At 69.2% G+C, this 55,687-nt stretch carries 54 protein-coding genes and 2 pseudogenes (2 of these 56 only partly in view); 32 read left to right on the top strand and 24 right to left on the bottom strand.

The window, feature by feature from the left end; translation table 11 throughout:
• On the top strand, positions 1-518 hold the 3' portion of the coding sequence (locus tag GPZ80_RS08725; RefSeq protein WP_312880200.1) for an ABC transporter ATP-binding protein. Its footprint begins 391 nt before the window's first position; 518 of the gene's 909 nt are visible here — the last part of the coding sequence; the start codon falls outside the window, past its left edge; the stop codon is at positions 516-518.
• Complete coding sequence (locus GPZ80_RS08720) at positions 515-1,714, top strand: ABC transporter permease (protein ID WP_312880199.1); 1,200 nt, start codon at positions 515-517, stop codon at positions 1,712-1,714. Before GPZ80_RS08725 ends, GPZ80_RS08720 begins: the two co-directional genes overlap by 4 nt.
• Here GPZ80_RS08720 and GPZ80_RS08715 read toward each other — a convergent pair.
• Positions 1,711-2,997 (bottom strand): cryptochrome/photolyase family protein, encoded by a 1,287-nt coding sequence (locus tag GPZ80_RS08715; protein WP_187219722.1) that lies wholly within the window; start codon positions 2,995-2,997, stop codon positions 1,711-1,713. The genes GPZ80_RS08720 and GPZ80_RS08715 overlap by 4 nt on opposite strands.
• Before the next feature lie 152 nt (positions 2,998-3,149).
• Here GPZ80_RS08715 and GPZ80_RS08710 point away from each other — a divergent pair, with 152 nt between their 5' ends.
• Positions 3,150-3,770, top strand: coding sequence for a hypothetical protein (locus tag GPZ80_RS08710; protein WP_187219721.1), 621 nt, complete (start codon positions 3,150-3,152; stop codon positions 3,768-3,770).
• Here the strand turns inward: GPZ80_RS08710 and GPZ80_RS08705 are convergent.
• Together GPZ80_RS08705 and GPZ80_RS08700 are read right to left on the bottom strand one after the other, a co-directional pair.
• Positions 3,746-5,062 (bottom strand): citrate synthase, encoded by a 1,317-nt coding sequence (locus GPZ80_RS08705; protein ID WP_187219720.1) that lies wholly within the window; start codon positions 5,060-5,062, stop codon positions 3,746-3,748. The two genes, GPZ80_RS08710 and GPZ80_RS08705, sit on opposite strands and share 25 nt — an antisense overlap.
• Positions 5,063-5,254: 192 nt before the next feature.
• Positions 5,255-5,842: a TetR/AcrR family transcriptional regulator gene (locus tag GPZ80_RS08700; RefSeq protein WP_187219719.1), complete on the bottom strand. Its 588-nt coding sequence runs from the start codon at positions 5,840-5,842 to the stop codon at positions 5,255-5,257.
• 83 nt (positions 5,843-5,925) lie between these two features.
• Between GPZ80_RS08700 and GPZ80_RS08695 the strand changes: the two genes are divergently transcribed.
• Both GPZ80_RS08695 and GPZ80_RS08690 read left to right on the top strand, forming a co-directional pair.
• Positions 5,926-7,089 (top strand): acyl-CoA dehydrogenase family protein, encoded by a 1,164-nt coding sequence (locus GPZ80_RS08695; protein ID WP_187219718.1) that lies wholly within the window; start codon positions 5,926-5,928, stop codon positions 7,087-7,089.
• Positions 7,090-7,187: 98 nt separating this feature from the next.
• Positions 7,188-7,808, top strand: coding sequence for a hypothetical protein (locus GPZ80_RS08690; protein ID WP_187219717.1), 621 nt, complete (start codon positions 7,188-7,190; stop codon positions 7,806-7,808).
• A gap of 209 nt (positions 7,809-8,017) precedes the next feature.
• Here GPZ80_RS08690 and GPZ80_RS08685 read toward each other — a convergent pair whose 3' ends face one another.
• Positions 8,018-9,232 carry an amidohydrolase gene (locus GPZ80_RS08685; RefSeq protein ID WP_187219716.1) on the bottom strand — a complete coding sequence of 405 codons (1,215 nt, stop codon included), beginning with the start codon at positions 9,230-9,232 and terminating at the stop codon, positions 8,018-8,020.
• Positions 9,229-10,128 carry an aldose 1-epimerase family protein gene (locus tag GPZ80_RS08680; protein ID WP_187219715.1) on the bottom strand — a complete coding sequence of 300 codons (900 nt, stop codon included), beginning with the start codon at positions 10,126-10,128 and terminating at the stop codon, positions 9,229-9,231. The genes GPZ80_RS08685 and GPZ80_RS08680 overlap by 4 nt, the downstream gene beginning before the upstream one ends.
• 55 nt (positions 10,129-10,183) lie before the next feature.
• Here GPZ80_RS08680 and GPZ80_RS08675 point away from each other — a divergent pair, with 55 nt between their 5' ends.
• Positions 10,184-10,741 (top strand): TetR/AcrR family transcriptional regulator, encoded by a 558-nt coding sequence (locus GPZ80_RS08675; protein ID WP_187219714.1) that lies wholly within the window; start codon positions 10,184-10,186, stop codon positions 10,739-10,741.
• A 2-nt stretch (positions 10,742-10,743) separates the two neighbouring features.
• Positions 10,744-11,580, top strand: a complete 837-nt coding sequence (locus tag GPZ80_RS08670) for an MBL fold metallo-hydrolase (RefSeq protein WP_187219713.1) — start codon at positions 10,744-10,746, stop codon at positions 11,578-11,580.
• Here GPZ80_RS08670 and GPZ80_RS08665 read toward each other — a convergent pair.
• From GPZ80_RS08665 to pdxH, 3 genes are all read right to left on the bottom strand, one after another.
• Positions 11,569-12,942: an APC family permease gene (locus GPZ80_RS08665; RefSeq protein WP_187219712.1), complete on the bottom strand. Its 1,374-nt coding sequence runs from the start codon at positions 12,940-12,942 to the stop codon at positions 11,569-11,571. The genes GPZ80_RS08670 and GPZ80_RS08665 overlap by 12 nt on opposite strands.
• A gap of 38 nt (positions 12,943-12,980) precedes the next feature.
• Positions 12,981-14,231 carry an MFS transporter gene (locus GPZ80_RS08660; protein WP_187219808.1) on the bottom strand — a complete coding sequence of 417 codons (1,251 nt, stop codon included), beginning with the start codon at positions 14,229-14,231 and terminating at the stop codon, positions 12,981-12,983.
• Between the two features lie 223 nt (positions 14,232-14,454).
• Complete coding sequence (gene pdxH / locus GPZ80_RS08655) at positions 14,455-15,114, bottom strand: pyridoxamine 5'-phosphate oxidase (RefSeq protein WP_187219711.1); 660 nt, start codon at positions 15,112-15,114, stop codon at positions 14,455-14,457.
• A 317-nt stretch (positions 15,115-15,431) separates the two neighbouring features.
• Here pdxH and GPZ80_RS08650 point away from each other — a divergent pair, with 317 nt between their 5' ends.
• From GPZ80_RS08650 to GPZ80_RS08595, 12 genes are all read left to right on the top strand, one after another.
• On the top strand, positions 15,432-16,589 hold the full coding sequence (locus GPZ80_RS08650) for a citrate synthase 2 (RefSeq protein WP_187219710.1): 1,158 nt from the start codon (positions 15,432-15,434) through the stop codon (positions 16,587-16,589).
• Positions 16,590-16,663: 74 nt separating this feature from the next.
• On the top strand, positions 16,664-17,494 hold the full coding sequence (locus GPZ80_RS08645) for a helix-turn-helix domain-containing protein (RefSeq protein ID WP_187219709.1): 831 nt from the start codon (positions 16,664-16,666) through the stop codon (positions 17,492-17,494).
• A 6-nt stretch (positions 17,495-17,500) separates the two neighbouring features.
• Positions 17,501-17,686: a DUF397 domain-containing protein gene (locus tag GPZ80_RS08640; protein WP_187219708.1), complete on the top strand. Its 186-nt coding sequence runs from the start codon at positions 17,501-17,503 to the stop codon at positions 17,684-17,686.
• 102 nt (positions 17,687-17,788) lie between these two features.
• Positions 17,789-19,078 carry a fibronectin type III domain-containing protein gene (locus GPZ80_RS08635; RefSeq protein WP_187219707.1) on the top strand — a complete coding sequence of 430 codons (1,290 nt, stop codon included), beginning with the start codon at positions 17,789-17,791 and terminating at the stop codon, positions 19,076-19,078.
• Positions 19,079-19,171: 93 nt separating this feature from the next.
• Positions 19,172-20,002: an ABC transporter ATP-binding protein gene (locus GPZ80_RS08630; RefSeq protein ID WP_187219706.1), complete on the top strand. Its 831-nt coding sequence runs from the start codon at positions 19,172-19,174 to the stop codon at positions 20,000-20,002.
• Positions 19,999-20,811: an ABC transporter permease gene (locus GPZ80_RS08625; RefSeq protein ID WP_187219705.1), complete on the top strand. Its 813-nt coding sequence runs from the start codon at positions 19,999-20,001 to the stop codon at positions 20,809-20,811. The genes GPZ80_RS08630 and GPZ80_RS08625 overlap by 4 nt, the downstream gene beginning before the upstream one ends.
• Positions 20,808-21,953, top strand: a complete 1,146-nt coding sequence (locus tag GPZ80_RS08620; RefSeq protein WP_187219704.1) for a sensor histidine kinase — start codon at positions 20,808-20,810, stop codon at positions 21,951-21,953. Before GPZ80_RS08625 ends, GPZ80_RS08620 begins: the two co-directional genes overlap by 4 nt.
• A complete protein-coding gene (locus GPZ80_RS08615; RefSeq protein ID WP_187219703.1) occupies positions 21,950-22,567 on the top strand; it encodes a response regulator in 618 nt (205 codons plus the stop codon). The genes GPZ80_RS08620 and GPZ80_RS08615 overlap by 4 nt, the downstream gene beginning before the upstream one ends.
• 22 nt (positions 22,568-22,589) lie before the next feature.
• Positions 22,590-23,951, top strand: a complete 1,362-nt coding sequence (locus GPZ80_RS08610; protein ID WP_376771659.1) for a serine hydrolase domain-containing protein — start codon at positions 22,590-22,592, stop codon at positions 23,949-23,951.
• Between the two features lie 217 nt (positions 23,952-24,168).
• Complete coding sequence (gene serC / locus GPZ80_RS08605) at positions 24,169-25,305, top strand: phosphoserine transaminase (protein WP_187219702.1); 1,137 nt, start codon at positions 24,169-24,171, stop codon at positions 25,303-25,305.
• A gap of 176 nt (positions 25,306-25,481) precedes the next feature.
• A complete protein-coding gene (gene sepH / locus GPZ80_RS08600; protein WP_187219701.1) occupies positions 25,482-26,474 on the top strand; it encodes a septation protein SepH in 993 nt (330 codons plus the stop codon).
• A 75-nt stretch (positions 26,475-26,549) separates the two neighbouring features.
• Positions 26,550-27,629: a DUF2332 domain-containing protein gene (locus tag GPZ80_RS08595; protein ID WP_187219700.1), complete on the top strand. Its 1,080-nt coding sequence runs from the start codon at positions 26,550-26,552 to the stop codon at positions 27,627-27,629.
• A 4-nt stretch (positions 27,630-27,633) separates the two neighbouring features.
• Here GPZ80_RS08595 and GPZ80_RS08590 read toward each other — a convergent pair whose 3' ends face one another.
• Complete coding sequence (locus GPZ80_RS08590) at positions 27,634-27,879, bottom strand: hypothetical protein (RefSeq protein WP_246476860.1); 246 nt, start codon at positions 27,877-27,879, stop codon at positions 27,634-27,636.
• A 126-nt stretch (positions 27,880-28,005) separates the two neighbouring features.
• Here GPZ80_RS08590 and GPZ80_RS08585 point away from each other — a divergent pair, with 126 nt between their 5' ends.
• The 3 genes from GPZ80_RS08585 to GPZ80_RS08575 all read left to right on the top strand — a co-directional run bounded on the left by GPZ80_RS08585 (position 28,006) and on the right by GPZ80_RS08575 (position 32,314).
• Positions 28,006-29,772 carry an ABC transporter ATP-binding protein gene (locus tag GPZ80_RS08585; RefSeq protein WP_187219699.1) on the top strand — a complete coding sequence of 589 codons (1,767 nt, stop codon included), beginning with the start codon at positions 28,006-28,008 and terminating at the stop codon, positions 29,770-29,772.
• Positions 29,769-31,646 (top strand): ABC transporter ATP-binding protein, encoded by a 1,878-nt coding sequence (locus GPZ80_RS08580; RefSeq protein ID WP_187219698.1) that lies wholly within the window; start codon positions 29,769-29,771, stop codon positions 31,644-31,646. Before GPZ80_RS08585 ends, GPZ80_RS08580 begins: the two co-directional genes overlap by 4 nt.
• Before the next feature lie 92 nt (positions 31,647-31,738).
• Positions 31,739-32,314 carry a dihydrofolate reductase family protein gene (locus tag GPZ80_RS08575; protein ID WP_187219697.1) on the top strand — a complete coding sequence of 192 codons (576 nt, stop codon included), beginning with the start codon at positions 31,739-31,741 and terminating at the stop codon, positions 32,312-32,314.
• Between the two features lie 112 nt (positions 32,315-32,426).
• On the opposite strand, the gene GPZ80_RS08570 is transcribed toward GPZ80_RS08575, so the two are convergent.
• The 5 genes from GPZ80_RS08570 to GPZ80_RS08550 all read right to left on the bottom strand — a co-directional run bounded on the left by GPZ80_RS08570 (position 32,427) and on the right by GPZ80_RS08550 (position 35,106).
• Entirely contained in the window at positions 32,427-32,840 is a 414-nt protein-coding gene (locus GPZ80_RS08570) for a VOC family protein (RefSeq protein WP_187219696.1), read from the bottom strand.
• Between the two features lie 2 nt (positions 32,841-32,842).
• Positions 32,843-33,319, bottom strand: coding sequence for an SRPBCC family protein (locus GPZ80_RS08565; RefSeq protein WP_187219695.1), 477 nt, complete (start codon positions 33,317-33,319; stop codon positions 32,843-32,845).
• A complete protein-coding gene (locus tag GPZ80_RS08560) occupies positions 33,319-33,648 on the bottom strand; it encodes an ArsR/SmtB family transcription factor (protein ID WP_091379252.1) in 330 nt (109 codons plus the stop codon). Before GPZ80_RS08560 ends, GPZ80_RS08565 begins: the two co-directional genes overlap by 1 nt.
• Positions 33,649-33,710: 62 nt before the next feature.
• Positions 33,711-34,298, bottom strand: coding sequence for a DUF2537 domain-containing protein (locus GPZ80_RS08555; RefSeq protein WP_187219694.1), 588 nt, complete (start codon positions 34,296-34,298; stop codon positions 33,711-33,713).
• Positions 34,276-35,106 (bottom strand): TrmH family RNA methyltransferase, encoded by an 831-nt coding sequence (locus GPZ80_RS08550; RefSeq protein ID WP_187219693.1) that lies wholly within the window; start codon positions 35,104-35,106, stop codon positions 34,276-34,278. Before GPZ80_RS08550 ends, GPZ80_RS08555 begins: the two co-directional genes overlap by 23 nt.
• Before the next feature lie 175 nt (positions 35,107-35,281).
• Between GPZ80_RS08550 and GPZ80_RS08545 the strand changes: the two genes are divergently transcribed.
• Positions 35,282-36,778, top strand: coding sequence for a glutamate-cysteine ligase family protein (locus GPZ80_RS08545; protein WP_187219692.1), 1,497 nt, complete (start codon positions 35,282-35,284; stop codon positions 36,776-36,778).
• Between the two features lie 79 nt (positions 36,779-36,857).
• Positions 36,858-37,493 (top strand): superoxide dismutase, encoded by a 636-nt coding sequence (locus GPZ80_RS08540; protein WP_187219691.1) that lies wholly within the window; start codon positions 36,858-36,860, stop codon positions 37,491-37,493.
• A gap of 165 nt (positions 37,494-37,658) precedes the next feature.
• Here the strand turns inward: GPZ80_RS08540 and GPZ80_RS08535 are convergent, their stop codons facing one another.
• Together GPZ80_RS08535 and GPZ80_RS08530 are read right to left on the bottom strand one after the other, a co-directional pair.
• Positions 37,659-38,960 carry an MFS transporter gene (locus GPZ80_RS08535; RefSeq protein WP_222719086.1) on the bottom strand — a complete coding sequence of 434 codons (1,302 nt, stop codon included), beginning with the start codon at positions 38,958-38,960 and terminating at the stop codon, positions 37,659-37,661.
• Positions 38,961-39,168: 208 nt separating this feature from the next.
• The gene (locus GPZ80_RS08530) at positions 39,169-40,659 is read right to left on the bottom strand and encodes an NCS2 family permease (RefSeq protein WP_187219689.1); all 1,491 of its coding nucleotides are present in this window, start codon (positions 40,657-40,659) and stop codon (positions 39,169-39,171) included.
• An 18-nt stretch (positions 40,660-40,677) separates the two neighbouring features.
• On the opposite strand from GPZ80_RS08530, the gene GPZ80_RS08525 reads away from it, so the two are divergent.
• Positions 40,678-40,938, top strand: coding sequence for a DUF2530 domain-containing protein (locus tag GPZ80_RS08525; RefSeq protein ID WP_187219688.1), 261 nt, complete (start codon positions 40,678-40,680; stop codon positions 40,936-40,938).
• A gap of 69 nt (positions 40,939-41,007) precedes the next feature.
• On the opposite strand, the gene GPZ80_RS08520 is transcribed toward GPZ80_RS08525, so the two are convergent.
• On the bottom strand, positions 41,008-44,046 hold the full coding sequence (locus tag GPZ80_RS08520; protein WP_187219687.1) for a sacsin N-terminal ATP-binding-like domain-containing protein: 3,039 nt from the start codon (positions 44,044-44,046) through the stop codon (positions 41,008-41,010).
• A complete protein-coding gene (locus GPZ80_RS33650; protein WP_312880198.1) occupies positions 44,043-45,398 on the bottom strand; it encodes a DUF3027 domain-containing protein in 1,356 nt (451 codons plus the stop codon). Before GPZ80_RS33650 ends, GPZ80_RS08520 begins: the two co-directional genes overlap by 4 nt.
• A gap of 67 nt (positions 45,399-45,465) precedes the next feature.
• On the opposite strand from GPZ80_RS33650, the gene GPZ80_RS08510 reads away from it, so the two are divergent.
• The 3 genes from GPZ80_RS08510 to GPZ80_RS08500 all read left to right on the top strand — a co-directional run bounded on the left by GPZ80_RS08510 (position 45,466) and on the right by GPZ80_RS08500 (position 48,503).
• On the top strand, positions 45,466-46,257 hold the full coding sequence (locus GPZ80_RS08510; RefSeq protein ID WP_376771658.1) for a glutaminyl-peptide cyclotransferase: 792 nt from the start codon (positions 45,466-45,468) through the stop codon (positions 46,255-46,257).
• 79 nt (positions 46,258-46,336) lie between these two features.
• Positions 46,337-48,043 carry an MFS transporter gene (locus tag GPZ80_RS08505; RefSeq protein WP_246476859.1) on the top strand — a complete coding sequence of 569 codons (1,707 nt, stop codon included), beginning with the start codon at positions 46,337-46,339 and terminating at the stop codon, positions 48,041-48,043.
• A gap of 10 nt (positions 48,044-48,053) precedes the next feature.
• Entirely contained in the window at positions 48,054-48,503 is a 450-nt protein-coding gene (locus GPZ80_RS08500; RefSeq protein ID WP_187219685.1) for a DUF2771 family protein, read from the top strand.
• A gap of 2 nt (positions 48,504-48,505) precedes the next feature.
• On the opposite strand, the gene GPZ80_RS08495 is transcribed toward GPZ80_RS08500, so the two are convergent.
• Complete coding sequence (locus tag GPZ80_RS08495) at positions 48,506-48,892, bottom strand: cold-shock protein (RefSeq protein ID WP_187219803.1); 387 nt, start codon at positions 48,890-48,892, stop codon at positions 48,506-48,508.
• A 187-nt stretch (positions 48,893-49,079) separates the two neighbouring features.
• Between GPZ80_RS08495 and GPZ80_RS08490 the strand changes: the two genes are divergently transcribed.
• Positions 49,080-49,271 carry a hypothetical protein gene (locus GPZ80_RS08490; protein WP_091379279.1) on the top strand — a complete coding sequence of 64 codons (192 nt, stop codon included), beginning with the start codon at positions 49,080-49,082 and terminating at the stop codon, positions 49,269-49,271.
• Here the strand turns inward: GPZ80_RS08490 and GPZ80_RS08485 are convergent.
• Positions 49,250-49,780 (bottom strand): annotated as a pseudogene (locus tag GPZ80_RS08485) (haloacid dehalogenase-like hydrolase); the annotation flags it as partial. The gene GPZ80_RS08490 and the pseudogene GPZ80_RS08485 overlap by 22 nt on opposite strands.
• A gap of 137 nt (positions 49,781-49,917) precedes the next feature.
• Here GPZ80_RS08485 and tnpB point away from each other — a divergent pair.
• Complete coding sequence (gene tnpB, locus GPZ80_RS08480; protein WP_187219683.1) at positions 49,918-51,309, top strand: IS607 family element RNA-guided endonuclease TnpB; 1,392 nt, start codon at positions 49,918-49,920, stop codon at positions 51,307-51,309.
• Here the strand turns inward: tnpB and GPZ80_RS33645 are convergent.
• Both GPZ80_RS33645 and GPZ80_RS08475 read right to left on the bottom strand, forming a co-directional pair.
• Positions 51,309-51,389 (bottom strand): annotated as a pseudogene (locus GPZ80_RS33645) (HAD family hydrolase); the annotation flags it as partial. The gene tnpB and the pseudogene GPZ80_RS33645 overlap by 1 nt on opposite strands.
• Positions 51,386-51,991 (bottom strand): TetR/AcrR family transcriptional regulator, encoded by a 606-nt coding sequence (locus GPZ80_RS08475; RefSeq protein WP_187219682.1) that lies wholly within the window; start codon positions 51,989-51,991, stop codon positions 51,386-51,388. The gene GPZ80_RS08475 and the pseudogene GPZ80_RS33645, both read right to left, overlap by 4 nt.
• Before the next feature lie 154 nt (positions 51,992-52,145).
• On the opposite strand from GPZ80_RS08475, the gene GPZ80_RS08470 reads away from it, so the two are divergent.
• Positions 52,146-53,369: an Nramp family divalent metal transporter gene (locus GPZ80_RS08470; RefSeq protein WP_246476858.1), complete on the top strand. Its 1,224-nt coding sequence runs from the start codon at positions 52,146-52,148 to the stop codon at positions 53,367-53,369.
• A 9-nt stretch (positions 53,370-53,378) separates the two neighbouring features.
• Here GPZ80_RS08470 and GPZ80_RS08465 read toward each other — a convergent pair whose 3' ends face one another.
• Both GPZ80_RS08465 and GPZ80_RS08460 read right to left on the bottom strand, forming a co-directional pair.
• Complete coding sequence (locus GPZ80_RS08465) at positions 53,379-53,768, bottom strand: VOC family protein (RefSeq protein WP_187219680.1); 390 nt, start codon at positions 53,766-53,768, stop codon at positions 53,379-53,381.
• Between the two features lie 93 nt (positions 53,769-53,861).
• On the bottom strand, positions 53,862-55,481 hold the full coding sequence (locus GPZ80_RS08460) for an AMP-binding protein (protein WP_187219679.1): 1,620 nt from the start codon (positions 55,479-55,481) through the stop codon (positions 53,862-53,864).
• A gap of 93 nt (positions 55,482-55,574) precedes the next feature.
• On the opposite strand from GPZ80_RS08460, the gene GPZ80_RS08455 reads away from it, so the two are divergent.
• A protein-coding gene (locus GPZ80_RS08455; protein ID WP_187219678.1) for a YccF domain-containing protein crosses the window boundary here: on the top strand, positions 55,575-55,687 show its 5' end (the start). The gene runs 262 nt beyond the window's last position; only the first 113 of its 375 coding nucleotides appear in the window; its start codon is at positions 55,575-55,577; its stop codon lies beyond the right edge, outside the window.

The raw sequence follows: 55,687 nt of genomic DNA, 5'->3' as shown, positions 1-55,687 counted from the left end.
AGGTGCAGAAGCTCAGCCTGGGCAACCAGCAGCGGGTGCAGCTGGCCGCGGCGCTGGTGCACGAGCCGGACGTGCTGGTGCTCGACGAGCCGTTCTCCGGGCTCGACCCGATCGCCGTCGACGTGCTGGCCGTGATCCTGCGCGAGCGGGCCGACACCGGCGTGCCAGTGGTGTTCTCCAGCCACCAGCTCGAACTGGTGGAGCGCCTGTGCGACCGGATCGGGATCATCCGCGACGGCCGGATGGTGGCCTGCGGGACCGTGGAGGAGCTTCGGGCCGGCAGCGGGACCACCCTCGTGGTGCACGCCCCCGCGGCCGCGCCCGGCTGGGCCGACGGTGTGGAAGGCGTGTCTGTCGTCGAACGCCAGAACGGCCGGACGAGACTGCGGCTGGCCGACGGCGCCGACGACCAGCCGGTCCTCGCCGCCGCGCTCGCCACCGGGCCGGTGCACGAGTTCAGCAGGCACCGCCCGTCCCTGACCGAACTGTTCCGCGACGTGGTGGGAGGTGACTCGTGACCGGCCGTGACATATCCGCATCGCGCACCGTGTGGCTGGTCGCCCGCCGGGAGCTCAACACGAGGCTGCGCACCAAGTCCTTCCTCATCGGCACCGCGGTCTCGCTGGCCGTGCTGATCGGTTTCGTGCTGATGCAGAGCACCCTGTTCGCGGGCGAGTCCACCAGCCGGGTGGGGCTGTCCGGGCAGGCGACGTCGATCGCGGGCAGGCTCGCCGCCGAGGCGGAGAGCGCGCGCTTCAGCGTGCGCACCAGCACCGTCGACGACCTCGCGGCGGGTGAGGCCATGGTCGCCGACGGCGAACTGGACGTGCTGGTCAGCGGCGCGCCGTCGGCGCTGCGCGTGCTGGTCCGCGAGAACCTCGACGAAGACCTGCGCAAGGCGCTGAACACGTTGGTGCAGGAGCAAGTCCTGCGTGCCCAACTCGCCGCGGTGGAAGACCTCGACCCCGACCAGGTCCTGGCGACCGTGGCCGACGCGACAATCGATGTGCGCGCGCTCGGCCCCACGGACCCGAATCACGACCAGCGGCTCGCGGTCGCCCTGGTCATCGTGGCGATGCTCTACATGGCCCTGCTGCTGTACGGGACGATGGTGGCCCAAGGGGTGGTGGAGGAGAAGTCGAGCCGGGTCGTGGAGATCCTGCTCGCCACCGTTCGGCCCTGGCAGCTGTTGCTCGGCAAGGTGCTCGGTCTCGGCTTGGTCGGTCTCACGCAGTTCGCGGTGATCGGCACGGTCGGCCTGGTCCTCGCCACCGCGACCGACGTCCTGACCATCACCGGCGCGGCCACCGGCACGCTGGTCTGGGGTCTGGTCTGGTACCTGCTCGGATATCTGTTCTATGCCACGGTTTTCGCGTCGGCGGGCTCACTGGTGTCGCGCCAGGAGGAGACGCAGGCGGTGCTGCTGCCGGTGACCATGGTGTTGGTGCTGGCCTTCGTCCTCGGCTTCGGCCTGCTGTCGCGCGCGCCCAGCGGGACGGCGACGACGGTGTTGTCGCTGCTGCCGCCGTTCGCCCCGATCCTTATGCCCGGCCGGATCGCGCTGGACGCGGTGGCCGGCTGGCAGATCGCCCTGGCGATGGCGTTGACGCTTGCCTCGGTCGCGGGCCTGGCCTGGCTCGGCGGGCGGATCTACGCGGGTGCGGCGCTGCGCACCGGAGCCCGACTCAAACTTCGGGACGCGTTGCGCCCCTAGGATTTGATCGCCGCGTACCGGTCGAGCGCGACCTGCCGTTCCTGAGCATGGTCGACGACCGGTCCGGGGTACCCCTTGACACCCGACGGCTTGTGCACGGATTTTCCTGGTATATCCCGGAGTTCGGGGACATAGCGACGCACGTAGTCACCGTTCGGGTCGAACTTCTCGCCCTGCGATGTCGGGTTGAACACCCGGAAGTACGGCGCCGCATCGGTTCCCGAGCCCGCGGTCCACTGCCAGCCGTGCTGGTTGGACGCGAGGTCGCCGTCGACCAGGTGGCGCATGAAGTGCCGGGCACCCCACCACCACGGCAGGTGCAGGTCTTTCACCAGGAAGCTGGCGACGATCATCCGCACCCGGTTGTGCATCCACCCCTCGGCGAGCAGCTGGCGCATCCCGGCGTCGACGATCGGATAGCCGGTCTTGCCCTGGCACCACGCGTCGAACAAGTCGGTGTCGTTGTCGTGGGCGATGCGGTCGAACTTCTTGTCGTAGTTGGTGCGCGCCGTCTCCGGCCGGTGCCACAACACGTCGGCGTAGAACTCACGCCAGGCGAGTTCGGACCGGTAGACGTCGTGGTTCTCGCCCAGGTCGGCCAGCAGGGTGCGGGGATGCACGCAGCCCCAACGCAAGTACGCCGACATCCGGCTGGTGCCGTCGAGGTCCGGCCGGTCCCGGTGTCGGGCGTAGTCGTCGAGGCGGCCACGGAAGTCCTCCCACGCCCGCAAGGCGTCCCGCTCACCATGCGACTCACCGGCGGGCAGCTTCGTCGCCGCGTCCACCCAGTCCACTGTGGACGCATCGGTGTCCGCGGGCGCCCGCCACCCGTGGTCGAGCCAGGCCCGTTTGAACGGCGTGAACACCTTGTACGGCTCGCCATCGGCCTTGCGCACCCGCCCCGGCGCCACCGCGTACGGCGACCCGGTGCGGACGAACTCCACCCCCAGCGCCGCTTCCACCGCCGCATCGCGCTTCCGGCCGTACGGGCCCATGTCCGCGGACACGTGCACCGACCCGGCCCCGAACTCCGCCACGACCCTGGGCACCACCTCGGCGGGCTTGCCGCGCACGACCATCAGCCGACCACCGAGCTGGTCGTTCAGGTCGCGCAGGCAGCCGTGGAGGAAATCGACCCGTGGCTTCCCAGCGGGCGCGAGCAGGACGTCATCGAGCACGAAGAGCCCCACAGCCGACGGCGAACGCTCGGCCGCCGCCAGCAGCGCCGGGTGGTCGTGGGTGCGCAGGTCCCGGCGGAACCAGACGACGGAAGGAGCAGTCATGCGCCGAAAATACCCACAGTGGCGCCGGTCCGCCGACCGCTCAGGTCGTGGCCGGACCACACGGCGATGGAAACGACCATAGGGCGAACGCTACACACAGTCGTGACCCGTCACTGCGTACGCTTGCCCGAACGGCACGGGGAGGAACGACCGTGGACTGGGAAATCGAGCGCCATGACTGGGCCGCGCCTGCCCGGATGCCCGAGACGATGCGGTCCCACTACGCCGGCGTTCCAGGCGCCATCCGCGCGCTGGCCCAGGCGCCCGATCGAACCGCGGCCAACCGGCTGCTGTACCGGATCGACAACGTCGTGGTGATCCGGGGAAACCCCCAGCCCGGCGCGGCGCAGGCCTGCGCGTGTCTGGTGAGCGCGCTGATCTCGGCGACGCCCGCGGGCCGGACCGTGATCCTGGAACTGCTCTCCCAGATCGGCGGCGGAGCGGTCGGCCCGGCCGCCAAGCTGCTGGGTCTCTACGCCGACATCCGGGCCGAGGTGGTCCACGGGTTTCCCCTTTACGCCGAATATCTGGAAACGGGTAGCCCGGCGGACCGGCTGCACTGCATCGGACTTCTCCGGATCTGCGCGGCGATCGACCCGACGGTGATCCCGCGCGTCCGCTACCTCTACACCCGGGTCGCCGCCCTCGGCGACGACTACCGCAAGGCGACCGATGCGAACCTCGCCCTGCTGGTGCCGACCAAAAGGGCCGCCCCGCCAAGCGGGACGGCCCAGATGAAGCGAAGGCCTCAGCGCTCGGCAACCGGCTTGTAGTCGCGCTCCGTCTGTCCGATGTAGACCTGACGAGGGCGGCCGATCTTGGTGGCCGGGTCGTTCATCATCTCGCGCCAGTGGGCGATCCAGCCCGGGAGGCGGCCGAGGGCGAACAGCACCGTGAAGAACTTCGTCGGGAATCCCATGGCCCGGTAGATCAGGCCCGTGTAGAAGTCCACGTTCGGGTAGAGCTTGCGGGAGACGAAGTACTCGTCCGACAGCGCGTGCTCCTCAAGCTGCTTCGCGATATCCAGCAGCGAGTCGTCGCCGCCGAGCTTGTTGAGGATGTCGTCGGCGGTCTTCTTGATGATCGCGGCGCGCGGGTCGTAGTTCTTGTAGACCCGGTGGCCGAAGCCCATGAGTTTGACGCCGTCTTCTTTGTTCTTGACCTTGTTGACGAACGCCTGGACGTCGCCGCCGCTGTCACGGATGCCTTCGAGCATCTCCAGCACCGCGCTGTTCGCGCCGCCGTGCAGGGGTCCGAAGAGTGCGTTTATTCCAGCGGAGATGCTCGCGAAGAGGTTCGCCTCCGACGAGCCGACCAGCCGCACCGTCGAGGTCGAGCAGTTCTGCTCGTGGTCGGCGTGCAGGATGAACAGCAGGTCGAGCGCGCGTACGAGGTCGGGGTCGACGTCGTAGTTCTCGGCCGGGAAGCCGAAGGTCATCCGCAGGAAGTTCTCCACCAGGCCCAGCGAGTTGTCCGGGTAGAGGAACGGCTGGCCGACCGACTTCTTGTAGGCGTACGCCGCGATCGTCGGCAGCTTCGCCAGCAGCCGGATCGTGGAGATCTCGACCTGGTTCGGGTCGAACGGGTTGAGGCTGTCCTGGTAGAAGGTCGACAGCGCCGACACCGCGGAGGACAGCACCGGCATGGGGTGCGCGTCACGCGGGAAGCCGTCGAAGAACCGCTTCAGGTCCTCGTGCAGCAGGGTGTGCCTGCTGATCTTGTGGGTGAAGTCTTCGAGCTCGGCCGCCGTGGGCAGCTCGCCGTAGATCAGCAGGTAGCTGACTTCGAGGAATGACGACTTCTCGGCCAGCTGTTCGATCGGGTACCCGCGGTAGCGCAGGATGCCCGCGTCGCCGTCGATGTAGGTGATCGCCGACGAGCACGCCGCGGTGTTCACGAAGCCGGGGTCGAGGGTCACCAGACCGGTCTTGGCCAGCAACTTGCCCAGGTCGACACCTGAGGTGCCGTCAGTGGCGGGAACGACCGCCATCTCGTGCTCGCCACCCGGGTAGCGGAAGGCGGCGGTCTGCTCGGTGCCGGTGGGCGCTGCGGTCCCGTCGGGCATGGACGTACCTCTCACACTCGGTAGCGGGGCGCCGGTAGGCCGAGCCGGTGAGGCCGTGGTCGGGTGCGCAAGCGGCGGCGAACCGCCGCGCCACAGCACCGCCCCGTTGGGGTCCTGAGCCCCCTACGCTAGTGGTCCACGCGCCCTTCGGACACCCGTGGACGGGACCGACGGCGTCCGTTGGGACACGTATCACAGACTCGATCGTCCTGAGTCCAGGCCGCCGAGCACCAGATCCGCCAGCGCGGCGAACGCCTCGGCGTCGGATACCTCGGCCCGGGCCCCGAGGACGCCGGTCTGGATCCCTTCGATCAGCCAGCCGACCATCTCGCCGACGAGCCGGGCGTGAACGTCGCGGAAAAGCCCCTCGGCGACACCCTCCTGGATGAACGCGCGGATGCGGGCCGCGGCGGCCTGCGCGTTGCGCTCGTAGACCCGCCGGGTGGAGGGGAACGCGGCGACGTCGGCGACGAACTTCCCCGTCGCGCGGCTCATCTCCGCGCCCGCGCCCACCAGGTAGCGCACCACCCGGTCGCGGGCGTCGCGGGCCTGCGCGACGTCCTTCTCGATGCGCTCGGTCGCGCCGCGGAAGAAGTGGCCGACCACCTTGCGCGCGAGTTGCTCCTTGCTCGGCGCGAGCGCGTAGAGCGTCGACTTCGAGCAGTGCAGGCGCGCGGCGAAGTCGTCGAGGGTGGACTCCGCGAAGCCCTCACGCAGGTACAGAGCCAGCAGTTCCTCCAGTAGGGCGGCCTGCCGAGCGGTGGGCGTGCGCCTGGTCATACGTGCAGCGTATCGACAGTCCAGCGACCAGAACAGTACTCTGAGGCGTCCGTCAGTACAGGTCTCAGTACCGGAGGTCCCGCATGCCCGCCGAGCGTCTACTGCCCAACACCGAGGCGGAAGACCTCCTGAAGCTGACCCGCGAGATCGCGCGCGACGAACTCGCGCCGCTGGCGAGCCAGTACGAGGAAGAGGAGCGGTTCCCGCGCGAGCAGTTCAAGCTCCTCGGACGCAGCGGCCTGCTCGGTCTCCCGTACGCGGAGAAGTGGGGCGGCGCGGCCCTGTCCTACGAGGTCTATCTGCAGGTCCTCGAAGAGATCGCCGCCGCCTGGATGTCGGTCGGCGTCGGCCTGTCGGTGCACACCATGTCCTGTTTCGCCCTGGCCGAATACGGCAGCGACGAGCAGCGCGAGCGCTTCCTGCCGGACATGCTCGGCGGCGACCTGCTCGGCGCGTACGCCCTCTCGGAGACCCACGCGGGCTCCGACGCGGCGGCGCTGTCCACCAGGGCGGTCCGCGACGGCGACCAGTACGTGGTGAACGGCACCAAGGCGTGGATCACCCACGCGGGCCACGCCGACTTCTACACGACCATGGTCCGTACTTCCTTTTTCGACACAGACGATGGCTCCAAGGGCAAGGGCATCAGCTGCCTGCTGGTGGACGCCGACACACCGGGCCTGTCCGCCGCCGCGCCGGAACGCAAGATGGGCCTGACCGGCTCCACCACCGCCCAGATGATCTTCGACGGCGCCCGGGTCGACGCCGACCGGCTCCTCGGCGCCGAGGGGCAGGGCCTCAAGATCGCCCTCGTCGCCCTCAACTCCGGCCGCCTCGGCATCGCCGCCTGCGCGGTGGGCCTGGCGCAGGCCGCGCTCGACGAGGCCGTCGCCTACGCGAAGCAGCGGGTGCAGTTCGGCAAGTCCATCATCGACTTCCAGGGCGTCGAGTTCCTCCTCGCCGACATGGCCGCCGCCGTCGAGTCGGCGCGGGCGACCTATTTGGAGGCCGCCCGCAGGCGCGATCGCGGACTCCCGTTCCTGCGACAGGCCTCGATCGCGAAGCTGGTGGCCACCGACGCCGCGATGAAGGTCACAACCGACGCGGTCCAGGTCCTGGGTGGAGCGGGCTACACGCGCGATTTCCCTGTCGAGCGTTATATGCGCGAGGCCAAGGTCCCGCAGATTTTTGAAGGGACGAACCAAATACAGCGAATGGTGATCGCGCGGCAACTACGCGTGAGCTAGGTGTGGTCGAATATCCGCGCCGCCGTCAGACTTACGTTCGCCGGGCATCCGACGATCTCACCGGTATACGGAAGTCTGTCCCTAGACGTGGGGGTTCGATGAGCTTTCCGACACTGGCGGAACACGTGGTGGAAATCCTGGCTCAGCGAGCCCGGATGACCATCGACGCCCCGCATCACCGCGCGGCGGACACGCTGTTCGACGCGGTGATCGGCAGGCTGCGGCGGACGGGGACGGCGGGCACGTTCGACCTGTTCGCCGCCGAGCCCGACGCTCCCGCCCGGCGCAGGCCGCTCGTCGGGGTGCTCAACCACCAGTTCCGCGACGACCCTCAGTTCCGTGACCTGATCGCCGGGATGGTGCGGGCGACGAACATCGCGCCGCCCGCGGGCTCGGAGCCCGTGGACGAGCCGTCCGGGTTCAACCGCAGGCGGATGGCGGTCATCGTGGTGTCGGTGCTCGCGGCCACCGGCTTGATCATCGGCGGCCGCGTCGCGTACCTGCACCTGACCGAGGAGCCCCAGCCCGACGGCAACACGTCCTGCCGCGACTTCTTCGCCATGCACCCGGACAAGCAGCGTGCCCTGCTCGAACACGTCTACCGGCAACGCAACGAGCCGCTGCGTGAACACGACCCGTACATCGTCGCGAGCGTCCTCTACGGCTGCGGCCAGAACCCCGAACGCACCGTCATCCAGGTAGTCAACTCCTCCGCCTAACCGCGAGTCCCACGCCCAGAACCACGAGTCCCACGTTCCCGACAGTGAGTTCCACGTTCAGGACAGCGAGTTCGCATTTCGCGCCGCCGCTGGCCCCCAGGTTTCGGGACTGGCTGTCGCGAAGTGAGAACTCGGTGTCGGGAACGTGGAACTCATTGTCGGGAACGTGGGACTCGGTGTCGGGAACGTGGGACTCGCGCGGAGGGTGTTTAGGGGCGGGGTTCGGCGTAGAAGGCGGGTTTGGTTACGCCCAAGCCGGTGGCCTCGTCGAAGTGGTAGACGTCGCGGCCCTCGATGAAGACCCGCAGCGCGCGGCTCATCACGTCGAGCGGATCACCGGACCAGATCACGAGGTCGGCGTCGAGGCCGGGCTTGAGCGCGCCCACCCGGTCGTCGAGGTCGAGCATCTCCGCCGGGTTGACGGTGATCGAGCGGATCGCCTCAACCGGGTCGAGGCCTTCCTTCACCGCGAAAGTCGCCTGGTGCACCAGGAAGTTGATGGGCACGACCGGCGCGTCGGTGGTCAGCGCGATCCGCACGCCCGCGCGGGCGAGGATGCCGGGATTGCGGAAGTCGCGCCTGCGGACCTCCACCTTGGACCGGCCGACGATCAGCGGCCCGGTCACCACCGGGATGTCCCGCTCGGCGAGCAGGTCGGCCAGCAGGTGCGCCTCGGTCCCGTGGTTGATCACCAGCCGGTAGCCGAACTCGTCGGCCAAGCGGATCGCGGTAGCGATGTCGTCGGCCCGGTGCGAGTGCTGACACCACGGCAGGTCACCGTCGAGCACCGCGACGAGCGCCTCATTGGTGAGGTCGCGGTCGAACGGCTTACCCTCGCCCGCCGCGTGTTCCTTGCGTGCCTTGTAGTCCTGCGCCTTCGTCATCGCCTCGCGGATGATCGCGGCGACGCCGAGCCGGGTCGACGGCATGACCTTCTTCTCGCCGTAGACGCGCTTCGGGTTCTCGCCGAGCGCGCTCTTCATGCTCACCGGGTCCCGCAGCAGCATGTCCTCCACGGTCCGGCCCCAGGCCTTCACCGCGACCGTGTGCCCGCCGATCACGTTGCCGGAACCGGGTTTCACCACCAGCGTGGTCACCCCGCCGCACAGCGCGTCGCGGAAGCCCTCGTCGTCGGGGTTGATGGCGTCGATGGCGCGGACCTTCGCGGTGACCGGGTCGGTCATCTCGTTGGTGTCCTGCCCCGCCCAGCCCTCGCCTTCCTCATAGACGCCGACATGGGCGTGCGCCTCGACGAACCCGGGCAGCACCCAGCAACCCCCGGCGTCGACGATCTCGGCGCCGTCGGGGACGTCCACGTCCGCGCCGACGGCCACGATCTTGCCGTTGTCGATCAGGACCGTTCCGCCGTGGATGGGATCTCCATCGACCGGAACCACATAGCCGTTCGTTACCGCGATAGTCACAAAATCGACTGTATAGGTCGAAGGCCCCATGATGCCGACCATGTTTCGCGCGGACAGACCTGCAGCAGGTCGGTGCCCGAGTTGAGCGCGTCCGGCGGGCAGGTCATCGGCTCGATGGCGATCGCCCGACCGGATTCCTTGCCGGGGAACGAATCCGGCGTGTACACCTGCACCCAGCCGAACACCGGGTCGGCCCAGACCTCCACGCCGCCGCCCGGGCCGCGCAGCGAATGGCGGACCAGGCCGTCGAGCCCGGGGACGCAGCCGCCGAAGGCGTCGTCGAGGGTCGTGCCGCGCAACGGCTTGCCGTCGGCGAACGAGTCGTCCGCGACGGCCGGGCCAGTGGGCACCATGCGTTCCGGGTCGAGCGGCAGGCGGGTGGTGGCGGCCAGGGTGAGCACGCAGTCTTCGGCGTCGGCCCGCCCGGGGCGCGGGTACGGGTGCGCGCCGACGCCGAAGGGCATCGGCTGGTCGGCGAGGTTGTGGACGGTGTGGGTGACGGCGAGTCCCTCGACGTCGAGCGCGTAGGTGACCGTGGTGCGGAACCGGAAGGGCCAGCCGGGACGGTCGCCGACGGTCAACTCCAGGGTGACCGACGAGTCCTCCTCGACCGTGGCCGACCAGGTTTCCTTGCGCACCAAGCCATGGCTGGCGTTGCCGCGAGCGGGCTCGCTCACCGCGAGGTGCTGGGGCTCGCCGTTGTAGGTCCACACCGCGCCCGCCGTGCGGTTGGGCCACGGGATCAGGACGGCGCCGGACCCCATCGGCGCGGGCTCGTCGGCGGGGAAGGTCTCCACGTAGGACACGCCGTCGACCTCGAAGACGCGCAGGGTCGCGCCGGTGGCGGTGATGACGGCCCGGGCTCCGGCATACGTGATCTCGTACTCATCGGCCATGTAACAGGAGCGTACGCGGGCTCGACATTACTAGACCGGTCTGTATAGTACGGTCATGGGAAAGCGCACCGACACTCGCGAACGGACGCTGCGGACCGCGGCGACCCTGTTCCGCACCCAGGGCTACCACGGCACGGGCCTCAACCAGGTCCTCGCCGAAGGCGGCCTCCCCAAGGGCTCGCTGTACTTCCACTTCCCCGGCGGCAAGGAACAACTCGCCGCCGAGGCCGTCACCCTCGCGGCGGGCGAGCTGTGCGACTGGGTCTCCGTCATCCTCGAATCCGCCCCCGACGCCGCGACCGGGCTCGACGCGGTCATCCAGACGCTCGCCGAGCACCTCGTCGCCTCCGACTTCAGTCGCGGTTGTCCTATCGGCACGGTAGCGCCGGACGGCGGCGACATGGTGCGCGAAGCCTGCGCCTCCGCGTTCGCATCCTGGCAGGGCGTGGTGCGCGACTTCCTCGCAGAACGAAACATCCCCGATGCCGACGACGTCGCGACCACCCTGCTCGCCGCCCTGGAGGGCGCGCAGCTGCTGGCCCGCACCCGCCGCGACACCGCGCCCCTCCACGCGGTCGGCACGACCATGCGAACACTGTTGAAAGGACGCTGAACGTGCGCGTACACCACCTGAACTGCGGCTCCATGCACCCCCTGGGCGGCAAGCTGCTCGACGGGCAGCCGGGCCTGTTCCGCATGGCGAACATGGTCTGCCATGTGCTGCTCGTCGAGAGCGAGCAGGGCCTGGTCCTGATCGACACCGGCTTCGGCGAGACCGACCTGGCGCGGCTGCCGGGCTCGCTGCCCCGTGAGTTCGTGCACCTGGTCCGCCCGGTGGCCGACCCGTCGATGTCGGCGATCCACCAGGTGGAGGCGTTGGGCCACAAGGCATCCGACGTCCGGCACATCATCCTGACGCACATGGACCTCGACCACGCCGGCGGCCTGCGCGACTTCCAGAGCGCCACCGTGCACGTGTACGAGCCGGAGCACACGATCGCGACCGCGCAGGCGACTGTGCGCGAACGGCAGCGGTTCCGCGCCGCGCAGTGGGCGCACGGCCCGAAGTGGGAGATCTACCAGGCCGGCGGCGGCGACGAGTGGTTCGGCATGCGCGCGGTCCGGGGCCTGGTCGGGCTGCCCGAGGACTTCCTGCTGGTCCCGCTCGAAGGCCACACGCGCGGCCACGTCGGGGTCGCGGTCGACACCGGCTCGGGCTGGCTGCTGCACGCGGGCGACGCGTACTTCAACCACGGCGAGATCGACCCGGTGAACCCGACCTGCCCACCGCTGATGAGCGCGTTTGAGAAGATCATGCAGGTGGACAGCAAGGCGCGGGTCGCGAACCAGGCCCGGCTGCGGGACCTGGTCCGCGACCACGGCGACGAGGTCACCGTGTTCTCCGCGCACGACGCCGTCGAACTGCGTCGCCTGACGGGCTCAGTCGTCTGACACGGAAGATTTGAACACCAGCTGGTTGACACCCCACAGCACGACCCCGATCGCCAGCAGGATCGCGGCGATGCCGTACTCCCTGGCGGGCCTGCCCGAAAGCGGGCTCGCCAGGAAGGCGCAGGTGACCGCGCCGATCACCGGGACGATCGTGGGCGCACGGAAGTGCTTGTGCGCAACCGGGTCCTTGCGCAACACGAGCACGGCGACGTTGACGACGGTGAACACCAGCAGCAGCAACAGCGACGTCGTCCCGCCGAGCAGGGTGATGTCGACCGACGCCACCAGGCCCACCGCGATCAGGCTGGTGAACAGGATCGACACCCACGGCGTGCGGCGGAACGGGTGCACCGTCCCGAATGCGCGCGGGATGATCCGCTCGTTGGCCATGCCGTAGACGAGCCTGCTCGCCATCAGCATGTTGATCAGCGCCGAGTTGATGACCGCCAGCAGGCCGATCAGCGCGAAGACCCACAGCGGGAAGTCCGGCGCCCCGACCGAGACGACCCGCAGCAGCGCGTCGCTCTTCGCCGCCGACAACTCGTTGGCGGGCAACAGCAGCGAGGACGTGAGGGCGACCAGGACGTAGATCGTCGCCGCGACACCCATGCCGATCAGCATCGCCTTGGGGAAGATGCGGACGGGTTCGCGGCACTCCTCGGCCATGTTGACCGAGTCCTCGAAGCCGACCATCGCGAAGAACGCCAGCGCCGTGGCGGAGGTGACCGCGATGAACGGGGTCTGGTTCGCGGTGTCGATCTCCAGCAGGCGGCCGGGCTCGCCTTGGCCCTGGGTGATCGCGTAGAAGCCGATCACGATCACGATCAGCAGCCCGGACAACTCAATCATCGTCAGGACCACATTGGCCCACAGCGATTCCGCGACGCCGCGGAAGTTGACCGCGGCCAGCAGCAGGATGAACCCGACCGCGATCCACACGGTCGGGATGGTGAGTGAGTCGCCCATCAGCTTGCGCAGGTACGTGTTGCCGAACGCCTGGGCGGCTGACGCGGCGGAGGTGATGCCCGATGACATCACGGCGAACGCGACCATGAACGTCAGGAACTGGATCTTGAACGCGCGGTGCGTGTAGAGCGCCGCACCGGCGGCGCGCGGGTACTTGCCGACCAGTTCCAAGTAGCTGAAGGCGGTCAGGAAGGCGACGAGGAACGCGATCAGAAACGGCAGCCACAGGGCGCCGCCGACCTTGCCCGCGACCGTCCCGGTGAGCGCGTACACGCCCGTGCCGATGATGTCGCCGACCACGAACAACAGCAGCAGCCCGGGTCCGATGACCCGCTTGAGCTCGGGTTGTGCCTGCTCCCCGGGCTCGACGATGATCGATTTCGGTTGGTCAACCATGCATTAGAGACTGTCCCACCGACTACCGTCGCACAAGGTCAAACACCGACCACCCGGGGTTCGAACCGGTAGCGCCAGAACTTGGGGACCGCCACGACGGTGACGATGGTCAAGGCCACCACCAGGATTCCGCCGATAGTGGCCGCCGCGGCCGTGCCCAGCGCGGCACCGCCCCAGCCGTGCAGGACGTCGGCGATGCGCGGTCCACCCGCGACGACGACGGTGAAGACGCCCTGCATCCGGCCGCGCATCTCGTCGGTGGCCTCGGTTTGCAGCATCGAACTGCGGTGCACCGCACTGATCAGGTCCGCGCCGCCGCCGACGGCCAGGAAGATCACCGCGAGCCAGAGCGCGGTCGTGAGTCCGAAGCCGACCATCGCCAGTCCCCACACGATGATGGAGATGGTGATCACCGCGCCCTGCCGGGGCATCCGGGCGAACCAGCCGGAGAAGATGCCGAACAGCGCGGAGCCGATGGGGATGGCTGCGTAGAGCCAGCCCAGCGCGAGCCCACCGCCGGGCGGGTCGCCGAAGGTGCGCTCGGCCATTTCCGGGAACAGGGCCCGGGGCATCCCGGCGACCATCGCGATGATGTCGACCAGGAAGGACACCAGCAGGATGTTGCGTCCGCGCAGGTAGCGGAAGCCGTCGGCGATGTCGGTCAGGCCTGCCTTTCGGGAAGACCCCTCCCCCGGCGGCAGCTTGGGCAGCAAGGTCACCATCCACAGCGCGAGCACCAGCGCGACGGTGTCCACAAGGTACAAAGTGGACAAACCGAGCAGCGGAATCAGCGCCCCCGCGGCGAGCGGGCCGAACACCATGCCGAAGGTGAAGGTGGTGAACCCGAGCGCGTTCGCCTGCGGGATCAGCTCTTCAGGGACCAGCCGTGCGATGGCGGCGCTGCGGGTGGGCATGTTGACCGCGACGAAAGCCTGTTGGAGCCCGAGCAGGGCGAGGACGGTCCATACAGAGCCGAGCGACACGAACGCCTGGAGCCACAGCAGGCCGGAGGTCACCGCGACCCCGATGTTGGTGACGATCATGACCGTCCGCCGATCATGCGCGTCCGCGATGGCCCCGCCCCACAGACCGAAGACGAGAAGGGGAACCAGCCCCACCGCGCCCGCGATGCCCACCCAGGCGGATGAGCCGGTGAGGTCGTACACCTGCTTGGGCACGGCCACGGCGGTGAGCTGACTGCCCACGGCGGTGACGGCGGTGGAGACCCAGAGCCTGCGGTACCCCTTGATCCGCAGCGGCCGGACGTCGATGAGGGCCTTGCCGAACATCGTGCGGAATCGAGATCGAGGCTCGGCGTCGAGAGTCACTTCGTTAGCCTATGACAACTAACGCCCACTCATCGCGTGATTTTCACCAACCCCAACCCGCGAGTCCAACGTTCAAAACAGCGAGTCCAACACCCAGAACACCGAGACCAACGTTCGCGAGATCGCGAAACCGGCGATGTTCTGAACGTTGGACTCGGCGTCCTGAACGTTGGACTCGCGGGGGTTATGGGCCGAGGCGTTGTACTCGCCAGCCGTCGCGGGTCAGTTGGAAGCGGAGGCGGTCGTGCATGCGATCCTGCCTGCCCTGCCAGAACTCGACGACCTCCGGCTGGATTCGCCAACCGCCCCAATGGGGCGGCACCGGCACGGTCTCGGCGTCGGCGAATCGGCGCTCGACGTTGGCCAGGGCGGACTCCAGGGCGGGCCTGCCGTTGACGACGATCGACTGCGGTGAGGCCCAGGCCCCCAGCTGCGAGCCGCGGGGGCGCTTGGCCCAGTACTCGGCGGTCTCGGCGGTCGACACCTTCTCGACGGTGCCGCGGATGGTGGCCTGCCGGTGCATCGCGAACCACGGGAAGGTCGCCGACGCGTACCGGGTGGCCATCAGGTCGTGACTCTTCGCGGAGGTGTAGTTGGTGAAGAACACCAGGCCACGCTCATCGAGGCCCTTGGCCAGGACGGTGCGTGAGGACGGCATCCCCTCGGCGTTGGCGGTCGCCAGGACCATGGCGTTCGGCTCGGCGACGCCAGCCTGCCGGGCCGCGTCGAGCCAGCGCTGCAACTGCTCGTGCCAGGTCGGCGCGAGGTCGGCTTCGGTGAGCGCACCTTGCTCGTAGGCCACCCGCATGGTTGGCAGTTCCAAGGTGATGTCGCCGTCCGCCATCCGTATCTCCTCCGCCAACCCGTCGGATCCCGCAAGCGACGTTACGGGTAATCGAGATGAACGGAAACCGCCCGGCCGGTGACAGCTGCCACGCACATCGGGCAATCGTGTGCGCAGGTGTTACAGGGTGTTGAAGGTCAACAATCTTAATCGATCCACTGGATCGTGACCGAAGACACCAGCGTGAACGATTGCTAACCCGGTGGTATAGGGGCAAGGTTTGGCCAGCCGTGCAGTGGTGCTCGGCGACGGCGACCTGTCTTGACGCCGCTGCCGCTGCGCGAATCCGTCGGGGACATGGCGCGAAAGGCGAGACAATGCACAACGCGGTGCAGGACATCGATACAACACCCGCTGTGGCGGCAGAACCGGACGACGGTTTCCGCCCCGGTCTCGAAGGCGTCATCGCCTTCCGCACTGAGATCGCCGAGCCGGACCGTGACGGCGGCGCACTGCGCTACCGCGGCGTCGACATTGAGGACCTGGTCGGCCGGGTCACCTTCGGCAACGTGTGGGCGCTGCTGGTCGACGGCCGTTTCGGGCCGGGCCTGCCGCCCGCCGAGCCGTTCCCGCTGCCCGTGCACTCCGGCGACGTCCGGGTCGACGTGCAGGCCGGTCTCGCGATGCTCGCCCCGATCTGGGGCTACCAGCCGCTACTCGACATCAACGACGAGGACGCGCGCGACCAGCTCGCCCGCGCGTCGGTCATGGCCCTGTCGTACGTGGCGCAGTCCGCGCGCGGCATCCATCAGCCCGCGGTCCCGCAGAAGCGCATCGACGAGTGCGACTCGATCACCGAGCGCTTCATGACCCGCTGGCGCGGCGAGCCCGACCCCAAGCACGTCCAGGCGGTCGACGCCTACTGGGTCTCCGGCGCCGAACACGGCCTGAACGCCTCCACCTTCACCGCCCGCGTCATCGCCTCCACCGGCGCGGACGTGGCGGCCTCGCTGTCGGGCGCGATCGGCGCGATGTCCGGCCCGCTACACGGCGGCGCCCCGGCCCGCGTGCTGCCGATGCTCGAAGAGGTCGAGAAGAACGGCGACGCCCGCAAGTTCGTCAAGGGCATCCTCGACCGCAAGGAGCGGTTGATGGGCTTCGGCCACCGCGTCTACCGCGCCGAAGACCCGCGCGCCCGCGTGCTGCGCCGCACCTGCAAGGAACTGGGCGCCGAGCGCTACGACGTGGCCGTGGCCCTGGAGCAGGCCGCCCTGGCCGAGCTGCGCGAGCGTCGCCCGGACCGCGCGATCGAGACCAACGTGGAGTTCTGGGCCGCGGTGATTCTGGACTTCGCCCAGGTCCCGCCGCACATGATGCCCGCGATGTTCACCTGCGCCCGCACAGCCGGTTGGTGCGCGCACATCATGGAGCAGAAGCGCACCGGCAAGCTGGTCCGCCCGGCCGCGAAGTACATCGGCCCCGCCCCGCGCAAGCCGGAAGAGGTCGAGGGCTGGGACAACATCTCCCACCTCTGATTTGTTTCACCCCCCGAAATCGCTCATCCGTTCGTGTGATTGCCGCAGCAGGACGCTGCTGATCACATGAACGGATGAGCGATCTTCTTCCCGCGCGGATGCGGGCCCTCGGATCCACACTGGCCACCCTGCGCGGACAAGCCGAACTCACCACTCGGCAGGCGGCTGCCCGTATCGGCACCTCCATCGCGACCCTGAACCGGATCGAGCGGGCCAAACGGTCCGCCACGGTGGCTGAGGTGTCGGCGATGCTGGCGATCTACGGGGTGGTCGGCCCGGAACGCAAGCGGATCATGGCCAACATCGAGAAGCTGACGGCCCCCTGGTTCGAGGATGATCACCAGCTCCGCGAGCTGTTGCGGCCCTTGGCCGACTTCGAGTCGCAGGCGTCCTCGATCGTGAATTTCTCCCCGGCGAATGTCCCCGGCCTGATCCAAACTCCGGCCTACGCGCGAGCGATCATCAGCGACGTCCTGACTGAGCACGTGGAAGAGCGCGTGGCGGATCGCCTGGCCAGGCAGCAAGTGCTGTCCAAGCGGGCCGCGCCCCGTTACCTCGCCATCCTCGATGAGGCAGTGCTGAGAAGGCCGGTGGGCGGCTCCCACGTGATCGCGCAACAGATCCGCTCGATGATCGAGCGGGCGAAGCAGCCCCACGTTGATATCCGTGTGATTCCCTTCAAATACAGCCAATACGCCAGCCCCGGCTACTTCAGCGTTCTGGGGTTCACCGATGCCCCAACGCTTGTCTATGTCGAGCACCGAGGCAGTTCCGGCTTCGTGGACAGCCCGATGGGCAAACGCAAGCTCCAAGACCAGGCAGCCCGACTGGCCAAGATCGCCCTGGATTCCGCCGATTCAGTGAAGTTTCTGGCGATGGTCGCAGCCGATCACGAACGGGGCTGAAACAACATGCACGCAGAGTGGCGGAAATCCAGCTTCAGCAGCGGCGACGGCGCGGCCTGCGTCGAGGTGGCCTACTCGACCGAGGTCCGCCTACGCGACTCCAAGGCGCCCGAGGCAGGCACCCTGCGCCTCCCCGCATCCTCCTGGGCCTCGCTGCTGGCGGAAATACCCGCACCTCCATCAGCAATATAAAAGCGCGCCTCATCCATTTATTGGCATCTTCCGATAACACTATTGCCACACCTCCATTGCGCCCCTAGCGTCCGAGCAACTGACGACTGGGAATGGGGAACAATGGCGAGACCTGTTTACCGACGATTACTCGCGGCCGCCCTCGGTGTCGCGCTGGTGGCCGCGGGCTCCACTTCGGCGTCGGCCGAGCCGATCCAGCTCGTGACGAACCACACGTGCGCCTACCCGCTGATCGATGCCCAGCCTGCCCAGGTCACCCGCGCCACCGACTTGCCCGAGCAGGTCACCCAGGGCCGACGCTTGGACCGCGCGCCTATGCAGTCGCGGTTTCTACTGGGCCGCCAAGTCGCGGAGATGATGCGGCTTGCCCGGGCGACCAGCGTCAAAGTGACCATGGTCTCCGACATCCGGATCAAACCCGTCGTCGGCCCCGCCAGACCTTTGGAATCCGAAACCGAAATCGATTGGATATCGGTTCCGCAAGCACCAGATGACGAATTCGAAATCGTCTTCAACACCTACCTCGCGCCGCTGGACTTTCCCGATGTAGGCGAGGTGTCAATCAAGGTTTACGACGTCTTTCTCAACCTCACCCTTCGCCGGAGCGACGGCTCGATTGTCATCGCCCATGAAGTCCACTGCATGCAGGATCCCGGCCAGGACAACTTGCTGGCCGCCATCCGGGTCGCCGCACCCGCCGCACCCGCGAACCTGCGGACCACAGACGTCGGCATCGACACCGTCGAACTCGCCTGGGACTCCACCGGCCAGCCCGCCTACGAGGTCTTCCGCGACGGCGAACTGGCCGCCACCGTGCCCGGCACCACCGCGCGCGTCTCCGGCCTACTCCCGGATACCGACTACGTCTTCACCGTCCGCTCGCCCCAATCCCCATTCAGCGCACCGCTTTCGGTCCACACCCGCCCGCGCGTGACCCACCACGACTGGAACCTCGCGGGCGCCGCCACTCTAAAAGCCGCCCACACCTCAGTCGCCCTCCGCGGCACGCTCGGGGTCGACCACGACGTGCTGACCGGCAACTTCACCGCCGACCTCAAGCTCGACCCGGCGACCGCCACGATGACCCTCAACGGCATGTTCCCCGCGACCGCCCGGGTCAGCTTCACCCCTATCGGGAAGATGACCGGCACGTTCCGGACCGCACGTGTCGACGTCGGGATCACCCTGTCGAACCTGACCATCTTCGGCTTCCCCCTCCCGGTCGCGCCCTGCCGCACCACCGCCCCGACCGCCCTGGACATGTCCAGCGTCAACCTCACGATGGCGGGCTCCTTCACCATCGCGCCGTTCACCGGCTGCGCCCCAGTCACCAACCTGGTCACCTCGAACGTCTCCGGCCCCGACAACCCCCTCGAAGTCCGCCTTAGCTGACCAGCACTGAACCCCGTGTCATCCGATCGGATGACACGGGGTTCAGTGCTTCGGTCGTCCCTGGACACCCCAGTCCCGGGAAACGATCTAGGCATGAACGCGATCGAAGTGCGCGGCTTGCGCAAGGACTACGGCGCCAACACCGCCGTGGCCGGTATCGACCTCCACGTCGCCCAAGGCGAGGTCTTCGCCCTCCTCGGTCCTAACGGCGCGGGCAAGACCACCACCGTCGAGATCCTCGAAGGCCACCGGCACCGCACCAGCGGCGAAGCCACCGTCCTCGGCGAGGACCCCGGCAAGGCGGGCAGGCACTGGCGCTCCCGCATCGGGATCGTCCTGCAAACCGCCACCGACAGTGCCGAGTTGACCGTCGCCGAGACGGTCAAGCACTACGCCGGTTACTACCCGAATCCTCGGTCTGTCACCGACGTGATCGACGTCTGCGGCCTTACCGAGAAAGCAGGCGCGCGCATCCGGTCGTTGTCGGGGGGACAACGCAGGCGCGTGGATGTCGCTCTAGGGATCGTCGGCAATCCGGAGTTGCTCTTCCTCGACGAACCCACCACCGGGTTCGACCCGCAGGCCCGTCGCCAGTTCTGGGACCTCGTCCGCACCCTGGCCGCCGACGGCACCACCATCGTGCTGACCACCCACTACCTGGACGAGGCCGAAGCCCTCGCCGGCCGCCTGGCGGTGATCGCGGACGGGCGCATCGTCGCCGAGGGGACGCCCGCGACGCTCGGTGGGCGCGAGACCGCGCAAGCCACCGTCACCTGGACCGACGACACCGGACCGCACGAGTTGCGCACCGACGACCCGGTCGCCGCGGTCGCCGCGTTGGCCGGGCAAAACATCGGCGGACTGCGGGTGCACCAGCCGACGCTGGAAGACGTCTATCTCGACCTGATCGGAGCGGCGGCATGAGCACCGGCGCGCTTCCCGGAACCGCGAGCGTCGGCCTGTCGAGGGGTCAGGCCGAACTCCGCATGTTCTTCCGGGCCAAGGAAGCCGTGATCTTCACCTTCGCCTTCCCGGCGTTCCTGCTCGTCCTGCTCGGGTCGATCTTCACCAAGGCCGACCCGGGCCTGACCGTGCCGATGAGCCAGGTCTTCGCCGCCAGCATGATCGCTTACGGAATCCTGTCGACAGCCTTCCTGACCACCGGCGTCGGCATCGCGATCGACCGGGAGGACGGCACGCTCAAACGGCTGCGGGGCACGCCGGTCACCGCGGGCGCGTACTTCGTGGGCAAGATCGTCCTGGTCGCGGTGGCGACCCTGGCCGAAGTAGTCCTGCTGCTCGCTGTCGGTGTGCTGCTCTTTGACCTGTCGTTGCCCACCGACCCGGCGCGCTGGCTGACGCTGGCCTGGCTGCTCGTTCTGTCCGTCTTGAGTTGCACGCTGCTGGGCATCGCCGCCAGCTCGGTCGCCAAGTCCGGCAAGAGCGCGCCCGCGGTGCTGAACCTGCCGGTGATCGCGCTTCAATTCATTTCCGGCATCTTCGTGCACATCTCGGTGCTGCCCGGCCCGATGGTGACCGTGGCGTCGTTCTTCCCGGTCAAGTGGATGGGGCAGGGCTTCCGCTCGGTCTTCCTACCGGACAGCATGATGGTCGGGGAGGTGGCGGGCTCATGGGAGCACGGCATGACAGCGCTGGTCCTGGGCGCGTGGTGCGTGATCGGTCTCGTGCTGTGCCTGCTGACGTTCCGGTGGAGCGAGCGGCAAGCCGGGTGACGCAGGCCTGGGACCGGTCGCGGTGGATCTGGGACGTGTACTTCGCGATCGGCTTCGCAGCCGTGGTCGTGCTCGTCGTGACCGAGACCCAGCCCGCCGCCCGGCAGGCTGGGGCGCTGGCCGCCCTGACCGCGCTCGTCGCCTGGTACGCCCTCTACGGCCGCCGGGTCATCCTCACCGACGACATCCCGCGCGGCACCGTGTTCGTGGCGGGGCTCGCCGCCCTGTTCTTCACCGCTGTCGGGTTCACCCCGGAAAGCACCTACGCGCTGTTCATGATCTGCCCGATGGTGTTCATGACCTTCCGGCTGCGAATCTCCGCGCCGCTCGTCGCGCTTTTCAACGTCCTGCCGCCGATCTTCTCGGCGGTGTTCGCGGGCATCTCCTTCGATCCACACGACTTCGGGCTGGCGTTCTTCGGCTTGGCGTTCTCCCTGCTCATCGGCACCTACATCCACCGGATCGTGCGGCAAAGCGAGGACCGCGCCGAGCTGATCACCGAATTGGAGAGCAGCCGCGCGGAGGTCGCGCGGCTCTCCCACGACGCGGGGGTGAACGCCGAGCGGGCGCGGCTGGCGGGCGAGATCCACGACACCCTCGCCCAGGGCTTCACCAGCATCATCACCCTGGTGCAGGCCGCGGAATCCGAGGTGGACTCCGAGAAGGGCCGACGGCTGCTCGACCTGGCGGCGCGGACCGCGCGGGAGAACCTCGCCGAGGCGCGGGTCCTGGTCTCGGCCTTGGCGCCCTCCGCGCTGTCCGGCGGCTCGCTGGCCGACGCGCTGGGCAGGCAGGTCGAGCGGCTACGCGCCGAGACCGGGGTCGACGCGCGGTTTCACGCCGAGGGCACCGCGCCGCTGCCGACCGGCGTGGAGGTCCTGCTGCTGCGGGCCGCCCAAGAGGCGCTCGCCAATGTGCGCAAGCACGCGGCGGCGTCCACCGTGGACGTCAGCCTCACTCAGACCGACCAAGGAGTCACCTTGCGCGTCACCGACGACGGGGTCGGCTTCCACCCGGACGACCAGTCCGGCGGTTTCGGGCTGCGTGGCATGCGCGCACGGGCGGAGCAGGTCGCCGCCACGGTGTCGGTCCGGTCCGCGCCGGGCGCCGGGACCACGGTGACCGTGGAGGTGCTCGGATGATCACCGTGCTGTTGGTCGACGACCATCCTGTGGTGCGCGCGGGGCTGCGCGGGATGCTCGAAGCCGAGCCCGACCTGACCGTCGTCGGCGAGGCGGGATCCGGTGAGGAGGCGGTCGCGGTGGCCCGCGCGCTGCGCCCACAGGTGATCCTTATGGATCTGCGGATGCCCGGACTCGACGGCGCTGGCGCCACCGCCAAGATCGTCGCCGAGGGCGGTTCCGCGGTGGTCGTGCTCACTACCTACGAAACGGATACGGACATTTTGCGCGCGGTCGAGGCGGGCGCGTCCGGATATCTGTTGAAAGACGCCTCCACGCTGGAATTGGCCGACGCCGTCCGGGCGGCCAGCCGGGGCGAGACGGTGCTCGCGCCGTCGGTCGCCTCCAAGCTCGTCCGCAGCGTCCGCACCCCAGCCAAGCAGGCACTTTCCGCCCGCGAGCGGGAGGTGCTGAAGCTGGTCGGGCAGGGCATGACCAATGCCGACGTCGGCCGGGCATTACACATTAGCGAGGCGACTGTAAAGACCCATCTGGCCCGATCGTTCGATAAACTTGGTGTCTCGGATCGCACCGCTGCGGTCACAAAGGCCATCTCGATGGGGTTATTGGGTTGATTTATGACCCACAATTCATTCCATGCTGCAGCAGACAACCGACTTCGCCCTGCTCCGCCGGATCGCGACGGCGCAGGCGGAGAGCCGCGCCCCATCCTTGGTCGCGGCCGTGGTCCGCGACGGCGTCGTGGTCTGGACGGGGGCCCGGGGCAAGGTCGACGGCCAGGCTCCGACCACCGACACCCAGTACCGGATCGGGTCGATCACCAAAACGTTCATCGCCGTGCTGGTCATGCGGCTGCGCGACGAGGGGCTGCTCGACCTGAACGACCCGCTCGACAAGCACCTGCAGGGCACGTCGTTCGGTGAGGTCACCATCGCGCAGCTGCTCTCCCACACCGCGGGCCTGACCTCGGAGTCGCCCGGCCTGTGGTGGGAGCGCGCCGTCGGCGACGACTGGACGGCGCTGCAGAACAGCCTCACCCAGAACGCGCTGCGCCACCGCTCCGGCGCGCGGTTCCACTACACGAACGTCGGCTACGGCGTCCTCGGTGAGCTGGTCGCGCGCGTGCGCGGAACCAGCTGGCTCGAAGCGCTCGAAAGCGAGATCCTCGCCCCGCTCGGGATGACCCGCACCACCCCGGCGCCGCGGGTCCCGGCCGCGCTCGGCTGGGCCGTGCACCCCTTCGCCGACGTCCTGCTCAACGAGCCCACCCCCGACGCGGGCGCCATGGCCCCGGCCGGGCAGCTGTGGTCGACGGTGCACGACCTGGCCCGCTGGGTCCGCTTCATCGGCGGCGACACCGGCGACGTGCTGCACCCCGACACCGTCGCGGAGATGCGCACGCCAGTCCACGTCGACGACAACGACGCCTGGACGATGGGCTACGGCCTTGGCTTCGAGGCGATGCGCCTGGGCGGTCGGCGGCTGTCGGGACACAGCGGCTCGATGCCCGGCTTCCTGGCGAGCGCGCTCATCGACTGGCGCACCGGCACCGGCGCGCTGACCATGGCCAACTCGACCGCCGGGGTCCCGGTCGTGGCGCTGTCGCACGACCTGATCAACCTGGTCGAGGAGCTGGAGCCCGCGCTGCCCGCCGAGTGGGAGCCGATGGCCGAGGCCGACCCGGAGCTGCTGGCGCTGACGGGCCTGTGGCACTGGGGCCCGACCCCGTACCTGCTGCGGCTGCTGCCCGAGGGCTGGCTGCGGCTGGCCCCGGTCTCCGGCGTCGGCAGGCAGTCCCGCTTCCGCCCCGAGGGCCGCGACACCTGGACCGGCCTCGACGGCTACTACGCGGGCGAGACCCTGGTCCTGCACCGCGACGCCGAGGGCGCGCCCAACCACTTCGACCTGGCCACCTTCGTCTTCACCCGCGAGCCCTACGGCACCCCCGACGCGATCCCCGGCGGCGTCGACGAGACCGGCTGGCGCACCCGCGACTAACCCAACCCCCGCGAGTCCAACGTTCAGAACAACGAGTCCAACGTTCACGACATCGAGCCCGACGTTCCGGTCACCGCCACCGTCGTACCCGATGTTCTGAACGTTGGACTCGTTGTTCTGAACGTTGGACTCGCGGGTCAGAGGGGGCGTGGGAGACTGGGGTAGCCCGCCAGCGTTGCCGGGGTCCTTGAAGTCGCATGCGAAAGGCGCCGAAGAGATGACCCAGACCGCCGACCCGAGCACGCTGGTGCTGCCCGCCGAACTGCTGCCCTCCGACGGGCGCTTCGGCTGCGGACCCTCGAAGGTCCGCCCGGAGCAGGTGGCCGCGCTGGCCACCGAGGGCGCCAAGCTGCTCGGCACCTCCCACCGGCAGAAGCCGGTCAAGTCGCTGGTCGGGCGGGTGCGCAGTGGTCTGCGTGAGCTGTTCTCACTGCCCGATGGCTACGAGGTCGTGCTCGGCAACGGCGGCGCCACCGCGTTCTGGGACGCTGCCGCGTTCGGCCTGGTCCGCGAGCGTTCGCAGCACTTCACCAACGGCGAGTTCTCGTCGAAGTTCGCCGCCGTGACCAAGGGCGCGCCGTTCCTGGGCGAGCCGGTCGTGGTCAAGGCCGAGCCTGGCACCGCACCCGAGATCAGCTACGCCGAGGGCACCGACCTGGTCGGCTGGGCGCACAACGAGACCTCCACCGGTGTGCAGATGCCGGTCGTGCGTCCCGCGGGTTCCGGTGACGCACTCGTCGCCATCGACGCCACCTCCGGCGCGGGCGGCCTGCCGGTCAAGGCCGAGGACTTCGACGTCTACTACTTCGCCCCGCAGAAGTCGTTCGCCTCCGACGGCGGGCTGTGGCTGGCGCTGATGAGCCCGGCCGCGCTGGCCCGGGTCGCCGAGATCGGCGCGTCGGACCGCTGGATCCCCGAGTTCCTGTCGCTCACCACCGCTGTCGACAACTCGGTCAAAGACCAGACGTACAACACCCCGGCCATCTCGACGCTGTTCCTTCTGGCCGAGCAGATCGACTGGATGCTGGGCAACGGCGGCCTCGAGTGGACCGTCGCGCGCACCAAGGACTCGTCGAGCAGGCTGTACAACTGGGCCGAGAAGGGCGAGTTCACCACGCCGTTCGTCGCCGACCCGGCGCACCGCTCGCAGGTCGTCGGCACGATCGACTTCACCGACGCCGTCGACGCCGCCCAGGTGGCGAAGGTCCTGCGTGCCAACGGCATCGTCGACGTCGAGCCGTACCGCAAGCTCGGCCGCAACCAGCTGCGGGTCGCCATGTTCCCGGCGATCGAGCCGGACGACGTGAGCCTGCTGACCGGTGCGATCGATTGGGTCGTAGAGCGTCTCGGGTAGCCCCAGATACGCGAACGGGTGAACGATCACAACCTTGGTGCGTCGCACGTTCGAATACGGCAAGATCATTCGGGATATCCCTTGGGTAACGGCGCGCCTAGTTCGTCAAGGCGACTCGCCGATCTACCGTGGGACGCTGGCGAGTGAAGTCTGCTCAGATCGTATGGAGGTGCACGATGCGCGCGCTGCGGGTCGTCGGGCTCGGAGATGACGGCAAGACCGTCATCTGCGAAGACTCGGCGCGTGGCGAGCGTTTCACTCTTCCCGCGGACGAGCGGCTGCGTGCGGCCGCCAGAGGAGACGTCACCCGACTCGGCCAGATCGAAATCGAGCTGGAGAGCCAGATGCGTCCACGAGAGATCCAGACCCGTATCCGTGCCGGAGAGTCCGTGGAGCAGGTCGCCGAGGCGGCGGGCATCCCGACTCACAAGGTCGAGCGTTACGCCTACCCGGTCTTACTGGAGCGGTCCCGCACCGCCGACCTCGCCCAGCGCGCGCACCCGATCCGTGAGGACGGCCCGGACGTGCAGACACTCGGTGAGGTCGTCGCGCATTCCTTCGGCCTGCGCGGCCAAGACTACGCGGTGGCCAACTGGGACTCGTGGCGCGGCGAGGACAACAAGTGGGTCGTGCAGCTGAGCTGGACGGCCGGTAGGTCGCTCAACCGCGCCCACTGGTCGTTCCACCCCGGCGCCCACGGCGGCACGGTCACACCATTGGACGACCACGCCCGCGACCTGCTCGACCCTCAGCCCAACCGACCGCTGCGCACGGTCCGCCCGGTCACCCAACTCGCCCAGGCCGCGATGAACCTGGACACGACTGAGCGTCCGGCGGAACTGCCCGCGGCGGTCAACGGCTCGGAGCCGCCCGCGGCGGACTTCGTGGTGGAAGATTTCGAACTGACCCCGGAGCCCGCTCCGCAGGTGGAGGAATTGGTGGACACAGTCGAGGAAGCTCCCGCCGAGATCGTCGAGGAGCAGGCCCCGGCCGAGTCCGTCGAGGAAGATCCCACCCCGCGCGAACGGGACGAGCCGGAGAACGCCCTGATCGACGAGCCCGCCCGCAAGCCCGAACCGCCCCGGCGGCCGAAGGCGAACAAGAAGGCCCGGCCGATCGTCCCCTCGTGGGAGGACGTCCTGCTCGGCACCCGCTCCAACCGGGGTTAACAAGCAGACGGAGAAGGCGGTCCCCATTTCGTGGGGGCCGCCTTCTCCGCGTTCCACGCGGTTAGGATCGGCGGGATGCCAGGGTCGACCGAATCCGTGAGCAAGGCGCGCGCACTCGGCGAGGTGTACCGGAAGTTCGGTGAGGTCGACGCCGCCGAGACATCCCCGTTGTACGAGCGTGTCGCCGTCGCCATCAGTGAGTCCGACGAGGCGCTGCGCGCTATCGAGTCGGCGCCCGCGCGCAAGCGGCAGCCCACGGTGATCCTCGCCGCCCTGCACGACCTCGCTCTCGCCGGACACGCCCCCGCGCTCGCCGCGGCCTATGCCGCCGCGGACGGTGACGCCGCCGCCGGTGCGGCCATCGACACGCTGCTGCGGATGACCGACTCGGTCGTGGCCACCGCCGTGCGCAGGCCGCCGCGGACCAGCGAGACCGGACGCTGCGCGGTGCTGTACCCGGCCATCGCCGAGGCGGCGCACCGGGCGGGCGCGGACGCGGTCGGGCTGATCGACGTCGGCTGCTCGGCCGGGCTCAACCTGCACGTCGATCGCGTCGGCATCACGTACAGCAACGGCCAAACGCTGGGCGACCCGTCAGCTCCCGTGCGCCTGTCGTCTTCGGTCGTGGGCGCCCGGCCCATCCCGGCGCGGTCGATGCCCGAGGTCGTCGCCCGGGTCGGCGTCGACCCCGATCCGGTCGACATGGCCGACGCGGATGAGGCCCGGTGGCTACGCGCCTGCGTTTGGCCGGATCAGTCGGAGCATGCCGCGAAGCTCGAAGCGGACCTGGCGTTGGCGGCCACAGCCCCGCCGCTGCTGCTGCGAGGTGACGCCGTCGAGATGCTGTCCGACGCCGTCGCCAAAGTGCCCGCGGACGCGCTGCCGGTTGTCACGACGACGTGGGCGCTGTCGCGCTACCCACTGGAGAGCCGCTTACGCTTCCTGCACCGCCTCGACGAAGCGGCGGCGGGCCGGGCAGTGGCGTGGGTGTCAGCCGAAGGTGTCGGGGTCGCGCCCGCGATTCCGACGTTCGGCGATCGCCACGCCTCCGGCCACAGCATCATCGGCGTGGCGGTGCTCGACGGCTCGGCCCTGCGCGCCGAGGCCGTCGGCCGCTGCTGGTCGCGGGGCCGCTTGCTGGCGTGGCTGGCTTAAAGGGCTAGAGGGAACCGGGGACCGGGACAGCGTCAAGCAGATGCAGGTCCCAACCCTCCGCCTCGCACCAGTCCTCAGCGGCTTCCCGTTCGATCCACACCGCTGTCGACGGCCGCTCCCGGCCCAGCCGGGCCCACCCATCCGGGGCGAGGACGTAGACCACTCCCTCGCGCAGCGCCAACAGCCTGCCCTCCATGAAGGCCATGCTCGGCTCGGTGCGCAGGAAGCGAACGGCTTCCGGTCGAGTCATGGCTTCATCATGCCGCGCTCCATAACGGACGGCTTGCCCTCCACCGCCCTGGAGGGGGAACGCTCGTAATTCAGATGACCCGGCCACGCTCCGTGGCTAACGTCGATCGAGGCGACAGGGGGCCTCATGGACACCGAACGGCAGGGAACGCGGGTCTGGGTGCTGCTCAGACTCCTGCCTTACCTGCGACCCGTTCGCAGTCGGATGATCGGTTCGGCGGTGGCCGTGCTCGGCTCGATGGTGTGCGGCCTGACGATCCCGCTGATCATCCTGCGCATCCTCGACGGCCCGGTCGCCGCGCGCGACACCGCTCCGCTGCCATGGCTGGTGTTGGCGGTGGCGGTGCTCGGGTCCACCGAGGCGATCCTGTTCTACGTGCGCCGCAGGCTGATCGTGCGGCCGAGCACGCAGGTCGAGGCCGCCCTGCGGATGGACCTCTACCAGCACCTGCAGCGGCTGCCGATCGCGTTTCACGACCGGTGGCAGTCCGGGCAGCTGCTCTCCCGCGCGGTGTCGGACCTGTCGACGCTGCGCCGGTACATCGCGTTCGGCGTGATCTTCCTGGTGGTCAACACCCTGACGCTGCTGGCCGGGTTGGCGGTGCTGTTCGTCCTGTCCCCCACGCTCGGTCTCATCACGCTGGTCTGCACGGCTCCGCTGGTGCTGATCTCCACGCAGTACGAGTCGAAGTACTCGGTGCTGTCGCGGCGTTCGCAGGACCAGGCAGGCGATTTGGCGACAACTGTCGAGGAGTCCGTCCTGGGCATCCGGGTGCTCAAGGCCTTCGGGCGCGGCAGGCATCTGGCGGAGCGGTTCGCCGCGGAGGCGAAGGAGCTGCGGAAGACGGAGCTGCACAAGATCCGGGTCCTGGCGGTCCTGTGGGCGGCGATCATCATGCTGCCCGAGCTGGGGATCGGCGCGATGCTGCTGTTCGGTGCGACCGGCGTCGTCGAGGGGTCGATGACGGTCGGCACCCTGGTGGCGGGCATCACGGTGGCGACCTACCTGCGCTGGCCGACCGACTCGATCGGGTGGCTGCTGGCGGAGACCAACGACGCCGCGACGGCATGTGAGCGGTACTGGGAGGTCCGCGACGCCGAGATCTCCGTGACCGGCCCGGCCGAGCCGAAGCGCCTGCCCGCCGACGGTGTGGGCAGCCTCCGGTTCGAGGGCGTCCACTTCCGGTACCCGGGCGCCGAGCGCGACACCCTGCGCGGGGTCGACCTCGACGTGCGCCCGGGCGAGACGATCGCGCTGGTCGGCGCGACCGGGTCGGGCAAGACGACGCTCACCGCGTTGGTGCCTCGGCTGGCCGACGTGACGGCGGGCCGGGTCACGATCGACGGCGTGGACGTGCGGGACCTGACGCTCGACGACCTGCGCACCGCGGTCGCGACGGCGTTCGAGGAGCCGGTGCTGTTCTCCGCGAGCGTCCGGGAGAACGTGGCGCTCGGCGCGGAGGACGTGACGGACGCGCAGGTCCGCGAGGCCCTGCGGATCGCGCAGGCGGAGGAGTTCGTCGACAAGCTGCCGTGGGGGCTGGACACGCGGATCGGCGAGCAGGGGCTGTCGCTGTCCGGCGGGCAGCGGCAGCGGCTCGCGCTGGCCCGGGCGGTGCTCGGCAAGCCGCAGGTCCTGGTGCTCGACGACCCGCTGTCGGCGCTCGACGTGCACACCGAGGCCGAGGTCGAACACGCGCTGCGCAGCGTCCTCAAGGACGTGACCGCGCTGGTCGTGGCGCACCGGCCGAGCACCGTGCAGCTGGCCGACCGGGTCGCGATGCTCGACGGCGGACGCATCATCGCCGTCGGACAGCACTCGGAACTGTTGGCACACAACGAGGATTACCGAGCACTGTTGTCCACTATGGACCGTGAGGAGGTGAGCACGTGAGCGCGCCACAGGACGCCGCCGACCATGCCAAGGACAGCGTCGAGAGCCCGCGCGAGGCCGAGGCCTGGCGCGGGGTCGCCGCCGAGGACACCGAGGAGGTCGCGTACGCGACCAGCCTCAAGCTGAAGGCGCGCTCCCGCAGGTTGCTGGGCTCGCTGATCCGGCCGCACCTGGGCCAGGCGCTGCTCGCCCTGCTGTTCGTCGTGGCCGACAACGCCGCGACCCTGGCGGGCCCGCTGATCATCGCGATCGCCATCGACTCCGGCATCCCCGCCGCGATCGACGGCGATCCGTCGGTGATGGCGTGGTGCGTGGCGGCGTACGTGATCACCAGCGTCGGCTCGGCGGGCCTGCGGTACCTGTTCCTGCGGCTGTCCGGGCGCATCGGCGAGGACGTGCTGTTGGACCTGCGGATGCGCATTTTCCGGCACTCGCAGCGACTTTCGCTGTCGTTCCACGAGTCCTACACGTCCGGGAAGGTGATCTCCAGGCTCACCAGCGACCTCGACTCCCTCGACGACCTGCTGGAGGACGGCCTCGACGACCTGCTGTCGGCCATCCTGTCCGTCGCGGGCATCGCGGTGCTGCTGCTGGTGCTGGACACCCCGATGGCGCTGCTGGTGCTCGCCGGGTTCATCCCGCTGCTGCTGGTGACCAGGTGGTTCTACCGCAACTCCGGCCAGGCCTACCGCGACACCCGCGGCTCGATCGCCAAGATCATCGTCCAGTTCGTCGAGACCATGAACGGCATGCGGGCCGTGCAGGCCTTCCGCCGCGAGTCGCGCAACGAGTCCATCATGGACGAGCTGAACGAGAGCTTCCGCGGCGCGAACAGCAAGGCCCTCAACGTGGTCGCCCGGTTCACGATGACGGTTCGACTGGTGGGCAACCTGTCGCTGGCCATGGTCCTCGCGATCGGCGCCTACCGGGTCGCGAACGGCGGGCTGGAACTGGGCGTCCTCACGGCGTTCACCCTTTACCTGCGCCGGTTCTACGACCCGCTGGACGACCTGGCCATGGTCGCCAACTCCTATACCTCGGCGACCGCGGCCCTGGAGAAGATCTCCGGTCTGCTGGAAGAGGAGCCAGACGTCCTCGACCCGGCGAACCCGGTCACCCTGCGGCCGCACGCGGGCGGCCGGTCGGTGCAGTTCGCCCAAGTGGAGTTCCGCTACTCCCCCACGGGTCCGGTGGTCCTGCCGAAGTTCGACCTGACCATCCCGGCGGGCCAGACAGTGGCGTTGGTGGGCGCGACCGGCGCGGGCAAGTCGACGGTGGCCAAGCTTGTCGCCCGCTTCTACGACCCGTCATCCGGCGCGGTGCTGCTCGACGGGGTCGACCTGCGGTCGGTGTCCGATGTCGACCTTCGTGCCTCGGTGGTGATGGTGACCCAGGAGAACTTCCTGTTCGCGGGCTCGGTCGCCGACAACATCGCCCTCGGCCGCCCGGACGCCACCCGCGCGGAGATCGAGGCGGCGGCGCGGGCAGTGGGCGCCGACACGTTCATCGAGGCGCTGCCGGAGGGCTACGACACCGACGTCCGCAAGCGAGGGGGCAGGCTATCGGCGGGTCAACGCCAGATGGTCGCCTTCTCCCGCGCCTTCCTCGCGGACCCGGCGGTGCTGGTGCTGGACGAGGCGACGTCAAGCTTGGACGTGCCGACGGAGCGGGCGGTGCAGACGGCACTGGAGTCGGTGTTGGCGGACCGCACGGCATTGATCATCGCCCACCGCCTGTCGACGGTCTTGATCGCCGACCGGGTGCTGGTGGTGGCTGACGGACGCATCGTGGAGGACGGCTCGCCCGCGGAGCTGATCGCGAACACCGGTCACTTCGCGGACCTGCACACTGCCTGGCAGGATTCCCTGGCCTGACCGAGCATCAAGTTTTCGGCGCGAGTGTCGATTCGACGCACTCCCGTTCGTCGAACTGATTGACAGCACAGCAGAACAACAAGGAGTTACCAATGCGCACCCTGATCACCACCGCGTTCGTCTCGCTCGACGGCGTCATCGAGGCGCCCGGCGGGGAACCGGGCTACCGCAACACAGGCTGGACCTTCAACGACGTCGAGTTCGACGAGGCCGCCTACGAGCTCAAGGGCCAGGAGCAGGGCGAGGCGTCGGCCATGATGATGGGCCGGGTCAGCTACGAGTCGTTCTCGCCGGTGTGGCCGACGATGACCGAGGACTTCAAGGACTACAACGCGATGCCGAAGTACGTCGTGTCGACCACGCTGCAGGAGAAGGACCTGGTGTCCAACTGGGGCGACATCACCATCCTGCGCTCGCTCGACGACGTCGCCGCGCTCAAGGAGACCGAGGGTGGCTCGATCATCGTCCACGGCAGCGCCGCGCTGAACCGCGCCCTTGCCGACGCGGGCCTCATCGACCGTTACAACCTGCTGGTCTTCCCCGTCCTGCTCGGCGCGGGCAAGCGCCTGTTCAGCGACGCCGACAAGGACAAGCAGAACCTCAAGCTGGTCGAGAGCGAGTCCTACTCGAACGGCATCCAGAAGCTGGTCTTCGACGTCGCCCACTGACCCGCCCACACCAACTCGCGAGTCCAACGTTCAGAACATCGAGTCCAACGTTCAGAGCCCGGGTCACTGCTCTGAACGTTGGACTCACTGTCTTGGACGTTGGACTCGCGGGTTAGGGGCGGGCGGTGATCTGCTGTACCGCCCAACCGTTTCCGTCCGGGTCGGTGAAGAAGCAGAAGCCCGCGTTGTTCAGTTCGTCCCCGTCGACAGCCGGTTCGAAGCCGTTCGGGCCCGCCACGCGGATTTCGCTGACTTCAACCCCGCGCTCAGTCAGCTGCTTGTGCGCGGCTCGCAGGTCGTTCACCACCAGCTGCAGGCCTTGCAGGGAGCCGGGTTCCATGACGCCGACGCCCTTGCCGATGACGATCGAGCAGCCCGATCCGGGCGGTGTCAGCTGGATGACGTGCATCTCCTCGCTGACGAAGGTGTCGTGGTCGACGTTGAAGCCGAGGGTTTCGGCGTAGAACTTCTTGGCGCGGGCCACGTCCGTGACCGGTACGACTACGACTTCCAGGGTCCAGTTCATGGTCAGCCTTTCGACACTGAGGCCAGCACGTCGTCGAGGCGTGCGTAGCTTTGGCTGATTCCGGATTCCATCGGGGACGCGGCGACCAGGTCTCGGATCTCCGTCGAGCCGAAACGCAGGACCGTGCGGACGGTCGTGCGACCCGCCGTTTCCGTGAGGGTCGCCGTGATCAGGGCTTCGCCCTCGAACCACTGGTCGTCATACGACTCCGTGTACACAAGTCGGGCGGGGGCGTCGATCTCTTGGTAAACGCCGCCGTGGCCCATCTTGATGCCGCCGGGCCCCTGGGAGACGAACCGCCAGTCACCGCCGACGCGCAGGTCGACCGCGCACTCGATCAGGTTCCAGCCTTGAGCGCCGTGCCAGCGTTTCAGCAGTTCGGGCTTGGTCAAAGCGTCGAAGACCAGCGCTCGCGGGGCGTCGAACGAGCGGGTGACGGCCAGTTCCGTGGGCGACGGGGTGGTGATGGTGACGGTCATCAGGTCTCCTCTTTGAGCACGTCGAGCAGTGCGTCGAGGCGTTGGTACTGCTCTTCCCAGTAGCGGCGGTAGTTCTCCAGCCAGTCCGTCGCCGCCTTGAGCGGACCCGGTTCCAGCCTGCACGGGCGCCGTTGCGCGTCGCGGCCGCGGGAGATCAGGCCCGCCCGTTCCAACACCTTGAGGTGCTTGGAGATCGCGGGCTGGCTCATCTCGAACGGCGCGGCCAGTTCCATGACCGTGGCCTCGCCCGACTTGAGCCGCTTGAGGATCGCCCGCCGGGTCGGGTCGGCGAGCGCGGCGAAGGTCGCGTCCAACTGGTCGACAGCCATTCCATAACCTCTCGGTTGTATAACCGAGTGGATTTATATCCCGGCGGGACCCGCACGTCAAGTCAGCCGAACAGGATGAACGGCAGCCCGATCCAGCCCACGGCGATGCCCGCGGCCGTCCCCACTGCCAACCAGCGCAGGACCGGGGTGCGGCGGGCCAGCCAGATCGAGGGCAGCAGGCCCGCGGTGACCACGAGGTTCGATCCGACACCCAGCAGCGGGCTGGTCTCGGCCAGGGTGACGGCAAGCCCGTTGATCGCGACCGCGACGAAGACGAAAGCGAAGAAGGCGACGGTCAGGCCGGTGAGCCATGGCGTCGGCTCGGGCGGCCGTTGCCGCCGGGCGCTCGGACGCTCGGCGGGCTCGACCACCGACACCTCGCCGGTGAGCGGGTCCACGTAGCCGATCGGGCGGCCCATGGCGTTCGCGACGCGGCCCGCGAGCTGCCTGCCCCGCCGCGACACGACGAACCCGGCCTGACCCGGCTCGCCCGCCTCACTGCGGTGCACGGCTCCGACCACCCGCGCCCACTCGTGCAGCGACGCCGCGAGGTCGGCGCCCAAGGCGAGGCTGTCCGGGTCGACCTCGCGCTCGGCCGTGCCGTCGTGTCCGACCAGCACCGCCCGCTCATCCCTGGCGTGCAGCTCCACCGTCGTCCCCTCCACCAAGCGCGTAGAAGGCGACCGCCCCCGCGGTCGCCACATTCAGCGAGTCGACCCCGCCCGCCATCGGGATGCGCACCGCCGCGTCCGCCGCGGCGATGGCCTCATCGGTCAGACCGGGCCCCTCGGAGCCCAGCAGCACCGCCACCCGTTCGCCGGACCGGACGGCCTCGGACAGCGGTACCGAACCGGCCGCCGGGGTGAGTGCCAATACCCGAAATCCGCTGTCGCGCAACCATTTGAGCCCATCGGGCCACGGTTCGAGCGGGGCGAACGGCACCGCGAGCACATGCCCCATCGAGACCCGGACACTGCGCCGGTAGAGGGGGTCGCTGCAGCCCGGGCCGAGCAGCACGCCGTCCACACCCAGGGCCGCCGCGTTGCGGAAGATCGAACCCAGGTTCTCGTGGTCGCCGACCCCTTCGAGGACCGCCAGAACCCTGGCCTCGGCGGCCAACTCGGCGACGTCGGGCGGGACCGCGCGGTCGGCCGCGGCGAGCACCCCGCGGTTGAGGTGGAAGCCGACGGTCTCGGCCATGACCTCAGCCGTTGCCACGTACGCGGGCACGTCGAGTCCGTCGAGTTCGGGACCCAGCGCCTCGATCCGGCGCCGGACCCCGAGGAGTCCGCGGACGGGGTAGCGGGAGGCCAGCAGCCGCTGCACCACGACGACCCCTTCGGCGATGACGAGACCGCGTCCGCCGGGCCGGTCCGGGCGCCGGTCGGCGGACGACAAGTCCCGGAAGTCGTCCAGCCTGGGATCCGACGAATCGGTCACCTCGATCACCTGCGCCACACCGCGCAGTTTCGCATGGTCGGGCCCGAACCGGGCGGCAACCGACACTGCTTGCTCAGCGTGACATCGACATAACTCACGGCACCAATTTGGCCGCTAGCAAGGACCACAACCCTGTGAAAACGTTGGCTTCCCGCACGGATGCCGGACGATCCGGCCGGACGGGGAGGACGGCATGGGGCAGGACCTCACGACCGATGCTTTCAGCCAGGAAGACCGGCAGCGATACCGCCAGAAAGTGCAGCGGTGTCTGGACGCATTGGAGCGGATGCTCAACGAAGGCGGCTTCGCGGAGTCCCCGCCATGGATGGGCCTGGAGATCGAACTGAGCCTGGTCGACAGTTCGCTGCGGCCCGCCATGCTCAACACCACGGTGCTGGAGAAGATCGACGACCCCAGCTACACGACCGAACTCGGCCAGCACAATCTCGAGCTCAACGTTCGGCCCAGGCCGTTGCGCGGGGACCAATCGCCGGATCTGGAGACCGAGTTGCGCGCCACACTCGCCGACGCGGGCGAGAAGGCGCAGGACGCGGGCGCCACGCTCGTCATGATCGGCACGCTGCCGACGCTGCGCGGCGAGCACTTCCAGTCGAAGTGGCTCTCGCAGAGTCCGCGCTACCGCCAGCTCAACGACCAGATCTTCGCCGCGCGCGGCGAGGAGATGCTGCTCAACATGGAGGGCACCGCGCTGCCCGGCCAGCGCGTGGAACGCTTGCGCAGCCTGCAGGACTCGATCCTCGCGGAGTCGGCGTGCACGTCCGCGCAACTACACCTGCAGGTGCCGCCGGACAAGTTCGCCCCGAACTGGAACGCCGCGCAGTGCCTTGCGGGCGTTCAGGTCGCGCTCGCCGCCAACTCACCTTTCCTGCTGCGCAAGGCTTTGTGGCACGAGACGCGCATCCCGCTGTTCGAGCAGGCCACCGACACCCGGCCACAGGAACTCAAGAACCAGGGTGTGCGACCTCGGGTGTGGTTCGGCGAGCGGTGGATCACGTCGATCTTCGATCTGTTCGAGGAGAACGTCCGCTACTTCCCCGGCCTGCTCCCGGAAGTCGACGAGGAGGACCCGTTCGAGGCGCTGGATTCGGGACGGGCGCCCAAACTCGCGGAGCTGCGGCTGCACAACGGCACCATCTGGCGCTGGAACCGGCCGGTGTACGACGTCATGGACGGCGTCCCCCACCTGCGCGTGGAGAACCGGGTGCTGCCCTCGGGCCCCACGGTCATCGACCTGATGGCCAATGCCGCCTTCTTCTACGGCGCCCAGCGAGCGCTGACGAACGAGGAGCGTCCAGTGTGGACACAGATGTCGTTCCAGGCGGCGGAGGAGAACCTCTACTCCGGCGCCCGGCACGCCTTCGACGCCCAGCTGTACTGGCCCGGCATGGGCTGGATCCCGCCGGACGAACTGGTGCTGCGCAAGCTGCTGCCGATGGCGCACGAGGGGCTGGTCGACTGCGGTGTGCCGGACTTCTGGCGGGAGCGCTACCTCGGCGTGATCGAGCAGCGCTGCCTGGCCAGACGCACCGGGTCGACCTGGCAGCGCGCCATGGTCGCCCAGCTCGAAAGCCGCGGGATGGACCGCGACGAAGCCCTCACCGGGATGCTGCGCCGCTACATCGAGCTGAGCACCGAGGGTGAACCGGTCCACGCCTGGCCGGAGGACTGATCACCCCAAGCCACACCGGACGGTTAGTTGCCAGTAAGTTGCAGTTAGAACTGACTGGCAACAACACCTGAGGAGAGTTGTGGCTCCCTACGTCCTGCCTGACCTGGACTACGACTACGACCAGCTCGAACCGGTGATCACCGCCGAGATCAACGAGTTGCACCACGGCAAACACCACGCCGCCTACGTGAAGGGCGCTAACGACACCCTGGACAAGATCGCCGAGGTGCGCGACAACGGCGACTTCGGTTCCATCGCCGGACTGGAGGCCGCGCTGGCGTTCAACCTGGCGGGCCACACGCTGCACAACCAGTGGTGGAAGAACCTGAGCCCGGACGGCGGCGACAAGCCGACCGGCGAGTTGGCCGCGGCCGTCGACGAGCACTTCGGCTCGTTCGACGGCTTGCGCGCCCAGCTCAGCGCGGTATCGGGGACCATCCAGGGCTCAGGATGGGGCGTGCTCGCGTGGGACCCGGTCGGCGAGCGGCTGATCACCCAGCAGCTCAAGGACCACCACTCGAACCTGTCGATCGCGACCACGCCACTGCTGGTCTTCGACGCGTGGGAGCACGCGTACTACCTGCAATACCGGAACCTGAAGGTCGACTACCTCGATCGCCTGTGGGACATCGTGAACTGGGCTGACGTGGCCGCCCGGTTCGACGCGGCCCGCGCGGGCTCCAACGGCCTGCGTCCGCCCGCTCCGGCGGCGTAGCCAGTGGCTCGTTCCTGGACGGGCCACTAACCAGGCGGGCCCGCTCCGACAAGCTGCCCGCCGAAACGGCGAGACCCCGCTCCGGACGCACGGAGCGGGGTCTCACTGTTCCCGAACTGACTGCCACCCCCACCACGAGGCGACGAGACTTAGGTTAGCCTAACTTCACTTCCTCCGCATCACCCGTTGTCGACGCCATTTCGGGGCGGGCAGCCTGACCCCGCCGCGGCGGACCAGGAACACCCCGCACGCCACCGCCGTCAGCGCCGCGATCGACCCGCCGATGTACAGCGGCGACCGCGCTCCCCACTGCTGGGCCATCCAGCCGACCATCGGCGCGCCCACGGGGTTGCCACCCAGGAAGACCAGCATGTAAAGCCCCATCACCCGGCCGCGCATCTCCGGCGCGACGGCCAGCTGCACGGTGGCGTTCGCGGTGGTCATGAAGGTCATCAGCGCCAGGCCCACGGGGAACAGGGCGATCGCGAAGGCCGTGTACGTCGGCATCAGGCCGACCACCACTTCCAGCACCCCGAACGCGAAGGCCGCGCCGAGCAGCAGCCGGGTCCGCGGCCTGCCGTTCGAGCTGCGCCGGGCCGCGAGGAGCGCGCCCGCCAGGGTGCCGACAGCCAAGGCGGTCGAGAGCACGCCGTACCCGGCCGCGTCCTTGCCGAAAACGTTTGCGGCGACCACCGCGAGGGTCACGAAGAAGGTCATCCCGAAGGTGCTGACGAAGAAGACCAGCACCATCACGGTCATGATGTCGGGGCGTTTGCGCACGTAGCGCAGGCCGGCCATGAGCTGCCCCCGCTGGCGCGGGATCTTCGGCGTGCGGTGCAGTTCGGCGGTCCGCATCCGGACCAGGCCGGCGACGACGGCCAGCGTCAGCACAGCGTTGGCGATGAACAACCAGCCGGTGCCGATCAGGACAATCATCAAGCCGGCGATCGCGGGACCGACCACCCGGGCGAGGTTGAACCCGGTCGAGTTGAGCGCGATGGCGTTGGTGACCTGTGAGCGGCCGACGATCTCGGCGACGAACGACTGCCGGACCGGCACCTCGATCGCGAAGAACACGCCGACCACGAAGCACAGGATGTAGACGTGCCAGACCTCGACCAGGCCGGTCACGTCGAGAACGCCGAGCACCAGAGCGCACGCGGCGACACCGAGCTGCACACCGACCAGCAGCTTGCGCTTGTCCAGCCGGTCGGCCAGGACCCCTGCCCACAGGGACAGCAGGATCGTCGGCGCGAACTGCAGCGCCGCGGCGATCCCGAGCGCTACCGGGTTGTGCCCGCTGAGCACCAGGACCAGCCAGTCCTGGGCGATGCGCTGCATCCACGTGCCGAGGTTCGAGGCGAGATTCCCGGCGGCGAAGAGCCGGTAGTTGCGAATCCGCAGGGACGAGAACGTTCCAGCGAGAGCCGGGGGCGCGGGATCGGGGCGCTGCCGTGGCGTGGGCAGGGGCGAGGCGCGTTCGGACTGCTGCTCTCGGGTGTCACCCGCGTGTGCCCGCACTGGTTCGCGCTACCGCCATCCTGTAGATGATCCCGGCCGCGCGCGCATGATTCAGGTGGTCAGCACACGTCCGACCGGGGCTGACTCGATGATGCTTAGCATACCTTACTAATAGGGCCCACCGCACGCGATCGTGCGGCGGGCCACTGTCGGACTAGGCGAGCGCCGCCTGGATCGGGCCGATGGCGAAGTAGACGATGAAGGCCACCGCCACCACCCACAGCAGCGGATGCACCCCGCGAGCCCGGCCGGTCACCAGGCGCAGCACCACGTAGCTGACGAAGCCCGCGCCGATGCCGTTGGCGATCGAGTACGTGAACGGCATGACCACGATCGTCAGGAACGCGGGCAGCGCGATGCTGAAGTCGCTGAAGTCGATCTCGCGAATCTGCCCCATCATCATCGCCCCGACCACCACCAGCGCGGGCGCCGCCGCCTCGATCGGCACCACTTGGTAGAGCGGGGTGAAGAACATCGCCAGCAGGAACAACAGGCCGGTGACCACGTTGGCCAGCCCTGTGCGCGCGCCCTCCGCGATCCCCGCGGCGGATTCGATGTAGACGGTGTTCGAACTGGTCGACGCGGCGCCGCCCGCGACGGCGCCGAGGCCGTCGACGAACAGCGCCTTGCTGACGCCGGGCAGCTCACCGTCCTTTTTGATCAGCCCGGCTTCCTTGGCCAGGCCGGTCATCGTGCCGATGGTGTCGAAGAAGTCGGTCAGCACCAACGTGAACACCAGCAGCGCGGCGGTGATCGCGGGCACCCGCCACCACGCGCCGAACGAGACATCGCCGAGCAGCGACAGGTCGGGCAGGCCGACGACGGTGTCCGGCAGCGACGGGTAGCCGAGGTTCCAGCCCTTGGGGTTGGTACCCATCGACGGGCCCGCCTTGACGATCGCCTCGATGACGATCGAGAGGACCGTCCCGGCGAGAACGCCGAGCAGGATGGCGCCCTTGACCCGCTTCGCGACGAGGATGCCCATCACGATCAGCCCCACCACGAACACAAGCGTCGGCCAGGACGCGATGGAGCCGTTGATGCCGAGCCCGACCGGGACCGGGGTGTTCGCCGAATCGGGCAGCCTGCGCACGAACCCGGCGTCGACCAGGCCGATCAGGGCGATGAACAGGCCGATGCCGACCGCGATCGCCGACTTGAGCGAGCCGGGCACGGCGTTGAACACCACGGTCCGCACGCCGGTGACGACCAGGAGCAGCACGACCAGGCCGTTGATGACGACCAGGCCCATGGCTTCCGGCCAGGTCATCTGTGGGGCGATGGTGACCGCGACCAGGGTGTTGATGCCCAGGCCGGTGGCCAGCGCGAACGGGTAGTTCACGACGAGTCCGAAGAGGATGGTCAGCACGCCCGCGACCAGAGCGGTGGCGGCGGCGACCTGGTCAACCGGGAGGATCGCGCCGAATAGGTCCCGGTGCGCGGCGGCGTCGTCCGCGGCGAAGCTGCCGATGATCAGCGGGTTGAGGACGATGATGTAGGCCATCGTGACGAACGTGACGAGCCCGCCGCGGACCTCGCGGGCCGGGGTCGAGCCGCGTTCGCTGATTTTGAAGAAACGGTCCAGGGCGGACCGGCTCGGCTCTTCCTTCTCCGGTGCTTCGCGGTACTGCTCGCGCTCAGCCATGACGTAACCTTCCGGGATATGGCCGAGGAACACACTCAGACTCTGCGTCCGCCGCCGCCGCTTCCGGGGCGGCTGCTGGCGCTGGGTCCCATCGTGTACGTCGGCACCGGTCTCTGGTTCCTCGCCGCGGTCGCCCTGCTGATCGCCGACACGGTTCCACGGGTGTGGCTGTGGACGGCCGTGTCGGGCACCGCTTTGGGCATCGTAGGTGCCCTGATCATGTTTTGGCAGCGCCGAGCTTCTCTTCGTGGCGCAAGGGGCGCGCAGAAGGTCGACTAGGTCCTGTCCGGGGAGTCCGGTCCACGGGATTCGTGACTAGTGACTCGTCCAGGAACGTTGGCCGGGCCACTAGATCAGGTGGTTCGCCGGGTCCTCGATGAGTTCGGCGAGGGTGTGCCGGTCGAGCCAGCGGTCCGTCGTCCAGGCCAGCGCGCGGGCCAGCGCCTGCGGGGTGTCCTCGCAGTGCGCGACGCCGTCGTGGACCCACCATGGCGCCGGGTGGTCGCCGTCGGCGCACTGGATGACCAGTTTGTCGTGGACCATCGCGCCGCCTTCTGGCACGTCGACCCCGAGCAGGTCGCACGCCGCGGCGACGGCGCCCAGGTCGGCCCAGGGCACGAACTCCCCCGCGGGCGCGGGCTCTCCGCCGATCTCTTCGGACGCGAGCGGCAGGTCGAGCAGGTCCGCGAGGGCTTCGGCGAGGGCGAAGTCGGGGCCCGCCGAGATCACGGCGTCCTCGCCGACGACCGCGAGCAGCCAGGGCGCGTCGAGCACCGAGCACTCGTCCTTCACCGTTCCCGCGAGCGTGCGGACACCCGCGGGCGGGCGCACGTCGGCCGGTTCGATGACCTCGTCGACGACCGCCTCGGCGAGCGCGGCGTGGGCGCGCAGGACGGTGCCGGGGTTGACGACACGGTCGAGGTCGCCGAGCCTGCCCAGCAGTTCCTCGGCGTCTTCGGGGCTGCCGATCGTGAGCTCGGTGCGGACACCGATCGCGGCGAGGACGCGCGGGTCGACACCGATGTCGGGCACCTCGTCGTAGAGTCCGGCCAGCTCACGGGCCTCGGGCATCCGCCACTCGCCGGGGGCGGCGCCGCCGATGACGGCGTGCCGGGAGATCCACCAGCCGGTGTAGCCGCCCGCCTCGTGCAGCGCGCGCCAGGTGTCGGGCTCGCCTGCCAGCAGGGCCAGCGCGCGGGGCCAGGCGTCCTCGGTGACGAGGTCGAGGTCGCGCACGGCGATGACCCGGCTGGGCGGTTCGGGGCTGGCGTCCCACCACTGCGCCTCGTCGGCCAGGTCGTGGTCGGGTCCGGTCGGGTTCTCGTCGACGACCAGGGCGAACGCGTCGAGCACGCCGAGCGCGATCAGGACGGACTCAGGCCACCGCGCGGCGAGATCGGCGCTGAGGACACCGACCGGGGAGTCCTCGTCGAGCACGTCGAGCAGGGGTGAGCCGGGCAGCGCGAGTTCGTCGGCGCGGCGCCAGTCACCCACCGAGTCGGGCAGCGCCAGCGCACCGAGCCAGGGCTTGTCGCCCGCGCGGACACCGGAATCGCGGACCAGGCGGAGCACGACGGAGACCAGACCGGAAGTGTCCACACCGGACTCGGCGTCGTCGAGACTGCTCTCGACGGCCTCCTGGAGCCCGTCGAGCACGTCGACCGGGACGCCGACATGGGCGCCGAGCTTCTCCAGGACCGGGTGGGCGGCGTCGGCGTGGACGACCCGGAGCGCGCCGACTTCGGTGTGCGCCAACAGGTCGAGCAGATCGGCGGCGCCGTCGAGTAGAACGGTGCCCCGAGGGCCGGGGAGGGTGCGACCGTCGGCCAACGGGACCGGGAGGCCGCCGAGTTCGGCGCGCGCACCGGGGTCGGTGTCGACGATCGGGGCGAGGGCGGTGTACAGCTCGCGCCACCAGGTCGGCGGCCGGGTGATGCCGGTGATCGCTTCGACCATCTCGGCCAGCCAGATGCGCGGGACGTCAAGCGCGGCAAGGGAAGCGGCGTGCCGCTGGGCGGACAGCGGGCCGTCGAGCAGATCGGGGAGGATGTCGGAGATGAGCTCGGCGAGCCCTTCGGCTTCGACGTCGAGCACCTTCGACCGGGCGGGCGAACGGTACTTTCCCTTGGCGGGTAACCATTCCGCTTGCCTGAGTTCGGCCAGCAGCATCTCGCGAAGCCGGTCGTCCACTTCGGACAGCGGGAAACCGGCTCGCGGCACCAGGCTTGTGCGGTGCTCGTCGGCGACGAGTCGCACCAGCTCGGGATAGGCCTTCGCGGCCTCGGCCAGCACTGCGTCTGCGGCGGGCCCCGGCCGCACCCGCCTGCGCGTCGGCTCGATCGGCAGCGTCGCGACCAGGCGGGCCGGGAGGGAGAGCCGGTCGTCGGTCGGCGTGGGGGCGTGCAGCACGTCGACGGTCTGTGGGCGCGGGATGCCTTCGTTGCCAACCGGAACGGCCCAGCAGGCTGTCCAGTGTGGACGGGCTTCGACACCGAGGGTGTCGGCGATGTCCTGACCGAGGGTGCCTTCGACGCGGTACACGAGCCAGGCGGAAACACCTTCGGGGCCACGGATCTCGACCCGCGCGCCTTCGCCCGGCTGCCTGATGGCCTCGGGGTGGTCTTCGGGCGTGGGTGCGAGTTCCCAGGCTGCGAGTTCGGTCGTCTCGGGCACCGGCTTCTCCGCGCGGGCCACGGTCGCCTCGGCGGCGGGGATCGGCTCTTCGGCGCGTTCCCAGACGGCGTCGTCGATCTCGATGCGGTGCAGGCCGGGGAGGGCCAGCAGCAGGTCCACGGCCTGCTCGGCGAACCCGGCCAGCAACGCGGCCCCGTCGACGTCGGCGCGCAGCGGCAGCCGGACCTCGGTGGCGAACCCCGACGGCGGTGTCTCGTCCACGGGCCAGACCAGGCGGAGCACGGGAACCCGCCCCGCCCGCTCGGCGACTCGCGCGGCCAGGGCCGGGATCTCGGCCACCGCGCCGCGTGTGTCGTCGGCGGAGAACGCGACACCCCCACCGGCCGAAACCACCCGCGGCGCGTCGGTGACCGCGAGGACTGCGGCGAACCCGACGCCGAACTGTCCGACCCCACCGGCCTTGGCCGAAGCGCGCAGCGAGGCCAGCGCGGCCACCCCGGCGGCGTCGAGCGGCCGCCCGGTGTTGGCGGCCCGAAGTTCGTTGTCCACAAGGGACACCCGCAGGATTCCGCTGCCCTCAGCGGCATCCGCGGCGTTCTGCGCGAGTTCGACGAGGAGCCGGTCGCGGTAGCCGCCGAGGTAGAGGTCTTCCTCAGCGTTGGCGTCCTCGCGGAACCGGGTGGGTGAAGCGGTCCAGGCCGACAACACCGCCGCCCGAAGAGCAGCCGTGTCGAACGGATCGAACCCGCTCACCCGACCGGGTCGGACTCGTCGCCGGACCCATCCACGTCAGGCACCACGGACTCAGCCGCGCGCTGCTCATCCATGGCTTCGCTGTTCGGCTCGCCGGTCACGGGCTCATCGACATCAGGCACCACAGAGTCGCCCGCAAGCTGCTCGCCGGCGGCTTCACTGATCGGCTCTTCAACCACGGGCTCGTCCACGGCCATACCGGTCACGGGCGCATCATCGTCCTCGCCGGTGACGGGCTCGACGACATCGCCGACCACCGTCTCATCCGACGTCAGGTCATCCGACTGGTCCGCCGCTGCCACATCCGCCGCAAGGTCATCATCGACCTCGTCAATCGTCACCGATTCCGGCGAGTTGCCCATCTGTTCCGCAACCGCACGATCAGCACCCGAGTCGTCTCCGGCAGGCGCGAGATCACCTGCCGGCAGGTCCTCAATGTCAGCCGCAGCCTCGGCCACGACGGACTCGGGCCCGGCGGCGGCGGATTCGTAGTCGTCGGTGTTGCGAAACTGCTGGTCGGAGCCGGTGGTGCTGGCTGCCGTGGGCTCGGACTCATCCCCTTCTGCAGCTTCGGCGGGCTTGGTTTGCGCGGCCGGTTTGGTCGCGCGCTCCGCGGGCTCGTAGTCCAGGGTGGCGTCGTCGTAGATGAGGTCGGCGACGAGGACCGGGGAGATCTGTTCGACCTCCGCCTCCGAGTGGGCGCCGCAGCCGTACTCCGCGTGCACCACTCGGCCGTCGGCGGGGGCGATCTCGTTGCCGCAGACCCCGAAGGCGGCGCCGAGGGCGCCGGTGATCTGGAGGTAGAAGGCACAGGTGCCGCAGTGCGCCGGAGCGCTGCGGGCCATGTCGGCTTCCGGGCCGAAGTCGCTCGCCTGCCAACGTTCCGCGGCCTCGACGCGGCCCAGGCGCGACATGACGCGGGGGCGGCCGAGGCCGATCTCGAGGGCTGTCTCCTCGACGTACGGGTCGTCCGAGCCGAGGTACGACGGCGCCAGCCGCGGGTCGTCCGGGGCGGTCGGGAGCAGGTCTCCGACGCCGAGGTCGCCCGCCTGCACGCGCTCCTGCCACGGCACCCAGGGCGGCGCCGTGAGGGCGTCGGGGCCGGGCAACAGCACGACCTCGCTGACCGTGACCTTCGTGTCGGGGCCCGCGCTCGAGACGGTGACCGCCCAGCGCCAGCCCCGGTAGCCGGGTTTGTCGGCTTCGAAGAGGTGGGTGACGGCGTGGGAGTCCTCAGGCTCGGCCGCGACGTGAGTACCGACCTCCGCGCCTGCCTGTTCCTGGGCGGCGGCGCGCGCGAAGTCGACCGCCGCTAGCAGCGCGGGGTCGGTCACGGCTTCTGGTGCTGGCATCGGGCTCATCACACACGATTGTGCCCCACGGCCATTGGGCCTTCGACAGCCATGCCACGCTAGAACCGTGATCGCCCGTCGCCTCGCCGCATCTCTGGCCTTGGCCTGCCTCGTAGCGGGCTGTTCGGCGCCGACCGAACCCGCCCAGCCGCCCGCCGTGAGCACGACGAAACTGACGGTCAAAGTCCTCGAAGACCGCCCTCATGACGCCGCCGCGTTCACTCAGGGCCTCGAACTGGTCGACGGTGTCCTCTATGAGGGCACCGGCCTGGTCGGGCAGTCCGAGATTCGCGCGATCGACCCGACCACCGGCGCCGTGAGGCAGCGCGGCGCGCTGCCCGCGGAGTTCTTCGGCGAGGGCATCACCGTCGTCGACGACCGCATCTGGCAGATCACGTGGCAGGACGGTGTCGCCATCGAACGCGACCGCGCGACCTTCGCCGAACGCCGCCGGGTCGAATACCAGGGCGAGGGCTGGGGGCTCTGCTTCGACGGCGGGGGCAGGCGGCTGGTCATGAGCGACGGCACCGACAAGCTCACCTTCCGCGACCCGGACACGTTCGAGCCCCGCGGCGAGGTGAGAGTCGCGGGCGAGGACGGACCGGTGACGCGACTCAACGAACTGGAATGTGTCGACGGCGCGGTCTACGCGAACGTGTGGCAGACCGACCAGATCGTCCGCGTCGACCCGGCGTCGGGCAGGCTCACGGGCGTCGCCGACCTTTCGGCTCTGTTTCCGCGCGAGCAGCGGGCGGGCGCCGACGTCCTCAACGGCATCGCGAACATCCCCGGGACCGACGAGTTCCTGGTGACCGGGAAGCTTTGGCCCAAAATGTTCCGCATCCGCTTCGAAGGCTGAGACTTTCGTCGCGCATCCATCGCCGACCTCGCACGTCTAACCACCCGGAAGCACTCCAGTACGGCAGGATGGATATGTGATGCGCTCCGGTTCCGCCGATCACCCGCCACCCGGCCGCGGCCGCGAGGGCGACGCGAGAGGCGCGGCCCGGAAAGGCCAGAAGAGGTGGGGCTACCAGCCGCCCGCTGAGCCGCCGACGCGCGCCGTCCCCCGGCAGGTGCCGCCGTGGCGGCGCGAGGAACCGCCGACCGACGCCATCGCGGCCCACCGCCCGCCGACGCGCCGGTTCGAGCACTCCGGGTACGAGACCTACGGTGACGTCGGCGGCTACCCGCCGCCGCGGGACACCCCGCCCCCGGACGACCGGCCGCCACCGCCGCAGTACCCGAAGAAGCTCACCGTCACCCGGGTCGCCGCGCTGCGCAGCAAGCAGCTGACCGGTCAGGCCATCGCGGCGTTCAAACGCGCCGCCCACGCCGACGGGGCCGACAAGTCGGGGCTGTCCGCGCTGACCTACGCCACGATGTTCAACTACGCGGGCGACGCGGCGCTGGCCGTGGCGCTGGCGAACACTTTGTTCTTCTCCGCCGCGAGCGGTGAGAGCAAAGGCAAGGTCGCCCTCTACCTGTTGATCACCGTCGCCCCGTTCGCGCTGCTGGCGCCGGTCATCGGTCCGATGCTCGACCGGTTGCAGCGCGGACGCAGGCTCGCCATGTGCGCCGCGGCGGCAGGCCAGGCGCTGATGGGCGTGATCATGGTGTTCAACTTCGACAGCTGGCTGCTCTACCCGGCGGCGCTGGGCAAGATGGTGCTCTCGAAGTCGTTCACTGTGCTCAAGGCGGCGGTCACCCCGAGAGTGCTGCCGCCGGAGATCACCCTCGCCAAGACCAACGCCCGGCTCACGGTGTTCGGCCTCGCGGCGGGCGCGGTGTTCGGCGGGTTCGCGGCCCTGTTGGCGAACATCTTCGGCTCCCCCGGCGCGCTGTGGTTCACCGTGGCGATCTGCCTGGCGGGCGCGTTCCAGGCGTTGCGCATCCCGGCCTGGGTGGAGGTCACCGAGGGCGAGGTGCCCGCGTCGATCAGCGCCCACCCGGACAAACCCAAACGCCAGCCCATGGGCCGCCACGTCGTGGTGTCGCTGTGGGGCAACGGCACGATCCGCGTGCTCACCGGCTTCCTGATGATGTTCGCCGCGTTCGCGGTCCGCGCGGAGAACGAGACCGACGCCGTCCAACAGCTGCTGCTGCTCGGCGTGATCGCGGGCGCGGCCGGTTTCGGCAGCTTCGCGGGCAACGCCGTCGGCGCCCGCATCCACGTCGGACGGCCGGAGCAGGTCGTGCTCGGGTGCGTGGTGGGGGCGCTCGCCTCGACGATCGTCGCCGCGTTCACCGCGGGCATCGTCGCCGCGGCCATGGTGGGTCTGGTCGGGGCGGTCGCCAGCGCGCTGGCGAAGAACAGCCTCGACGCGGTCATCCAGGACGACCTGCCCGAGGAGTCCCGTGCGTCGGCTTTCGGCCGGTCGGAGACGGTGCTGCAGCTCGGCTGGGTGTTCGGCGGCGCGGTGGGCGTGCTGTTGCCGCCGATCTGGTGGGTCGGCTTCCTGGTGGTGTCGGTGATGCTGGCGATCGGTCTGACGCAGACGCTGCTGTCGCGGCGCGGGCAGTCGCTGATTCCCGGGCTCGGCGGCGACCGTCCCGTGCGGCCAGGGCGCGTGCGGATGAGCGACATGCGACCCGCGACACTGCACGAGGGACCACCGCCGCCGCCCAGGCGCGCCGGGCCGTAGGGTCAGCGACGTGCGCCGAGTCCTCATCACCGCCGTCGCCTGTGTCCTGCTGGCCGGGTGCTCGGCGACCCCGCCGCCGCCCGACGTCACCTTCTACGCCGACGGCAACGCCATCCGCGCGACACCGCAGATCCTCTGCGACATCGCCGAGCGCAAGTGCGACGAGAACGCGGACGCGGTCGTCGGGCTGAAGATCCGCCCGGGCAAGGTCGTGCAGGTGTCGGTGTCGTCCGAGATCGCCGAAGAGCCCTGGGGCGTCCTGTTCTCCTACCTCGACCGCGAGGGCAAGCGGGTCGACGCGAGCAGCCGGGTGTTCCTCCCGGCCAACAAGCAGCACGCGTACACGCTGGAACTGCCGGACTCGGCCGACCAGTTGCTGTTCGCGGCCGTGCAGAAGCTGGCCGTCGTGAACGGCGACCAGCTCCTGCGCGTAGGCCAATGGGTAATGGAAGTGAACTAGCTTTACGGGTCGAGCTCCCGGGCCACGGCGCGGACGACCTCGGAGATGCGCTTGGTGACCTTGCGGTCCGGGTAGCGGCCGCGCTGCAGATCGGGCTGGATGACCGACTCCAGCATCTTGATCATGTCTTCGATCAAGCCGTGCAGTTCCTCAGCGGGCCTGCGCTGGGCTTCGACGACCGACGGCGGGGCGTCGATGAGCCGCACGGACAGCGCCTGCGGCCCGCGGCGGCCGTCGGCCACCCCGAACTCGATGCGCTGGCCCGCTTTGAGCCCTTCGACTCCCGCGGGCAGGGCGGAGGAGCGGACGTAGACGTCCTCACCGCCATCCTGCGTGACGAACCCGAAACCCTTCTCCGAGTCGTACCACTTGACCTTGCCGGTCGGCACTGATCTCACCGTTCCCTCGTCGACTTGTCCCGCCCGCGCGTGTGCGGACCGCGTCCCACGCAAGACGAACGCGCCCTGGGCGTGCCGGGGCGCGTCTCTCCAGAGTAGGCCAAAGATGGGCGCTCGGGTTACTTCGTATCCACACCACCGCGGCGTTACCGATCAGGCCCCGAACTATCCTGGCCGCATGACCGAAACCGCACGCGGCAGCCGGATGCTCACGATCGCGTTCGTCCTGTTCGCGATCGGGCTGGTGGCTGTGGTCGCGATTTTCGTGCTCGCCGCCATGGACAAGCAGGCGCCGTGGCTGTGGATGGTCACCATGGGCCTGCCGCTGGGCCTGATCCTCGGCATCGGTCACGCCGTTCGGCGCAGGTGAGAGTCCAGCCACGCCGGGAACTCGTCCAGGCTGCTCAGGACCACTTCGGCGCCCGCCGCCAGTAGCGTCTCCGCGTCGCAGGGCCCGGTGGTCACGCCGACACCGACCGCGCCCGCGGCCACCGCGCCCACCATGTCGCCGCCGTGATCGCCCACGTAGACGGACGCCTGGTGCCTGGCCAGTTCGACTCCCTTGCCCGCGGCCCACAGGCCGCCGACGAGCACGTCGACCTCCCAGCCCAGCGCCTTGAGGTGCAGGGCGGCGTTCGAGGTGTACTTGCCGGTGAGCACCAGCGTGCGGCCGCCGTGGGCCCGCACCGCGGCGAGCGCGTCCGCCGCCCCGGCCATGGCCACGGTCGCGGGCACCACGATGTCCGGGTAGAGGAAGCGGAACCGGGCGACCAGGTCGGCCACCCGCTCCTCCGGTGCGCCGTAGCCGCGGAAGATCATGTCGAGCGGCGGCCCGAGGTTCTCCGCGAAGTGCTCTCCGGGTAGCGGCAGACCCGTCTCGGCGCAAGGGTTGAGAACCGTTCGCGATTCTGTGCCTATCCGTGTCTGAGTGTGATGGTTGAGGTCCTCGATGCGGCTTGGAGCCCGGTGTGGGGTGGTGACGGTTTTGTCGGTGGTAGTCGGTACGGTCCGCGGTGATGACCATGGTGTTGCAGGCGTACCGGTACGCATTGGACCCGACTGTGGCCCAGGAGGCCGTGTTGCGGTCGCATTGTGGTGGGCAGCGGTACGCCTACAACTGGGGGTTGGCGCGGGTGAAAGCCAACCTTGCCCAGCGGGCGGCGGAGGTGTCCTGTCGCCTCGCCGAGGCCGACCTGACACCATGGCTGAACTGGTCGGCGTACTCGCTTCGCAAGGACTGGAACCAGGCGAAGAACGCGGTCGCGCCATGGTGGGGTGAGAACTCGAAAGAGGCGTACTCGTCGGGGCTGGCGAATCTCGCGACCGCGTTGACGAACTGGAATGGGTCTAGGACCGGCAAGATCAAGGGCCAGAAGGTTCGGTTTCCGAGGTTCAAGGGCAAGCGCGCCGGGTTGTCGTGCCGGTTCACCACCGGCTGCTTCGGTTTGACCGGGGGTGACCGCAGGCATGTGAAGCTGCCCCGTATAGGCGCTATGCGGACCCATGAGTCGACCCGGAAACTCGCCCGGCACGTCGAGCGCGGCACCGCCCGCATCCGCTCGGCCACCGTGGCCTATCAGGGTGGACGGTGGTTCTGCTCGTTCTCCGTGGAGATCGACCGCCACGACCCCGCCCCGACGCGGCCGGACTCGGTAGTCGGCGTGGATCTCGGGATCAAGTCGCTGGCCGTGCTCTCGACCGGCGAGGTCATCGCCAACCCCCGACATCTCGACGTCGCGCTGCGGGAGCTGCGCCGGTTGCAGCGGCAGGCGGCCCGCCGCATCGGCCCGGACCGACGCACCCGGCGGGCCCCGTCGGCGAGGTGGCGCAAGACCCAGACCCGGATCAGGCGCCTGCACACCGCGGTGGCCAACGCCCGCCGCGACGGGCTGCACAAACTTTCCGCCCGGCTGGTCCGCACCCACGGCGTGATCGCGCTCGAAGACCTCCACGTCGCCGGGATGCTGCGTCATCGTCGCCTCGCCCGGCACATCGGCGGAGTCGGCATGGGCGAACTACGCCGACAGATCACCTATAAAACCGAGTGGGCCGGTGGCCGCGTGCACCTGGCGGACCGCTGGTACCCATCCTCGAAGACCTGCTCGGCCTGTGGCGCGGTGAAAGCCAAACTGCGCCTGTCCGAACGGACGTTCCACTGCGACCAGTGCGGATTCGTCGTGGATCGTGATCTCAACGCCGCCCGCAACCTTGCCCAGATGGTGAACGAGGTCACAGGTGGCATGTCCTCCCCGAGTTACGGGGCGACACAAAACGAGCCCGATGGAAACCCACGTAAGACCCGCTCCACGCGGGCACCGGGTACCGCCACGGGAAGACCCGGCCACCAAGCTGGGCCAACGCCGCACCGCAAGGTGAAGGCTCACGACACGTCCTCACGCGTTTCGTGAACGGTGTTCATCAGCAGCACCATGCCGGGCCGGGGATCGATCAGCGTCATGTCCAGGTCGAAGCCGACGGCGAGGCTCACCGCGCGACGCCGATGAAGTGGTCGACGGCCGGTCCGACCACCGCGGAGACCGACCGCGCGGTCTCGGCGGGCGTGCCCGACGGGGACGCGGCGTAGCTGACCGCGAGCCGCACCAGGTTCTCGGCGACGAGCCCGAGGTCGGCGGGCGCGGCCATGGGCCAACTGTCGATCAGGCACTCCTTGAGCCGGTGGGTGGCGGCGGACAGGATCGGGCCCGCGTGGTTGGTCACCAGTTCGAGCAGGCCGTCGCTGCCGTCGCCTGCGACGATGGCCTTGATCAGCGGCTCTTCGGCCGCGGCGGTGAGGAACACCTCGAGCGCGGCGGTGACCGCGTCGGTCGGCGAGTCGACGTTGGCGGCGACGGCCGCCTCGACCGCGGTCAGGAACCGGTCGGCCTCCCGCAGGATGTACGCCTGGGCGAAGCCCTGGCGGGACCCGAACTCCTTGTAGAGGGTCTGCCTGCTCACACCGGCGGCCTTGGCGACGTCGGCCATGGTCGTCTCCGGCCAACTGCGCTCGCGGAGCACGTCGCCCGCGGCGGTCAGCAGGGTCTCCCGCAGGAGCGCTTTCGCTGCCTCCGCGTAAGGCACACGAACAGTCATGGGCCCGAGATTACAGCTATGTCAAGGATGTCAACTGTCTGGACAAGTGACTGGCGGTCTACCGGAATCCGACTACTCAGCGCGTAAACGAGCGAGATGGTTGACAGAACAACATCATGTGTCCAAGCTCGCCAGTGCGAGAGGGGGAGCCGACTTGGCGACGACCGCAGACAGCCGCGTTCGTGCGGGCGCCCCGCTTATCGGCCCCGGTTTCGTCGTCGCCATCGCCTATGTGGACCCCGGAAACGTCGCCACCAGCACCGCGGCGGGCGTCCGCTACGGGTATGCGCTGCTGTGGGTGGTCATCGGCACCACGGTCCTCGCCGGCATGATCCAGTACCTCGCCGCGAAGCTCGGCCTGGTCACCGGCCAGTCCCTGCCCGAGGCGGTGCGCGACCGGCTCGGCACCCCGGCCCGGCTGGCCTACTGGGCGCAGGCGGAACTGGTCCTCGTCGCGACCGGGCTGGCCGAGGTCCTCGGCGGGGCGATCGCGCTGAACCTGCTGTTCGACGTGCCGCTGCTGCTTGGCGGCATCATCACCGCGACGGTGTCCACCGGCCTGCTCGTGATGCGCGACCAAGCGGGTCAGCGCAAGTTCGAGCACGTGGTCGTGGCCCTGCTGGCGATCGTCGGGATCGGCTTCCTGGCAGGCCTGGTCGCGGCGCCGCCCTCGGACGCGGACATCCTCTCCGGCGTCACCCCGCGCTACATCGGGCCGGACAGCCTGTGGCTGATGGTCGGAATGCTCGGCGCGACCGTGATGCCGCACGCGGTGTACCTGCACTCGGCGCTGGCCAAGGACCGCGGCGCGCGCGCCAGCACGGAAGGCCTGACCCGGGCGCTGCGCACGACCCGTGCCGACGTGGCCACGGCGATGTCGCTGGCAGGCCTGGTGAACCTCGCGGTGCTCATGCTCGCCGCGGGCGCACTGCCCGCGATGTCCGATGTGGACTGCCTGGCCGAAGCGCACGCCGCCGTCGGCGAGCACCTCGGCCCGGTGTTCGCCCTGCTGTTCGCCGTCGGCCTGCTCGCCTCCGGTCTCGCGTCGACGGCCGTCAGCACGCACGCGGGCGCGGTCGTGATGTCCGGCCTGCTGCACAAACAGGTCCCTTTGGCCGCGCGCAGGCTGTTCACCCTGGTTCCCGCCATCGCCCTGCTGACCATCGCCGACGACCCGACGCGGACGCTCGTCGGCACTCAGGTGGTGTTGTCGTTCGGCCTGCCGTTCGCGCTGATCCCGCTGGTCATCCTCACCTCGCGCCGAACGCTGATGGGCTCGCGGACGAACCACCCGGCGGTGACGGCGGTCGTCTGGGTGGTCACCGCCGCGGTGATCGTGCTCGACGCCGGGCTGGTGTGGCTGACAGTAACCAACTGAGCCTGCTGACTATGTGGCTTTGCTGTCCTGGTGCAGGCAGAGGATGTTGCCCTCGGAGTCGGTGAACCAGGCCGCCTTCTCGCCGCCCATTTCGGCGATGTGGTTCTCGGTGCGCAGGTCGGGCAGGTCGTAGTCCTCGAACCGCACGCCGCGGCCTTCGAGTTCCTTGATCTCCGCGGCCACGTCGTCGACCTCGAAGCTCAGCACGGTGTGCTTGCTGGGCATGGTGTCCTTGGCGGGCATAAGGCCGATCGCGTCGCCCATGCCCGCGGCGAAGTACGGGGCCCCGTCGGGGCCCTTGCCGCGCAGGGTCAGGCCGAGGGTCTCACCGTAGAACCGGGTGGCACGGTCGACGTCGGACACCGGGAGCATGGTGGTGATGGCTGACTTGTTGAGCATGGGACCTCCCTCGTCCACTCCGCGCCGTCCGGCGCGGCCAACCCATGCTGCGCTCAGGTCAGTTGTCGCGCAACGGGTCCGATGTCCCGTCCGCTATGCGTGCCGGACGTCGGTGTTCAACCCCAACAGGTCGACGGCCGCTTGGCGCATCTCGACCTTGCGGATCTTCCCGGTGACCGTCATCGGGAACTCCTCGACGACGTGCACGTAGCGCGGGACCTTGTAGTGGGCGAGCTTGCCCGCGCAGAACTCGCGCACCGACTCCGCCGTCAGTGGCTCCGCGCCCTCCTTCATCCGGATCCACGCCATCAGTTCCTCGCCGTAGCGCTCGTCCGGGACGCCGATCACCTGCGCGTCGAGCACGTCGGGATGGGTGTAGAGGAATTCCTCGATCTCGCGTGGGTAGATGTTCTCGCCGCCGCGGATGACCATGTCCTTGATGCGGCCGGTGATGTTGAGGTAGCCCTCGTCGTCCATCACCGCGAGGTCGCCGGTGTGCATCCAGCGGGCACTGTCGATGGCCTCGGCGGTCTTTTCCGGCTGATCCCAGTAGCCCAGCATCACCGAGTAGCCGCGGGTGCAGAACTCGCCCGGCTCGCCGCGCGGAACGGTCCGGCCGGTCTCAGGGTCGACGATCTTGACCTCGAGGTGCGGGTGGACCCGGCCGACCGTGGACACGCGGCGGTCGACGCTGTCGTCGGCGCGGGTCTGGGTGGAGACCGGGGAGGTCTCGGTCATGCCGTAGCAAATGGTCACCTCGGCCATGCCCAGCCGCTCGACGACCTGCTTCATGACCTCGACCGGGCACGGCGACCCGGCCATGATCCCCGTGCGCAGCGCGCTCAGGTCGGCCTCGTCGACACCGGGTTCGGCGAGGATGGCGATGAACATCGTGGGGACGCCGTAGAGGGAGGTGCACTTCTCCTCGGCCACCGCGGCCAACGTCGCCTTGGGGTCGAACGCGGGGGCGGGGATGACAATGCAGGCGCCGTGCGAGGTGGCCGCGAGGTTGCCCATGACCATGCCGAAACAGTGGTAGAAGGGCACGGGGACGCAGATCCGGTCCTGCTCGGTGTACCCGCACAGCTCGCCGACGAAGTAGCCGTTGTTGAGGATGTTGTGGTGCGAGAGGGTCGCGCCCTTGGGGAAGCCGGTGGTGCCGGAGGTGTACTGGATGTTGATCGGGTCGTCGGCGGAGAGCGCGATCTCGGGCAGGTCACCGCCGTGGCTGACCAGGGCGTCCCACGAGTCCCGGCCGATGAGCACGACGTCGGTCAGCCCGGCGCACTCGGGGCGGACCTCCTCGATCATCGCGGCGTAGTCGGAGGTCTTGAACGACGGTGCGGCGACGAGAGTGCGGACGCCCGCCTGGTTGAGGACGTACTTCAGCTCGTGGACCCGGTAGGCGGGGTTGATGTTGACCAGGATCGCGCCGAGCTTCGCCGTCGCGTACTGGATGAACACCCACTCCGCGCAGTTCGGCGCCCAGATCCCGACCCGGTCGCCCTTGCCGACGCCCATCGCGACCAGCCCTTTTGCCACGGAGTCGATCTCTTCTGCCAGCTCCCCGTAGGTCCAGCGGCGGTTCGAGGCGCGGTCGACAAGGGCCTCGCGGTCCGGGTGGGCGGCCACGGTCCGGTCGAAGTTCCCCCCGATCGTGTCCCCGAGCAACGGCACGGTGGACGTCCCTGAGGCGTAACTCGGCTGACCCATCGCGACGCGCTCCTCTCGACTCGTTCGAGCCATCCTCCTCACAAACGCGCGGCCTGCACATCTCCAAAGGGAGAGGGCGAGGACAATGACCTTGTGCGACTCATCCTGAACCTGATCTGGCTCGTGCTGTGTGGCTTCTGGATGGCCATCGGCTACGTCCTCGCCGGAATCCTCTGCTGCATCCTGATCATCACGATCCCGTTCGG

The sequence above is a fragment of the Actinokineospora xionganensis genome (assembly GCF_014323725.1).
In the GTDB taxonomy this organism is placed as follows: Bacteria; Actinomycetota; Actinomycetes; order Mycobacteriales; family Pseudonocardiaceae; genus Actinokineospora; species Actinokineospora xionganensis.
Note: the sequence above shows the minus strand (reverse complement) of the source record. Positions and strands in the feature narration are given on the sequence as shown.

What these genes read in the sequence shown, in the direction of transcription:
- GPZ80_RS08590 (WP_246476860.1), bottom strand. Translation starts at nt 27,879, where the DNA reads ATGACTCGACCGGAAGCCGTTCGCTTCCTGCGCACCGAGCCGAGCATG.
- pdxH (WP_187219711.1), bottom strand. Translation starts at nt 15,114, where the DNA reads ATGGCGGACGGCGACATCACCTTGGAACTGCCAACCATGCGGGTGGCC.
- GPZ80_RS08490 (WP_091379279.1), top strand. Translation starts at nt 49,080, where the DNA reads ATGACCGAAACCGCACGCGGCAGCCGGATGCTCACGATCGCGTTCGTC.
- GPZ80_RS08635 (WP_187219707.1), top strand. Translation starts at nt 17,789, where the DNA reads ATGGCGAGACCTGTTTACCGACGATTACTCGCGGCCGCCCTCGGTGTC.
- sepH (WP_187219701.1), top strand. Translation starts at nt 25,482, where the DNA reads ATGCGCGCGCTGCGGGTCGTCGGGCTCGGAGATGACGGCAAGACCGTC.
- GPZ80_RS08660 (WP_187219808.1), bottom strand. Translation starts at nt 14,231, where the DNA reads ATGTTCGGCAAGGCCCTCATCGACGTCCGGCCGCTGCGGATCAAGGGG.
- GPZ80_RS08475 (WP_187219682.1), bottom strand. Translation starts at nt 51,991, where the DNA reads ATGACTGTTCGTGTGCCTTACGCGGAGGCAGCGAAAGCGCTCCTGCGG.
- GPZ80_RS08650 (WP_187219710.1), top strand. Translation starts at nt 15,432, where the DNA reads ATGCACAACGCGGTGCAGGACATCGATACAACACCCGCTGTGGCGGCA.
- GPZ80_RS08700 (WP_187219719.1), bottom strand. Translation starts at nt 5,842, where the DNA reads ATGACCAGGCGCACGCCCACCGCTCGGCAGGCCGCCCTACTGGAGGAA.
- GPZ80_RS08625 (WP_187219705.1), top strand. Translation starts at nt 19,999, where the DNA reads ATGAGCACCGGCGCGCTTCCCGGAACCGCGAGCGTCGGCCTGTCGAGG.
- GPZ80_RS08565 (WP_187219695.1), bottom strand. Translation starts at nt 33,319, where the DNA reads ATGACCGTCACCATCACCACCCCGTCGCCCACGGAACTGGCCGTCACC.
- GPZ80_RS08690 (WP_187219717.1), top strand. Translation starts at nt 7,188, where the DNA reads ATGAGCTTTCCGACACTGGCGGAACACGTGGTGGAAATCCTGGCTCAG.
- GPZ80_RS08680 (WP_187219715.1), bottom strand. Translation starts at nt 10,128, where the DNA reads ATGGCCGATGAGTACGAGATCACGTATGCCGGAGCCCGGGCCGTCATC.
- GPZ80_RS08675 (WP_187219714.1), top strand. Translation starts at nt 10,184, where the DNA reads ATGGGAAAGCGCACCGACACTCGCGAACGGACGCTGCGGACCGCGGCG.
- GPZ80_RS08615 (WP_187219703.1), top strand. Translation starts at nt 21,950, where the DNA reads ATGATCACCGTGCTGTTGGTCGACGACCATCCTGTGGTGCGCGCGGGG.
- GPZ80_RS08585 (WP_187219699.1), top strand. Translation starts at nt 28,006, where the DNA reads ATGGACACCGAACGGCAGGGAACGCGGGTCTGGGTGCTGCTCAGACTC.
- GPZ80_RS33650 (WP_312880198.1), bottom strand. Translation starts at nt 45,398, where the DNA reads ATGCCAGCACCAGAAGCCGTGACCGACCCCGCGCTGCTAGCGGCGGTC.
- GPZ80_RS08695 (WP_187219718.1), top strand. Translation starts at nt 5,926, where the DNA reads ATGCCCGCCGAGCGTCTACTGCCCAACACCGAGGCGGAAGACCTCCTG.
- GPZ80_RS08505 (WP_246476859.1), top strand. Translation starts at nt 46,337, where the DNA reads ATGCGCTCCGGTTCCGCCGATCACCCGCCACCCGGCCGCGGCCGCGAG.
- GPZ80_RS08705 (WP_187219720.1), bottom strand. Translation starts at nt 5,062, where the DNA reads ATGCCCGACGGGACCGCAGCGCCCACCGGCACCGAGCAGACCGCCGCC.
- tnpB (WP_187219683.1), top strand. Translation starts at nt 49,918, where the DNA reads ATGACCATGGTGTTGCAGGCGTACCGGTACGCATTGGACCCGACTGTG.
- GPZ80_RS08595 (WP_187219700.1), top strand. Translation starts at nt 26,550, where the DNA reads ATGCCAGGGTCGACCGAATCCGTGAGCAAGGCGCGCGCACTCGGCGAG.
- GPZ80_RS08610 (WP_376771659.1), top strand. Translation starts at nt 22,590, where the DNA reads ATGCTGCAGCAGACAACCGACTTCGCCCTGCTCCGCCGGATCGCGACG.
- GPZ80_RS08570 (WP_187219696.1), bottom strand. Translation starts at nt 32,840, where the DNA reads ATGAACTGGACCCTGGAAGTCGTAGTCGTACCGGTCACGGACGTGGCC.
- GPZ80_RS08575 (WP_187219697.1), top strand. Translation starts at nt 31,739, where the DNA reads ATGCGCACCCTGATCACCACCGCGTTCGTCTCGCTCGACGGCGTCATC.
- GPZ80_RS08525 (WP_187219688.1), top strand. Translation starts at nt 40,678, where the DNA reads ATGGCCGAGGAACACACTCAGACTCTGCGTCCGCCGCCGCCGCTTCCG.
- GPZ80_RS08640 (WP_187219708.1), top strand. Translation starts at nt 17,501, where the DNA reads ATGCACGCAGAGTGGCGGAAATCCAGCTTCAGCAGCGGCGACGGCGCG.
- GPZ80_RS08630 (WP_187219706.1), top strand. Translation starts at nt 19,172, where the DNA reads ATGAACGCGATCGAAGTGCGCGGCTTGCGCAAGGACTACGGCGCCAAC.
- GPZ80_RS08560 (WP_091379252.1), bottom strand. Translation starts at nt 33,648, where the DNA reads ATGGCTGTCGACCAGTTGGACGCGACCTTCGCCGCGCTCGCCGACCCG.
- serC (WP_187219702.1), top strand. Translation starts at nt 24,169, where the DNA reads ATGACCCAGACCGCCGACCCGAGCACGCTGGTGCTGCCCGCCGAACTG.
- GPZ80_RS08715 (WP_187219722.1), bottom strand. Translation starts at nt 2,997, where the DNA reads ATGACTGCTCCTTCCGTCGTCTGGTTCCGCCGGGACCTGCGCACCCAC.
- GPZ80_RS08465 (WP_187219680.1), bottom strand. Translation starts at nt 53,768, where the DNA reads ATGCTCAACAAGTCAGCCATCACCACCATGCTCCCGGTGTCCGACGTC.
- GPZ80_RS08460 (WP_187219679.1), bottom strand. Translation starts at nt 55,481, where the DNA reads ATGGGTCAGCCGAGTTACGCCTCAGGGACGTCCACCGTGCCGTTGCTC.
- GPZ80_RS08645 (WP_187219709.1), top strand. Translation starts at nt 16,664, where the DNA reads ATGAGCGATCTTCTTCCCGCGCGGATGCGGGCCCTCGGATCCACACTG.
- GPZ80_RS08665 (WP_187219712.1), bottom strand. Translation starts at nt 12,942, where the DNA reads ATGGTTGACCAACCGAAATCGATCATCGTCGAGCCCGGGGAGCAGGCA.
- GPZ80_RS08530 (WP_187219689.1), bottom strand. Translation starts at nt 40,659, where the DNA reads ATGGCTGAGCGCGAGCAGTACCGCGAAGCACCGGAGAAGGAAGAGCCG.
- GPZ80_RS08545 (WP_187219692.1), top strand. Translation starts at nt 35,282, where the DNA reads ATGGGGCAGGACCTCACGACCGATGCTTTCAGCCAGGAAGACCGGCAG.